At 41.2% G+C, this 57,671-nt stretch carries 52 protein-coding genes, 1 tRNA gene and 1 other annotated feature (1 of these 54 running past the window's edge); of the genes, 5 read left to right on the forward strand and 48 right to left on the reverse strand.

The features are described from left to right. Positions 1 to 376: 376 nt before the first annotated feature. From ACFVSW_RS11440 to ACFVSW_RS11535, 20 genes are all read right to left on the reverse strand, one after another. Positions 377 to 1,243 (reverse strand): M50 family metallopeptidase, encoded by an 867-nt coding sequence (locus ACFVSW_RS11440; protein ID WP_387315885.1) that lies wholly within the window; start codon positions 1,241 to 1,243, stop codon positions 377 to 379. Next, positions 1,236 to 2,030: a peptidoglycan DD-metalloendopeptidase family protein gene (locus ACFVSW_RS11445; RefSeq protein WP_387315888.1), complete on the reverse strand. Its 795-nt coding sequence runs from the start codon at positions 2,028 to 2,030 to the stop codon at positions 1,236 to 1,238. Before ACFVSW_RS11445 ends, ACFVSW_RS11440 begins: the two co-directional genes overlap by 8 nt. 106 nt (positions 2,031 to 2,136) lie before the next feature. Next, positions 2,137 to 2,940: a septum site-determining protein MinD gene (gene minD / locus ACFVSW_RS11450; protein ID WP_387315890.1), complete on the reverse strand. Its 804-nt coding sequence runs from the start codon at positions 2,938 to 2,940 to the stop codon at positions 2,137 to 2,139. Between the two features lies 1 nt (position 2,941). After that, the gene (gene minC / locus ACFVSW_RS11455; protein ID WP_387315893.1) at positions 2,942 to 3,622 is read right to left on the reverse strand and encodes a septum site-determining protein MinC; all 681 of its coding nucleotides are present in this window, start codon (positions 3,620 to 3,622) and stop codon (positions 2,942 to 2,944) included. Positions 3,623 to 3,780: 158 nt separating this feature from the next. Next, positions 3,781 to 4,299 (reverse strand): rod shape-determining protein MreD, encoded by a 519-nt coding sequence (gene mreD, locus ACFVSW_RS11460; RefSeq protein WP_387315896.1) that lies wholly within the window; start codon positions 4,297 to 4,299, stop codon positions 3,781 to 3,783. Beyond that, on the reverse strand, positions 4,296 to 5,177 hold the full coding sequence (mreC, locus tag ACFVSW_RS11465) for a rod shape-determining protein MreC (protein ID WP_387315899.1): 882 nt from the start codon (positions 5,175 to 5,177) through the stop codon (positions 4,296 to 4,298). Before mreC ends, mreD begins: the two co-directional genes overlap by 4 nt. Positions 5,178 to 5,216: 39 nt before the next feature. Further along, positions 5,217 to 6,239, reverse strand: a complete 1,023-nt coding sequence (locus ACFVSW_RS11470; protein ID WP_387315901.1) for a rod shape-determining protein — start codon at positions 6,237 to 6,239, stop codon at positions 5,217 to 5,219. 168 nt (positions 6,240 to 6,407) lie between these two features. Then, positions 6,408 to 7,097 (reverse strand): RadC family protein, encoded by a 690-nt coding sequence (radC, locus tag ACFVSW_RS11475; protein ID WP_387315903.1) that lies wholly within the window; start codon positions 7,095 to 7,097, stop codon positions 6,408 to 6,410. Between the two features lie 48 nt (positions 7,098 to 7,145). Then, positions 7,146 to 7,718, reverse strand: a complete 573-nt coding sequence (locus tag ACFVSW_RS11480; protein ID WP_387315906.1) for a Maf family protein — start codon at positions 7,716 to 7,718, stop codon at positions 7,146 to 7,148. Between the two features lie 195 nt (positions 7,719 to 7,913). Beyond that, positions 7,914 to 9,047, reverse strand: coding sequence for an SPOR domain-containing protein (locus ACFVSW_RS11485; protein ID WP_387315907.1), 1,134 nt, complete (start codon positions 9,045 to 9,047; stop codon positions 7,914 to 7,916). A 134-nt stretch (positions 9,048 to 9,181) separates the two neighbouring features. Next, a complete protein-coding gene (locus tag ACFVSW_RS11490; protein ID WP_387315909.1) occupies positions 9,182 to 9,949 on the reverse strand; it encodes a pilus assembly protein PilO in 768 nt (255 codons plus the stop codon). Beyond that, positions 9,946 to 10,776 (reverse strand): PilN domain-containing protein, encoded by an 831-nt coding sequence (locus tag ACFVSW_RS11495; protein ID WP_387315912.1) that lies wholly within the window; start codon positions 10,774 to 10,776, stop codon positions 9,946 to 9,948. Before ACFVSW_RS11495 ends, ACFVSW_RS11490 begins: the two co-directional genes overlap by 4 nt. Continuing rightward, positions 10,776 to 11,771 carry a type IV pilus biogenesis protein PilM gene (pilM, locus tag ACFVSW_RS11500; RefSeq protein WP_387315915.1) on the reverse strand — a complete coding sequence of 332 codons (996 nt, stop codon included), beginning with the start codon at positions 11,769 to 11,771 and terminating at the stop codon, positions 10,776 to 10,778. The genes ACFVSW_RS11495 and pilM overlap by 1 nt, the downstream gene beginning before the upstream one ends. Before the next feature lie 16 nt (positions 11,772 to 11,787). Continuing rightward, positions 11,788 to 12,552, reverse strand: a complete 765-nt coding sequence (locus tag ACFVSW_RS11505; protein ID WP_387316056.1) for a prepilin peptidase — start codon at positions 12,550 to 12,552, stop codon at positions 11,788 to 11,790. 7 nt (positions 12,553 to 12,559) lie between these two features. After that, complete coding sequence (locus ACFVSW_RS11510; protein WP_387316058.1) at positions 12,560 to 13,063, reverse strand: type II secretion system protein; 504 nt, start codon at positions 13,061 to 13,063, stop codon at positions 12,560 to 12,562. A gap of 147 nt (positions 13,064 to 13,210) precedes the next feature. Beyond that, positions 13,211 to 14,425 carry a type II secretion system F family protein gene (locus ACFVSW_RS11515; protein ID WP_387315917.1) on the reverse strand — a complete coding sequence of 405 codons (1,215 nt, stop codon included), beginning with the start codon at positions 14,423 to 14,425 and terminating at the stop codon, positions 13,211 to 13,213. Beyond that, a complete protein-coding gene (locus ACFVSW_RS11520) occupies positions 14,418 to 15,467 on the reverse strand; it encodes a type IV pilus twitching motility protein PilT (RefSeq protein WP_387315919.1) in 1,050 nt (349 codons plus the stop codon). The genes ACFVSW_RS11515 and ACFVSW_RS11520 overlap by 8 nt, the downstream gene beginning before the upstream one ends. A 12-nt stretch (positions 15,468 to 15,479) precedes the next feature. Next, positions 15,480 to 17,141 (reverse strand): GspE/PulE family protein, encoded by a 1,662-nt coding sequence (locus ACFVSW_RS11525; protein WP_387315922.1) that lies wholly within the window; start codon positions 17,139 to 17,141, stop codon positions 15,480 to 15,482. Positions 17,142 to 17,156: 15 nt separating this feature from the next. Next, positions 17,157 to 18,491: a G5 domain-containing protein gene (locus tag ACFVSW_RS11530; RefSeq protein ID WP_387315925.1), complete on the reverse strand. Its 1,335-nt coding sequence runs from the start codon at positions 18,489 to 18,491 to the stop codon at positions 17,157 to 17,159. A gap of 20 nt (positions 18,492 to 18,511) precedes the next feature. After that, the gene (locus ACFVSW_RS11535; protein ID WP_387315928.1) at positions 18,512 to 19,273 is read right to left on the reverse strand and encodes a hypothetical protein; all 762 of its coding nucleotides are present in this window, start codon (positions 19,271 to 19,273) and stop codon (positions 18,512 to 18,514) included. Between the two features lie 209 nt (positions 19,274 to 19,482). On the opposite strand from ACFVSW_RS11535, the gene ACFVSW_RS11540 reads away from it, so the two are divergent. Genes ACFVSW_RS11540 through ACFVSW_RS11550 form a run of 3 tightly spaced genes read left to right on the forward strand, consistent with a single transcriptional unit; the run spans position 19,483 to position 21,569 of the window. Beyond that, positions 19,483 to 19,944 (forward strand): prepilin-type N-terminal cleavage/methylation domain-containing protein, encoded by a 462-nt coding sequence (locus ACFVSW_RS11540; protein WP_387315931.1) that lies wholly within the window; start codon positions 19,483 to 19,485, stop codon positions 19,942 to 19,944. 12 nt (positions 19,945 to 19,956) lie between these two features. Continuing rightward, a complete protein-coding gene (locus ACFVSW_RS11545) occupies positions 19,957 to 20,433 on the forward strand; it encodes a type II secretion system protein (RefSeq protein WP_387315934.1) in 477 nt (158 codons plus the stop codon). Beyond that, entirely contained in the window at positions 20,430 to 21,569 is a 1,140-nt protein-coding gene (locus ACFVSW_RS11550) for a hypothetical protein (protein WP_387315937.1), read from the forward strand. The genes ACFVSW_RS11545 and ACFVSW_RS11550 overlap by 4 nt, the downstream gene beginning before the upstream one ends. Positions 21,570 to 21,666: 97 nt before the next feature. On the opposite strand, the gene ACFVSW_RS11555 is transcribed toward ACFVSW_RS11550, so the two are convergent. The 3 genes from ACFVSW_RS11555 to ACFVSW_RS11565 form a co-directional block, all read right to left on the reverse strand. Continuing rightward, positions 21,667 to 23,382 (reverse strand): sensor domain-containing diguanylate cyclase, encoded by a 1,716-nt coding sequence (locus tag ACFVSW_RS11555; RefSeq protein ID WP_387315939.1) that lies wholly within the window; start codon positions 23,380 to 23,382, stop codon positions 21,667 to 21,669. A 76-nt stretch (positions 23,383 to 23,458) separates the two neighbouring features. Then, the gene (locus ACFVSW_RS11560) at positions 23,459 to 24,781 is read right to left on the reverse strand and encodes a bifunctional folylpolyglutamate synthase/dihydrofolate synthase (RefSeq protein ID WP_387315940.1); all 1,323 of its coding nucleotides are present in this window, start codon (positions 24,779 to 24,781) and stop codon (positions 23,459 to 23,461) included. A gap of 64 nt (positions 24,782 to 24,845) precedes the next feature. After that, a complete protein-coding gene (locus ACFVSW_RS11565) occupies positions 24,846 to 27,488 on the reverse strand; it encodes a valine--tRNA ligase (protein ID WP_387315943.1) in 2,643 nt (880 codons plus the stop codon). Between the two features lie 44 nt (positions 27,489 to 27,532). Continuing rightward, positions 27,533 to 27,772, reverse strand: a binding site (T-box leader). Positions 27,773 to 27,931: 159 nt separating this feature from the next. Here ACFVSW_RS11565 and ACFVSW_RS11570 point away from each other — a divergent pair. After that, a complete protein-coding gene (locus ACFVSW_RS11570) occupies positions 27,932 to 28,123 on the forward strand; it encodes a hypothetical protein (RefSeq protein WP_387315946.1) in 192 nt (63 codons plus the stop codon). A gap of 16 nt (positions 28,124 to 28,139) precedes the next feature. Here the strand turns inward: ACFVSW_RS11570 and ysxE are convergent, their stop codons facing one another. The 8 genes from ysxE to hemA form a co-directional block, all read right to left on the reverse strand. Further along, entirely contained in the window at positions 28,140 to 29,180 is a 1,041-nt protein-coding gene (ysxE, locus tag ACFVSW_RS11575; protein ID WP_387315948.1) for a spore coat protein YsxE, read from the reverse strand. 250 nt (positions 29,181 to 29,430) lie between these two features. After that, positions 29,431 to 30,528 carry a stage VI sporulation protein D gene (spoVID, locus tag ACFVSW_RS11580; protein WP_387315950.1) on the reverse strand — a complete coding sequence of 366 codons (1,098 nt, stop codon included), beginning with the start codon at positions 30,526 to 30,528 and terminating at the stop codon, positions 29,431 to 29,433. A gap of 131 nt (positions 30,529 to 30,659) precedes the next feature. Beyond that, entirely contained in the window at positions 30,660 to 31,946 is a 1,287-nt protein-coding gene (gene hemL / locus ACFVSW_RS11585) for a glutamate-1-semialdehyde 2,1-aminomutase (RefSeq protein WP_387315951.1), read from the reverse strand. 25 nt (positions 31,947 to 31,971) lie between these two features. After that, positions 31,972 to 32,952 carry a porphobilinogen synthase gene (gene hemB / locus ACFVSW_RS11590; RefSeq protein WP_387315954.1) on the reverse strand — a complete coding sequence of 327 codons (981 nt, stop codon included), beginning with the start codon at positions 32,950 to 32,952 and terminating at the stop codon, positions 31,972 to 31,974. Positions 32,953 to 33,063: 111 nt separating this feature from the next. Then, entirely contained in the window at positions 33,064 to 33,843 is a 780-nt protein-coding gene (locus tag ACFVSW_RS11595; RefSeq protein ID WP_387315956.1) for a uroporphyrinogen-III synthase, read from the reverse strand. Then, positions 33,840 to 34,775: a hydroxymethylbilane synthase gene (gene hemC / locus ACFVSW_RS11600; RefSeq protein ID WP_387315959.1), complete on the reverse strand. Its 936-nt coding sequence runs from the start codon at positions 34,773 to 34,775 to the stop codon at positions 33,840 to 33,842. Before hemC ends, ACFVSW_RS11595 begins: the two co-directional genes overlap by 4 nt. Before the next feature lie 94 nt (positions 34,776 to 34,869). Beyond that, positions 34,870 to 35,703 carry a cytochrome C assembly family protein gene (locus tag ACFVSW_RS11605; RefSeq protein WP_387315961.1) on the reverse strand — a complete coding sequence of 278 codons (834 nt, stop codon included), beginning with the start codon at positions 35,701 to 35,703 and terminating at the stop codon, positions 34,870 to 34,872. A gap of 14 nt (positions 35,704 to 35,717) precedes the next feature. Next, positions 35,718 to 37,061: a glutamyl-tRNA reductase gene (hemA, locus tag ACFVSW_RS11610; RefSeq protein ID WP_387315964.1), complete on the reverse strand. Its 1,344-nt coding sequence runs from the start codon at positions 37,059 to 37,061 to the stop codon at positions 35,718 to 35,720. Positions 37,062 to 37,273: 212 nt separating this feature from the next. Between hemA and ACFVSW_RS11615 the strand changes: the two genes are divergently transcribed. Beyond that, positions 37,274 to 37,762, forward strand: coding sequence for a LiaI-LiaF-like domain-containing protein (locus ACFVSW_RS11615; protein WP_387315967.1), 489 nt, complete (start codon positions 37,274 to 37,276; stop codon positions 37,760 to 37,762). Positions 37,763 to 37,795: 33 nt separating this feature from the next. On the opposite strand, the gene yihA is transcribed toward ACFVSW_RS11615, so the two are convergent. The 17 genes from yihA to pulA form a co-directional block, all read right to left on the reverse strand. Continuing rightward, the gene (yihA, locus tag ACFVSW_RS11620; RefSeq protein WP_024029387.1) at positions 37,796 to 38,377 is read right to left on the reverse strand and encodes a ribosome biogenesis GTP-binding protein YihA/YsxC; all 582 of its coding nucleotides are present in this window, start codon (positions 38,375 to 38,377) and stop codon (positions 37,796 to 37,798) included. Next, on the reverse strand, positions 38,374 to 40,701 hold the full coding sequence (gene lon, locus ACFVSW_RS11625) for an endopeptidase La (RefSeq protein ID WP_387315971.1): 2,328 nt from the start codon (positions 40,699 to 40,701) through the stop codon (positions 38,374 to 38,376). Before lon ends, yihA begins: the two co-directional genes overlap by 4 nt. Positions 40,702 to 41,095: 394 nt before the next feature. After that, complete coding sequence (lonB, locus tag ACFVSW_RS11630; protein WP_387315974.1) at positions 41,096 to 42,787, reverse strand: ATP-dependent protease LonB; 1,692 nt, start codon at positions 42,785 to 42,787, stop codon at positions 41,096 to 41,098. 126 nt (positions 42,788 to 42,913) lie between these two features. After that, a complete protein-coding gene (gene clpX, locus ACFVSW_RS11635) occupies positions 42,914 to 44,170 on the reverse strand; it encodes an ATP-dependent protease ATP-binding subunit ClpX (protein WP_387315977.1) in 1,257 nt (418 codons plus the stop codon). A gap of 383 nt (positions 44,171 to 44,553) precedes the next feature. Continuing rightward, a complete protein-coding gene (gene tig / locus ACFVSW_RS11640) occupies positions 44,554 to 45,831 on the reverse strand; it encodes a trigger factor (RefSeq protein ID WP_387315980.1) in 1,278 nt (425 codons plus the stop codon). 169 nt (positions 45,832 to 46,000) lie between these two features. Further along, positions 46,001 to 47,026 (reverse strand): tetratricopeptide repeat protein, encoded by a 1,026-nt coding sequence (locus ACFVSW_RS11645; RefSeq protein ID WP_387315983.1) that lies wholly within the window; start codon positions 47,024 to 47,026, stop codon positions 46,001 to 46,003. Between the two features lie 104 nt (positions 47,027 to 47,130). After that, a tRNA-Arg gene (locus tag ACFVSW_RS11650) sits at positions 47,131 to 47,207 on the reverse strand. A 105-nt stretch (positions 47,208 to 47,312) separates the two neighbouring features. After that, positions 47,313 to 47,831 carry a metallophosphoesterase family protein gene (locus ACFVSW_RS11655; protein WP_387315985.1) on the reverse strand — a complete coding sequence of 173 codons (519 nt, stop codon included), beginning with the start codon at positions 47,829 to 47,831 and terminating at the stop codon, positions 47,313 to 47,315. Continuing rightward, on the reverse strand, positions 47,828 to 48,439 hold the full coding sequence (locus tag ACFVSW_RS11660; protein WP_387315987.1) for an XTP/dITP diphosphatase: 612 nt from the start codon (positions 48,437 to 48,439) through the stop codon (positions 47,828 to 47,830). Before ACFVSW_RS11660 ends, ACFVSW_RS11655 begins: the two co-directional genes overlap by 4 nt. Before the next feature lie 12 nt (positions 48,440 to 48,451). After that, positions 48,452 to 49,207 carry a ribonuclease PH gene (gene rph / locus ACFVSW_RS11665; RefSeq protein WP_387315989.1) on the reverse strand — a complete coding sequence of 252 codons (756 nt, stop codon included), beginning with the start codon at positions 49,205 to 49,207 and terminating at the stop codon, positions 48,452 to 48,454. Between the two features lie 133 nt (positions 49,208 to 49,340). Next, positions 49,341 to 50,393 carry a GerMN domain-containing protein gene (locus tag ACFVSW_RS11670; protein ID WP_387315991.1) on the reverse strand — a complete coding sequence of 351 codons (1,053 nt, stop codon included), beginning with the start codon at positions 50,391 to 50,393 and terminating at the stop codon, positions 49,341 to 49,343. Positions 50,394 to 50,587: 194 nt separating this feature from the next. Then, positions 50,588 to 51,382: a glutamate racemase gene (gene racE, locus ACFVSW_RS11675; protein ID WP_387315993.1), complete on the reverse strand. Its 795-nt coding sequence runs from the start codon at positions 51,380 to 51,382 to the stop codon at positions 50,588 to 50,590. A 14-nt stretch (positions 51,383 to 51,396) separates the two neighbouring features. Then, positions 51,397 to 51,846 (reverse strand): MarR family winged helix-turn-helix transcriptional regulator, encoded by a 450-nt coding sequence (locus ACFVSW_RS11680; RefSeq protein WP_387315996.1) that lies wholly within the window; start codon positions 51,844 to 51,846, stop codon positions 51,397 to 51,399. 166 nt (positions 51,847 to 52,012) lie between these two features. After that, the gene (locus ACFVSW_RS11685) at positions 52,013 to 53,764 is read right to left on the reverse strand and encodes a PAS domain S-box protein (protein ID WP_387315999.1); all 1,752 of its coding nucleotides are present in this window, start codon (positions 53,762 to 53,764) and stop codon (positions 52,013 to 52,015) included. 421 nt (positions 53,765 to 54,185) lie between these two features. Beyond that, the gene (gene gerE / locus ACFVSW_RS11690; RefSeq protein ID WP_007087335.1) at positions 54,186 to 54,410 is read right to left on the reverse strand and encodes a spore germination transcription factor GerE; all 225 of its coding nucleotides are present in this window, start codon (positions 54,408 to 54,410) and stop codon (positions 54,186 to 54,188) included. 138 nt (positions 54,411 to 54,548) lie between these two features. After that, on the reverse strand, positions 54,549 to 55,013 hold the full coding sequence (locus tag ACFVSW_RS11695; protein WP_387316003.1) for an acyl-CoA thioesterase: 465 nt from the start codon (positions 55,011 to 55,013) through the stop codon (positions 54,549 to 54,551). 214 nt (positions 55,014 to 55,227) lie between these two features. Next, positions 55,228 to 57,671, reverse strand: the 3' portion of a protein-coding gene (gene pulA, locus ACFVSW_RS28075) for a type I pullulanase (protein ID WP_483871964.1). It continues 3,397 nt past the right edge of the window; only the last 2,444 of its 5,841 coding nucleotides appear in the window; its start codon lies beyond the right edge, outside the window; the stop codon is at positions 55,228 to 55,230.

Consider the following 57,671-nt stretch of genomic DNA (forward strand, 5'->3'; position numbering starts at 1 on the left):
CGAAATGTCCTTCGGAACCTTCACGAAGGACATTTACCTCTTATTTTTCACTCGAAATGTCCTTCGGAACCTTCACGAAGGACATTTACCTCTTACTTTTCACCCGAAATGTCCTTCGGCACCCTCACGAAGGACATTTACCTCTTACTTTTCACCCAAAATGTCCTTCGGCACCCTCGCGAAGGACAAATACCTCTTACTTTTCACTAGAAATGTCCTTCGGCAACCTCACGAAGGACAATTTCCTTTTACTTTTCACTCGATTTGTCCTTCGGCACCCCAACCAAGGACTATTTCACGTCAAAAGGTATCCTAAACCGCAGCAAAAGCGCTCAATCACCGGGCGCTTCCGCTTTTTTAACTATTATACCCCTTTTCAGTATAAAAAAAGAAGGTCGCTGATTTTATCGGTTAGGCGTTTTTCGGTGAAGTAGGCGTGCAGGAGCTCGTTTTCATCTAATTGACCTTTTTCCTTGCCGCCAGCTTCGACTATTATTGGATGTTTGCAGCCACGCTGGAATTTTTCCAAAACATGGATAAGTAAATCCTGTTCATCGGCCTGAATCGGTTTCAGTGCCCGGAGGCTGGATTTCTTCCCGTAATAGCGCTCCAATAAAAATCTCATAAAGATAAAACGGCGCTGCTTCCATTCGTGGTAGAGCGAGAAATACAAGAAGGCAATCACAACCCATACATTAAGATGGGACGGTGCGGCCAATAAAATAACAATTGAAAAGAAGCAGAGACTGAAAAACGAAATAATCAGTGTCAGCCGGTGTGCATGCGGAAAGGAATTTTTCAATGAGAGCAGTAAGAAAACAAGCTTGCCGCCATCAAGCGGCCACACCGGAAAAAGATTAAATACAAAAATCATCACGTTATAACTGATAAATAATTGAAATAAATCTTCTGGAATCAAGTGAAGAGAAAGTAAACCGTACGCTAACCCCACCATCCAGACATGCTGGAGAGGTCCGGCAATCACGACAATCGTTTCCTCCTTTAAGGGCCGATTGCCGTGCTCATCCATTTCTGCAACGCCGCCAAAGGGCAGAAGCGTAATTTTTTTGATTCTCCATGAAAAAAAAGAAGCCGCAGCAGCATGCCCCATTTCATGAATAAAAATGATCCCCAGTAATAAACAAACTTCAAGGAAATGCGCGGTCATAATCGATAGGGCAATAACAATCCACAACAATGGATGGATAGAAATCAACCGAAGTAACTCGATAGCTTTATTCAAAGCGAATCACCTGAATTGGATCGATGAAATCATCTTCTTTTTTGATCGCAAAATAATACTTGCCTTTCGACTTATCATCACCGGCAGACGCGGAAACCGTGCCGACTACTGTTCTCTTCTCGATATATTCGAATAATTTGACCTTAATTTCATCTAAATTTCCGTACCAAGTTTCCGTCGAATCGGAATGCTGAACAATGACGGTTTTCCCCAAGTCCTCCTTAACCCCGGCAAACGTAACATGCCCCCCATTAATCGCCTGTACTGCAGCCCCTTTACTCGTCTCAATCATGATGCCTTGACCGTTTTTCTCAAAGTTTTCAAGAATTTTTCCCATTGCCGGAACGGAAAAATTCGGTGTTTCCGCTGTTGCTTTTTTTCCCGTTTTATCCTTTTCTGAAAACGGAAGCAACGCCAATGGTTTGCCAAACTTGCCTTCGTACCATTCTGAAACGGCGGTAAACTTAAAATCCTTGTTCATTGTGCTCGTGATGAAGTCCCTTGCCGGATTAAAGGACGCGGAATGATTACGAAACAATATAGCCACCATTAAAAACAGAAGTACCGAAGCCAATATTTTGAAAAAGAAGACCTCTTTTTTAAATAATGGATGCCCGTCATCTCCGCCAGAGTTTCCGGAAGGAGCAATATAATTATAGCCGTATTTTTCATCATCACCTGGCCAAGCAATTTGCCGTTCCGGCGTTTTTGCTGCCGAACCCGGACCTTGATCTTTTTTCCGCTTTGCGATTCGTCGCCGTATTTCCTCCGGTGTAGACCGCGTCATCCCCATCAACCCTTTTCCCACTTTTTGTACAAGTCTATGAAAGTGTAGAACAGAGTATGACTTTAAATTAAAACACCTGTCCACAATCTCGTGAACAGGATGTTTATTAGCGAACGCCAAAGAACTTCTTAATTTTTGTAAAAACACCTTTGTTTGCTTCCTCAAGTGGCTGAAGCGGGATGGATTCACCAAGAATCCTTCGTGCAATATTTCGATAAGCGATTGACGCTTTGCTGTTTGGATTTAGGGCAATCGGTTCGCCATGGTTGGAGGCTTTAATGACCTCTTCATCATCAGCGACAATCCCCACCAGTTCAATTGATAAATGCTGGGTAATTTCATCAATTTCAAGCATGTCGCCGCTTTTCATCATATGATTGCGAATCCGGTTGACAACCAATTTAGGCGCTTCCATATTCCGTTGTTTTTCAAGCAGGCCGATGATTCGGTCTGCATCACGAACAGCGGAAACCTCAGGCGTTGTCACGACAATCGCGCGGTCGGCGCCTGCCACCGCATTCTGAAAGCCTTGCTCGATCCCTGCAGGGCAATCAATAATGATATAATCATAGTCTTGCTTTAATTCCATGATTAGTTCCTTCATTTGCTCCGGCTTAACAGCTGATTTATCAACGGTTTGTGCGGCTGGAAGCAAGTATAATAAAGCATCAAAACGTTTGTCCTTAACCAGTGCTTGATGGATTTTGCATCTTTTTTCAATTACGTCAACTAGATCATAAATAATTCTATTTTCAAGTCCCATTACAACATCTAAATTTCGAAGACCGATGTCTGTATCTACTAAGCAGACTTTTTTCCCTTGAAGGGCCAGAGACGTACCAATATTAGCGGAAGTGGTTGTTTTCCCAACGCCGCCCTTCCCGGATGTAATTACGATTGCTTCTCCCACCTTATTGTCCCCCTTCTAATCTTGTCAAATTAGGCCTTAATCGAATTAATACTTGCAATCTATCAATGACGATTTGACGGTTCTCATCTATGTAAGCACATTCCATCTCTTGTTTTTCATTGCTTTGAACGGAAATTGGCTCTCTATCTAGGTAATCACTAATCCGCAGCTGCGACGGTTTCATACTGGAAGCAGCAATTACAGCCTGATCATTCCCAAAGCAGCCGGCATGCGCCATCCCCTTTAAAACGCCCATAATAAAAATGTTTCCCCCGGCAATCACCGTTCCACCCGGGTTGACATCACCTATTAACAGGATATCACCTGGAACTTCAAGCACCTGGCCCGAACGAACAATTCTCGTTACCGTGATAACCTCGGTATCAGCCTTTAATGCTTTCGCTTCCTCCTTTGTGATGACATTCGATACAATTTCATCGACAACTAAATTTTTCTTTTGTCGGATTAGGTTTTTCAGCTCTTCCTGTAGATTCTCGGTTAAATAGCGATTGCCGATTTCCACCTTAACAGAGAGTAAATGGTGCTCCTCCTGCGTCCTCAAGTTGGCTGAAAGCTTTTGATCTAGTTCCCTTTTTAGTTCTTCATAAGAACAGCTGTCATCTAGATGAAGGACAAGACCTTCCTTCGTTCCTTTTATTGTAACATTTTGCCGTTTTTTCATGGAGAAAATTCACCTCATAATTAAGCAAGCAAGTTCAAAACATGCAATCCTACTAGAAATTGCATGCCCTCAAGCTCCCTTCCGAATCGGAAGTACAGACTCTTCTTTTTAAAAAATTCGACACGATGCGTCCATTCTCCTTTTTTTTAAAAAAAATCTCATTCTACTCTAAGTGCCTCGGCATGTTTTTCAAATAGCCTTTTTAATGGGTAGCCCGCAATAACAATAAAGACTGCATTTAAGATAAGGGTTGGGTATAAACGCAAATTAACAAAGCTCATAAAGTCAAGGTTTGTTACGTGAATTACATGATTCATCTCATAAACGCCCACTTCTAATAAGGCAATGCCAAAAAGCGAAGCGAGAAAGGCAATGATCATATTTGACTGCAAGATCTGCATAATTTTCGAAACGATATAGGAAATAAATGGATAAAAAAATAAGTAAATGCCAATAATTTCGACATAAACAATGTCAAATAATAGGCCGAAAATAGCCGCATAAATAATCCCCTGCTTCTTTCCGACAAAAATTGTAAGAAACAAAATCGCCGCAAATAGAAAGTGTGGCACTAATATGCGATTATGCCCAAAAACATCTTCAGGTAAATATTGCACAAAAAGGCTTTCTACTAAAAACAAAAATAGAAATAAAAGAGGAAGAAGGAACTTTTTCACGATCCCTCCTCCTTCCCATCAGTTAAATCTGTTACATCCGCTTCTCGCATGATTTTTTTCGTGACCATTACATTTTTTATATCATAAAAATCTGCACCAGGTTCGACAAGTGCTGTCAGATTCAACCCATACTGGTCCGGTTTCACCTCGACTACTTTTCCTACTAGCAGCCCTTCAGGAAAGATACCGCCTAACCCAGATGTTATCACCGTTTGTCCCTTTTCAATTTCCGCACCGGCTGGAATCGCCTTCACCATTAGTAATTTTTTCTCTTTATCATAGCCCTCAACAAGACCATACACTTTGGTTTTGCCTTGAACAATGGCGGAAATCCGATTCTTCGGGTCCGTTGCGCTTAGAAGCTGCACGGTTGAGCTGAATTTATTCACATTTTTTATTTTTCCAATTAGACCGTTTGCTGTAACAACCGCCATATTTTTCTTAATACCGTTTAAACTGCCTTTGTCGATAATAATCATTTCATGCCAACGATCAGGATTCCTGCCAATTACAGTAGCTGGCAGTGGTTCAAAATCTCTCAGGGTCTTTTCTTCACCGAGAACAGCTCGCAAGTCTTCATTGTCTTTTTTCAGCGCTTGAACCTGTGCTTCAAGGCTGACAAGATTGTCAAGCCGCGATTTTAATTCCTTATTCTCATTATATGTATTTTGTAAGTCCTGGAGATTTTCAAAAAAGCCTGCAATATAGTTAGTAGGCTTTGAAACCAGGGATTGAGCCCAGCCGGTCGTATCTTTAACAAATTGCTCCGGCCAGGATAGTTTGCTTCTCTCCCTTAAAGAAAACCCAATCAATGCCACGAGAACAATAATGCTGACAAGCAAAATAATCAGACGTTTATTCAAAAAGAACTGTGGCATGATTATACACCTCTATTTTTATTTGTGCTTCCGCTTTTCTTAACGCGAATCCTTCGCTTTGTTTTTAAATAAATGGATATGGTCGAGTGCTTTGCCGGTTCCGATTGCCACGCAATCCAGGGGATTTTCGGCAATTAGTACAGGCATTCTTGTTTCTTCGCTAATCACCTTGTCCAAATTGCGTAGTAACGCACCTCCGCCCGTTAACACGATGCCGCGGTCCATAATATCAGCAGCAAGTTCCGGCGGTGTCTTTTCCAAGGTATTCTTAACGGCTTCTACAATCGCAAAGACAGTGTCATTTAAAGCAGCCGCAATCTCTTTTGCAGTAATTTCAATCGTTTTTGGCAGACCGGTCAATAAATCACGGCCGCGAATTTCCATATTTTCGATGCCATCAGGTGTACCGGCAGACCCAACCTCTACTTTAATTGTTTCTGCTGTCCGCTCACCAATCATCAAATTATAATTTTTGCGAATATATGAAATGATGGAATCATCCATTTCATCGCCGGCCACACGGATGGATTGGCTAGTTACGATTCCCCCTAAGGAAATAATCGCTACTTCAGTCGTCCCCCCGCCAACATCAACGACCATACTGCCGGTTGGCTCCCAGACAGGCAGATTGGCGCCGATAGCTGCCGCAAATGGCTCTTCAATCGTATAGGCATCCTTTGCCCCCGCTTGCCTTGTTGCATCAATTACAGCCCGTTCCTCAACTGCAGTTATCCCTGAAGGCACGCACACCATGACATAGGGCTTACCAGAGAATGGGTTATTACTTTTTTGAGCCACGCGGATATGGTGCTTCATCATCGAAGCCGTCGTTTCAAAGTCCGCAATCACGCCATCTTTCATTGGCCGCATAGCGACAACATTTCCCGGCGTCCGTCCAATCATGTTTTTCGCATCGTTCCCAACGGCGACAATACTCTTAGTATCAGTCTGTATCGCCACAACCGATGGTTCCCGTAAAACAATTCCTTTTCCTTTTACATAAACGAGGGTATTTGCTGTCCCCAAGTCAATCCCAAGATCTCTAGATCTAATTCCAAACATAGTGTTGTATCTCCCTTTCTTTCTGATACGAAATGCAAAAACTCCATTAGTCAGGTAATTTACCTTTTATATCATGTCTGTTTTCCTATTATTTATATAACAATTTCAAAAACAATCCTAAAAAATCATAACCAATATTATAGCGTAACGTCAAATAAAATCATAGTGTCATAAATACCCTTTTTCCTTCAAGCTGACAAACTTATTTTCACCGATAATCAGATGGTCGAGTAAATCGATGCCAATTATTTTCCCGCATTCAACCAGGCGCTTGGTAACCTCAATATCCTCCCTGCTTGGTGCCGGGTCGCCGCTAGGATGATTATGGACCGCGATAACGGAGGCCGCCGAGCGTTTTAACGCTTCGCGGAATACTTCCCTTGGGTGAACAATTGAGGCGTTCAGGCTCCCTATGAAAACCGTTTGTTTATGAATGACCTGGTTCTTCGTATTTAAATAGAGGCAAACAAAATGCTCCTGCGACAAAAAACGCATATCGTTCATGAGATACTTTGCTCCATCTTCTGGAGAGCGGATGACATAGCGGTCATGATAAGAAAGATTGCTAATCCTGCGGCCAATTTCAACAGCAGCAAGGATTTGAATCGCCTTTGCCGATCCAATTCCTTTAATCTCAGTCATTTCTTCTAACGTAGCCGCCTTTAACATCCTTAACCCTTCAAAATGGGTTAGCAGACGGTTCGATAATTGCAGGACCGATTCATCTTTTGTTCCTGTGCGCAGCAGGATGGCAATCAGTTCATGATTCGATAAGCTTTGCGGACCATTCTGGATAAATCGTTCTCTCGGTCTTTCGTCTTGAGGGAAATCACGGATCATTAATGTATTTGTGGACACTCTTTTTCCTCCCTTATTAGCTGGGAGTTAATGAACTTTGAAAAATTGTTAATACGGCAACTGGTACCCCGCTTGTCTCAATTCCCTTATAGTCCTTGAAACAGGCAGACCGACAACCGCAAAATAGTCTCCATTTATTTTTTTGACAAGCATACTGCCAAGCTGTTGAATCCCATATGCCCCAGCTTTATCAAACGGTTCGCCGCTTTTCACATATGCACGTATCTCTTCGTCCGTCAACTCCCAAAACCAAACTTCAGTTTTTTCGTAAAACGCAGTCGAACTAGTTGGAGACACAATTGAAACACCTGTGAACACATCGTGCTGACATCCTGAAAGAGTTGTTAACATCCTAATGGCTTCGGCCTCATCGCTTGGCTTCCCTAAGATTTGGTTATTCGCAACGACAATCGTGTCTGAACCAATCACAAATGCATCACTGTTGTCTTTAAAAACCGCCTGTGCTTTCCGATTGGCTAACTCCATCACTACTTCCTCTGGGGAGAGAGCGGGATCAAAACTTTCATCAACTTCACTGCTAATCATCGCGAATGTTAAGTGGAGATTTTCTAGAAGTTCTTTGCGCCGTGGAGATGAAGAGGCTAAAATGAGGTTCTGCATTCAATCACCTTACCTTATTCGTTATCATTTGGGAGATACAAGTTAATCCTATCAGAAATTGTAGAATCAAACAATTTTTATATGATTAAAGTTTGATGAAATTTGTAAATTTATGCGGAATGTCTCAGGGAGTCTAAAAAGCCTGCCTCGATTTCAGGCAGGCCTTATTTCCCAGAAAATATCGAGTTATGTCGTTTACACGGAAAAGTAGAAAGACAGGAAGTTTAATAAGTGCTGCTGGGCTTCTGTTAGGCTTTTAGTGTCTTTTGATTTTTGGAACGCCTTTAGCTTTGCCTCCGCATTTGCTAATTCCGCCTGAAGCGACTTAACCTTTTCGCTTTTAATCGTGCTACCCTTTAATTCCTCTTCTAAGGTTGCTAGTGCTTTGCTGGATTCTTCAGAGATTTCCTTGCTGGCTAAAGCATTTGCTGCAGCAGCAGACAAGGTCTGATAGATGCCAGGTACTGCTTCGAGAAAGCTCTTTTCCTTTGGCGTAATCTCTGAAAACTTCTTTTCCTCTAATAATAACGGCTTGGCAAATGCACCATCAACCCCATTTTCTTTATTTTGGCCAGCCAGCGTTTTGGCTTGTTCAATCGAATCCGCAACACCAAGAAATATAAAATGTTTTCCAGTTATTTCAATTACCTGTGACGGAATACCTTTTGAAACCAGCTGCTCGGAAACTTCCTTGGCGCCAGCTTTTGAAGTATAATAGCCGCCTTGGATGACAAAGGTAGTTAATTGATTAATTGTCAATGAGGTTGTCTTACCGGCTGCCGCTTTGTTGTCGCTGCCGTTTGCTTCAACTGCCTTCGGTGGTTCAGTCGCTGCCTTTTCGCTCGGATCCATGATCACCAGCTTTAACATAATCCCACCAATCGTTAGTCCAATGAGGATAGCAAAAATGGCCGAAATCACAATCGACCCAACTGGCTGCCGATCGTTCTTTTTAAAATTTGATGAAAAGGATGTCAGTTTTTTGGAACCGCTTTTTATCGTCTTTGGATGACTGGCAACGTTAAATTCCTCAATATCATTTTCCGAAGATTCCGGAATGATCCAGTCAAAGCTTTCATCGACAGGTTCCTGGGCAGCGGCTGTCTCTAAAAAACCATCCGATTCTCCAAGATCCCGATTAATTTTTATGACTCTTGTTTCTGGTTCGTTTTGTTCTTCCGGTTCCAGTCGCTCCGTATTTATTTTTATTACTTTGGTAAATGGTTCACTGCTGACTTCCGGTTCCTTCTTTTGAGGTTCTTCCCGAAAAGTTTTGTCTTGTCCACTTAATTTAATATTAATTGTATGGCCTTTTTTAGGCTTGTCCACAAATCGTACCCCTTTCCCCATCGAAGCGTAATTGGTTTCATCCTAACATAATGGCAAAAAAAAATAACAAGACTTTTGTCGTCTTGTTATCGAATGCTTTCGTCAAATTATTTGTTCCTTCGCCATGTTGTTAACTAGGGCTGCGTCTGTGCCGCGGAAGGAAACTGCGATAATGGATTCGCTTTACCGGCTGGTGCAGGTGCATCGATTTTCGGCAGCTCCGCCTTCAGGTCAGCTAATTCAGGCAGATAGTACGCAGAAATCGTAAGGTTGTAGCTTATCGGCGGGTCCTCTTGATCAAGGCTGGTAATTTCTTGCCCGCCTGAATAAGTAATCGCCTCAACCACAACAATCCGTTTTAACGATTCCAGGGTTGCGATGAATTTCTCCAAATCCTCATAGGTCGGAGATTCCACACTCAATTGAACGGTTAGCTTCTTCAGCCCTGTAGGAGCCGTTAGTACAGATTGCTGATTCCCGCTGCTTTCATTTGCTGCATTAGGGTCAGCAGAAGTGTTTTGGGCGCCATCAGAGGCTTGCGGATTAGCCTGATCCAATGTAGCGACTTCAGCATCCTTACTAAAGCTCATTGATTTAATTTCACTATTAGAAACGTTTTCTGCCTTTTCTAAATCTAAAATTAACTGTTCCTGAAGCGGTTCGACAGGAACCTTTTTCTGCAATTCTCTTGTATCTTCAGCAGAAGCAGTTGTATTGTCTGCCTTCTTTTGACTAATAATGTCTAACAGCTTTTGTTCCGACGTTAATTCTTGCTGTTTGATCGCCAGGTCTGATTTCAACGGCGTTAGGAAGAAGAACTGAGCATAGACGATGAGTAACACTAACAAAAGAACACCGGCTCCAACAATAAGTTGGTCACGTTTGGAGAAATGAGGCTTCATGATCCCTTCACTCCTTCCCCATCCTTCTTGCCCTGTTGTAAAATTTTCTTAATTTCTTCCTTGTTAAACTTAATTTCAAATTGCCCTGTATAGCGAGGCAGATAGTTACTTGTGCTGCTTTTTGAGGCAGTTGTAGAGCTATTGCTTACTGTGTTTTGATTCGTTGTCGTATTTGTTGTGTTATTCTGATTCAATGCTTGATCTGTTGATGAATTGTTTTGATTATCAACAGTTGTTGTTGAATCGGTTGTCGTTGGATTAGTAGCACTAGTTGTTGTACTTGTTGTATTCGCTTGGCTATTTGAAGCTGCTGTGTTACTTGCAGCATTAGTATCAGTTTCAGTATTCGTTTCTGTGGCTGCTAATGAATTTAGGCTTGCTTCCTCAATCCATTTCGAGTGATTAAGGCTATCTAGGAAGTATGCTGACTCTCTGGCACTGTCAAATTGAACGGTGAGGGTTACAGCTCCTGATTCTGTGTAGCCAAAGGATTGGATAAAGCCGCGCTCCGGCAGTAACGAGGTTAGATGCTTCATAACCGGCACTGTTTGGATAGGATAATCCTTTGCCCATTCAATCGCACTCTTTAATTGGGTTACAGAGCTTGAAGAAGCCACCGTTTCGCTATTTTGCTGTTCTTTCTCGGCAATCTTTTTGGTCGTCGAAATTTGCCTGTCTAAAGAAGTCAACTCATCTTTAACAGATTGAGTCTGCCAAAAATAGAAACCGCCAATTACTAGAAATACGGCAAGCAAACTAGATAATGTAATGATAAGAGCAAATTTTTTCGGTTCTTTTTGCGGAAGCAGGTTAATTTCTACTAACATCATTGCACCTCTTTTAAAGCGAGACCTAAAGATAGCAATAAATTAGCCGGTACGCTTCCTGTTTTTCCTTTTAAATCTGGGTGAAGAGAAAGCAATTCAACAGGGACTTCAAATCTCTCAATCATTTCATCAGCAACGGCATGGAGCATTGGATGGTCCCCTGTTAATAAAAACTTGGTAATATCATGTTGCTCATTGCTCAATGAATATCGATAAAAATCCAGTAATTTCGTTAATTCTTTAAAAATATCTTCAAACTGGATGACCAATTCATCCGTATTACCTGTATATTTACAGACCATCATCCCCGTGCTGTCCTGCCTAATTTCCCATTGTTCAAGCTCAAACGGTAAAGCAAACGGACGCATGACAACAGGGACAACCCCTTCAAAAATACACAAATTGACGCTGGTCAAATCAAATTGAATCGTAAACAGATTTTCATTTGCATCCCCTTGACCAAGCTGGTGGTATAAACGATAGAGTGCCAGCGGAGAAATATCCGCAGCCACGGGATTCAGCTTCAGACTCGAAAATAAATCCGCATATTCCATGACATTTTGCTCCGGAGCAGCAAACAGAAGCAGGTCCCTTGTTTTTCCGTTATTCGTCAGTGGAAAAAAGTCGAAAATCGGTTCTTCAAACGGTAAATGAATGCTGGAGCCAAGCTCCAAATAAAGATAGCCCTTCATTTCGTCATCCTGGATTTCTGCCGGAACAGAAACCTTTCGGATAATGACTAATTGATCGGGCACCACAAAACGAATCGAGCGCCGCTGAATTTTCCACTCGTCAATACACTCATCCAAAATATTCGCTAAGGAATCGATGTCAGCAATTTTGCCATCACAAATAATACCCGGCGGCAAAAACCGTTCGCCCCATTTTTGGGCATGTGGCGGGTTCGCCTGCTTCAATTCAACGCAGCGAATCGAGTGGTCATTTAGCACTAGATTGATTATTCGGTTTTTAGAGTTGAATAGGGAAAAAGCCATAGAAAAAACCCCTTAGTTATAATCCGTGATTAAGAAAACGTACGTATAGATCGATGATTTCCGGTCCCCAATAATACGCGGACAAGGTTCCCGCTGCAATAAACGGTCCAAATGGAATCGGCTGCCGCTTTTTAACGATTCTAAAAAGCTGTGCCAGTCCGCCAATAACGGCACCGAATAAGGTTGATAGAAAGAACGATAATAACACTAGCTTAAATCCTAACACAAAGCCGAGTAATCCATAAAGTTTAACATCCCCGCCGCCCATGCCGCCTTTACTGACAATGGCAATGAGTAAGAGGAGGGTGAACCCTGTTGCTGCCCCTACTAGGCTGTCCCACCAGGGGTTAAGCGGCCAAACAATACGCTCCAATAAAAAAATCCCTGCAAACCAAATCAGAATTTTATCAGGGATGAGCATATAGTGAATATCCGAAACAACGATAATCATAAACATCGAAACTAGCGTTAAAGCTACTACTAACTCCCCTGACCAGCCAACCAAGATTGGCGATACGGCAAACAAAATTCCTGTTAGCAATTCCATAATTGGATAGATAGGAGAAATCCGCGACTTGCAGCCGCGGCATTTCCCCCTTTGAAACATATATGAGACCACTGGGATGAGTTCTAATGTTGTTAATTGATGCCCGCATGTTGGACAAGATGAACGCGGGACGATAATTGAATTCTTAAGTGGAACTCTTAGACCGACGACATTAAAGAATGAACCAAGAGTAATCCCATAAAGGAAAAGCAAAAGTAGTAATATTATTGTCATCATTGGATTAAGGGCTTACTACACTTCTCTTCAATTCGGATTCAGCCTTTGGAGCTGTTAATGAACCAATATACTTAGAACTACCTTTTAAGAAAACAGCATAAGATAGTTTATTTGAAGAGTTCAAATTAACTTGTACATATGAGTCAGTTGCTTTTGTAGGTTGTGTTGTACCGGTAGAAGCAGTAATCGTGTTGTCTTGGCCAGTATACGTTGTTCCATCAGGATCCTTCATCGTTTCAAGATATCCTTTTTCTTCCAAGTACTTCAAGTTAACATAAGTGGGAGTACCAGCAGCAGTAGGTCTTAGAGAATCATCTCCTGATATTGCAAGTTTAGTTGAATTAATCATTTGTTGAGCATTTGCTACAACAGCATCTTTCTTGCTGTTATCAATAAGCCCCATAATACTTGGTATTGCAATTGCAGAAATAATCCCCAAAATAACAATAACTGCAAGTAATTCAATTAATGTTAACCCGCGTTGATCTTTAAGCTTCTTTTTTAACATTTGAAACATACTTTCATCTCCCCTTATGGTTCTATGAACCTAGTAATATAGTCTCTTGTAGTATACATTAATTTACAATGAAATGAAAAGAGAATTATTTGGTTTTTTGTCACTTTTCATCAACTATTTTGTTTTATTGACGGTTTACTAGTTATGTTGTTGAAATTGGTTGAACATGTCGAACATAGGTACCATAATTGCTGTTACAATTGTGCCAACAAGTCCCGCCAATACAACAATCATTAATGGTTCAATTAATGATTTAAGTCTATCGGTCCCGGTTTCAACCTCCTTCTCGTAGAATTCAGCAATTTTAGCCAACATCGCATCCAATGCACCTGTTTCTTCACCAATCGCAATCATTTGGGTAACAAGCGGTGGGAAGGCCCAGTGTTTTTGCATCGGTTCCGTCATTGAACGACCTTTTTCGAGTGAAACACGAGACTCTCGTATTACTTTGGCTAAGACTTCATTTTCAACAACCTTTTCTACAATAGCCATTGCTTGAAGAATTGGTACAGAGCTTGAAAATAAAGAGCTAAGAGTGCGCATCATTCGAGCCAATGCTGCTTTTTGGAGCAAGTTTCCGAAAATAGGCATTCTTAATAACATGTAGTCTAAATAGTATTTAGTTTGATTGTTACTTTTTAGATAAGTTATGAAAACTACAATAGCAATAATAAAAATAGCCACAAGCCACCAAAATGATTGCATAAAACCGCTCGCTGCAAGGACAAACCTTGTAATTGCTGGCAATTGACCACCCAAATCAGCAAACATTGTGACAAATGTTGGGACAACGGCAACCAGCAAAAAAATAACAACTGCAATTGCAATAATTCCTACAACAGAGGGATATGCTAGAGCAGAAACTATTTTCTGCTTAGTATAATGCTGTTTTTCAAAATGCTCTGCAAGGCGATCAAGAGTTTCATCCAAATTACCACTGACTTCTCCCGCTTTGACCATATTAATAAACATCGGTGTAAATATTTTTTTGTGCTTAGCAACGGCATCAGAAAGTGGGTTACCTTCCCGTAGTTCCTGTTCAATGTCGAGCAGTGCCTTCTTCAGGGCCTTACTCTCTGTTTGAAAGGCAAGAATCGCTGTTGCTTCGACAACCGTTACCCCAGCTTTAATTAGTGTAGAAAATTGTCTGAGATAAATAACAAAATGCTGCAGCCTCACGGGATTCCCTAATGTTATATCCTTGGTCATTAGGGTCTCAGGAACTTCTGTAATATCTATTACCCGAATTCCCTCTTCTTTAAGCTTGACCATCGCTTCTCGCTTTGAAGCTGCATGTACGGTGCCCTGCCGTTTTCCTTTTCGGTCACGTCCAGCATATTTAAATCTAGCCATTCATCAACATCTTTTCTTGTAAATATTGGACAGCCGATTCCTTTTGAATCACATTTCTGTCTATTAGGTCTCTAATACTCATTTCAAGCGTATGCATCCCCTGGGCGCGGGACGTTTGCATCGTGCTTTGAATTTGATGAATCTTTTCATTTCTAATCAAATTGGCGATTGCAGCATTGTTAACCAAAATTTCGGTGGCTGCTTTACGACCCTTTCTATCAGCAGTTGGAAATAAACGTTGCGAAATGACCCCGACTAACACAGAGGCTAATTGAATACGTATTTGCGGCTGCTGACCTGATGGAAACACATCGATAATCCGATTGATGGTTGTTGGGGCACTTGAAGTGTGAAGCGTCCCCAATACAAGGTGTCCTGTTTCGGCAGCTGTAATCGCAATCGACATCGTTTCTAGGTCGCGCATCTCACCCACCAGAATGACATCTGGGTCCTGACGAAGTGCCGCCTTTAACCCGCTTGCATAGTTATTTGTATCAAAGCCAACTTCCCGTTGATCAATTATCGAGTTACTATGACGATGAAGATACTCAATTGGATCCTCAAGGGTAATAATATGTTTCCTCATGGTTCGGTTCATATAATCAATCATCGAAGCAAGTGTGGTTGATTTTCCGCTACCTGTAGGACCTGTTACGAGAATTAGTCCCTGAGGTTTCTCCACTAACTTAGGAATAATTTCCGGCAGGTCTAATTCCTCAATTGACGGAACCTTTGAAGCGACAACCCTAAGGGCTATCGACGCACTTTTTCGTTGGTGATAGGCGTTGACACGAAATCGGGAACTTCCCGGAACTCCATACGAGAAATCCAGTTCTCCTTTTTCCTTAAATAAATCCCACATTGACTCCGGAATAATCGCTTTTGCCATCCCCTCGGTATCGTCTGGTAATAAATTATCAGTTCCGTACCTCCGTAGATCACCATTGATACGCAGAACAGGGGGAACACCGACAGTTAAGTGAACATCGGAGGCTTTATATTCAATCGCCGCTCGCAGTATTGCTTCAATTTTTTCTTTCATACGTATTTACTCCTACTCCAGAGTTGCTACCCTTAATACCTCTTCTGTGGTTGTTAAACCCTGTTTTATTTTTAATAATCCATCATCAATTAAAAAGATGGTTTTATTTTTCGTGGCCATTTCCTTCAACTTTTGAAAGGATTCACCGTTCATCATTGCTCTACTTATCTCATCATTTATGACCAATACCTCATGAAGGGCAATTCTACCTTTATAACCCGTCATGTTACAAGATGAACAGCCTTTTCCACGCGATATCTTTTCAACCTTCATCCCGCGTCTTGCAAAAATTTCAAATTCACGTTTTGACGGTTCTTGAACTTCTAAGCAATCGCGGCACACCTTGCGGACAAGCCGCTGTGACACAATACCGCTTAAGGAGGCTGCTAGGAGAAACGGTTCTATCCCCATATCAATCAGCCTAGTAACAGTCCCAATTGAATCATTTGTGTGAAGTGTGCTTAATACTAAATGTCCGGTTAATGATGCACGAATTGCTACTTCGGCCGTTTCTTTATCTCGGATTTCCCCGACCATGATAATGTTCGGGTCCTGACGAAGTATCGACCTTAATCCAGCCGCAAAGGTCATACCAACATTCGTGTTCACCTGTATTTGGTTAATCCCTTCCAATTGGTATTCAACTGGATCTTCAATTGTAATAATATTAACTGCTTCACTGTTAAGCTTATTAAGGGCCGCATAAAGGGTCGAAGATTTTCCTGACCCTGTTGGACCTGTAATAAGAACAATGCCTGTTGGTTTATCAACCATTTCTTTAAATCGCTTCATATTAAGAGCGTTAAAGCCAAGTTTACTAATATCATTTAAAGTGGATCCCATATCAAGGAGACGCATAACTATTTTCTCCCCAAAAACAGTTGGAAGCGTGGAGACTCGGAGATCCACCGGATGAAATTCTAGATTTAGTTTAATCCGACCATCCTGCGGAATCCTGTGTTCGGTTATATCGAGATTAGACATGATTTTTATTCTTGCTGTTAACACGCCTTGCATATGACTAGGCAGAACACGCTCAACACGAAGAACACCGTCAATTCGGTAACGGACGACAATCTTCGTCTCCTGCGGATCAATATGAATATCGCTTGCCTTTTGAATAACAGCGTTAGACAATATCTGATTCACGAGGCGGATTATCGGTGAGTCCATGTCTGTTACATCATCGGTTCGTCCCTTGTCATTTTGCTGTAATTCATCAAGCAATTCAGCAAAACCATCATCAACATCATAATATTTATTAATCGAACGCAGAATATCATCTTTTGTGGCAATTGCCGGTTCAATTTGGAATCCCGTTGATAAGCGCAAATCATCGATGACAATGAAATCCATCGGATCTGCCATAGCGACGAACAGCTTATTCCCTTCTTTTTTTAACGGAATAATTAAATTTCTTCTCGCTGTTTCTTTGGAAATAAGCGAAAAAAGATTCGTTTCAAACGGGTAATTAAACAGGCTAATATGCGGGATTCCAAGCTGATATTCCAGCACTTCAATTAACTGTTGTTCGGTAATGTATCCCCGGTCCAATAGAGCTTCACCAAGTTTTTGATTCGAAATCTTTTTTTCAAGTGTTGCTTGAAGCTGTTCAACTGTTATAAGACCTTCTTCTATTAACAAATCACCAAGTCGTTTTCGTGCTTGTCTCATGTTTTATCCCTGCTTTTATTTTGGTTGTTCATTCGGTTTTCCCCAAAGATCACTGTCAACTGAATCTTGTTGGCTATTATCAGAATTCGTTGGCGTTTGATTCCCGTTGGTATTAGCAGGCTCCGTTGTCTGCCCGTTGTTATCCGGACCAGACTGGTTGTCAGTCGTCCCTGAAGGTTCTGTTTGACTCTGTTGACTTCCTGCTAGTCCACGAACTTCCACTTGAAAGGACGGCGGATAATAATCCTCGGAAATGTATTCACTTTTAATAAACGAGTTTCCCTGATATACATCTCTATAAACCTTAATGATTATTCCTTCTGACCCTTTATTTTGTACCTTTGTTTTTCCTGGAAGAAGCAGTGGGCTGTATTGAACAATCGTTTTAGGCTTTAATTTCAGCTCATCTTTTGTCGTAATTTTATAATTGTAAACAAATTTTTCACCCTTTAAGGTAACCGTTAGGTTACTATTGTCCAATTGCAGTTCTAGATTATACTTTGCCTTATTCGGATTAGCTATAACTAAATCCGCATTTCTACTTTGATCCACTTTTGCTTCTAGGCCTACAGCTGCATAACCAGGGAGCGAACTGCTAATGTTTCTTTCTTCAATTGACAAGCCAGTAGGTAAAACAGCTTGATAAATTCCAGTTGCTACTATATTTAGGGCTTCACTGTCGGCAATTTTATGTTTCTTAGCAAATCCTAACAGAGAAAATGTTGACACTTCAGGAATTTCAATTGAAGAATTATTTTCAATTAGAGTTTGCAAACCATCAGGAAATTGCTTCAAATCAATGACTGCTGTATTTAAGACAACATCCTTTTTAATATTTTCAACTAATAAGTAATCTTCAAAAAGGTTATAGGTATGAGAACCTGATTCAAAAAGTGAGGCAGTTTCATTTAAACTGCTTGTAAGATTTTCAAGGTTGATATCACTGCTTTTTATCTGCGGAAATAGAATTTCTACTTGTTCTTCTACCCTCGAATTGTCAATTGTAATGAAAGCAGGATTTTTTTGACCATCTTTTATTGAATCCACCGTTTGTTTAGCATCTAAATGAAATTGGTTTAAATCAAAGGAAGCTTTATTTTCCCCATATTGTAATTCAATCGATGTACCCTTGGTCCAGTCTACATACTTTTCCTCTAAGAGACTAGAAGCTTCAGTTTCTGTTTTTCCGGAAACATCTAATGAACCAATCGTTGTTCCTTTAGAGAATTTTCCATCAGCATTGGTTATTTTTTCAAATGCTTTTGCACCATAAAGGGAGAAACTAAAAATAAATGCCGTACTGAATAATAAAACAACAAACAATTTGATCAGTTGCTGACTTTTGCCCAAATTCTCTGCCTCCCTTCAAATTATTTTTGCAAAGTTACCGTTTTTTCCGTTTCAATTTCTTTGTCAACTGCTGCATCTTTTGCAGCAATAAGGAAATCAAATGGAGAATCTTCTAACAGTTCAATTTCACCAGGAACATTTTCAACATGTAGCTTCTCCACATCATCTAGAGATGGTAATTCATCGATTTCTTCTAACCAGTTACTTTTCTTCTGATCATCCATTTTGGAAACTTCTTCATCAAGTAAACTCTCGATGTCGGATAAGTAACCAATTTCATGATCAGATTCCATTACCTTTTGTTCAGTAACCTCATTTTCAGAATTCCGCTCTAGTAAAAATGAAATATCCTCGTTATTGTCACTCAATTGTTCTATAGCTGGTTTTACAAAAGGTTGAATAGAATCAACCATAGGAGCTTCTATCAAATTTAATTCTGTTAATTCGATAGAATCGTTATCTTCCATCATATCTATCTTAGAATTCGTGACATGGAAATCCAGTTCCCCAGGTAATTTTCCTTCAAATGTCGGAATAACTTTATATAACTGAGCGCCAATGCGCTTATCCATAAAATAGGCAGCAAAAAAGATTAGCAAAACCAGCATTATTGCGGTTTCCCATAATGGGAAAGATGCAATGGCGGCAATTCCTCCTAAAGCTAAGATAAAACTAGTTAAAATGACAAAAAACTTACCTTTAATAGTGAATCCTAGCGGTAGAAAAGATATAATCAACATAAGTACTAACATAGAACAAAAGGCCCATATAATTGATTGCATCCATTCACTCCCTTTCTCATTGTCCTTTTATACTATTAAACTACATTTTCTTTATTCTTTTGTTCATTTTTTCAAAAATTAGACAAAATTCGCTTACTAAATATTGTATAATACTATTAAGTATTTTAAAAGGACTGGAAATCATTTATGGGTCATAATTACTAATTTTTTTATTATAAAAATATTACTCCCTGAAGGGAATGGGTTATTTGGAAATTGTTCGAAATGAAAAAGGTGTAACGTTAATAGAGATTCTAATTTCTATCGTTATTTTATCGATTATTTTTCTATCAATTATGCGTTTTTTTCCCCAAATGGGACTTATGAACCAACAAAATGAAAATAAATCTCAAGCCATAAATACCGCCAAAGGATTGCTTATTGATTGGCAGGAATCCAATAAAGTAAAAACCTTTATTGCTAATGATAAACAAACAATAGGTTTTATTACTAATGTGAATAATAAGGATTACTATACTAATTTCAATCCGAACCCAAGTGGAACAGATTATATATTTACAACTATAAAAAATAGTTATGAAGTAACCATAAAAATCAAAAAATCACCAATTGAAAAATCAAATGTCTATAGCGTTCATCTAATAGTCATGCAACTAAAGAATAAAAATGGAAATGTAGTAGCCGAAACCTATGGATATGTAAAAAGATAGGAGTTGATGAGTTTGAAAAGTGATGAACGCGGTCTTACACTTATTGAAATATTAATTACTTTAGCCATTCTCTCCTTTGTTGGTGTAATTATTTGGAATGTATTTTTTCAAGGATATAAATTTTCGCAAAAATCAATTTCCAAAAACTTCATGATTCAAGAAACAAATCTTTTAATTACAAATTTGACAAGTATTCATCAAAAATATAACCAATATGAAATACGGAGTACTAATTCTAGCACTGGTTCACCATGTATAGTTACTGTCACACCTAATAAAGAACCCAAACAGGATTTTAGTAATTCTCAAATTTGTTTTAACTATGTATTAAAAATTGATAATGTTGATAAGGGTTCAGGTCCAATTATCATTGAGCCAAATAAAAAAGATGTTACTTTGATAGTCACAGCCACTGACATAAAAAATCCAATAAATAAGATTACTATTGAAACATTATTATATCGGGTGAAGGGCGTTGATTATCAATGAAAATATTAAAGAATGAACGTGGATATGCTCTAGTAACAGTTTTACTACTCATTACTATTTTCACAGTTGTTTTCCTTGCATTCATGGGACAATCATTTGGTAGTGTTAAACAAAATCAAGTGGTTGAGAAAAAATCAAAATCTGTTGCCGCTGCAGAAATGGGAGTATCATTATATCAAGTAGCCGTGCAAAATTTCTTTGAAACAAAACTAGAAGATTTTAAAAAAATAGTTCCGCCTACACAAAGTGACTTTAAAGTACGTGCTGCTACCCAACTTGCAACAGATATTCAAACCGCATTTCGAGCTAAATATCCAATAAATAATAAATATTATCCAATTTCAGGGGATTCAAATATTGCAATTACAAATAAAAAATTTACTGCTACTTCAAATTCAAATAAAATACTTATAAGTTTTAGCGTAATGGGAACCGAAAAAATGAAGGACACTATTCTTGATGGGGAAATGACCATCGACCTAAGCCCTTCAATTTATAAAGCTATAGAAAAACCAAACCCACCCGACTGTACATCCTATTCATCCTCCTGTAAAGAAATTTTAGTAGGATCTGGATCAATAAATACGGGAAACAATATGGTTGACCAAAAAATTTTTTCAACAGGAAATCTAACTTTAAATGGTCCTGTTAATAACATGGATGGTATGAAAATCCATGGTGAGACAATCTATATTGATGGTAACGCTCAACATGTAAAAAATTCTACAATTGAATCTGAAGGTGATATGACAGTAAATGGTCATTTAACACCTCCATCAGGCAAGGATCCCATTAACCTAGATTTATTCGTTGGGGGAAACTTAACAGTCCTTGGAAAGTTTGAATTAACGAGTAATGATTCAAGGAAGGTGTATGTTAAGAATGGTGTAAAAGTGGCTGATAAAATGGAGATAGGATCTAATTATACAGTTTGTATCAAAGGGAATTTGGAAGTTCCTAAGGGTGTGGATATTTTTGGAAAGTTATATCTAATGGGTAATATAATTGGAAGTTATAATGGCCCATATACTAAAATAACCGAAGGGGAACTTCCTGCTGATATTCAAACAAAGTGTGGTCCAACATTTACTAATCCCACAATTGAAACATTAATTAATAATATTGTGTACAAATAAAAAATCATCATCTTTGACCATTTTAGATTGTCAAAGATGATGATTTTATTTTGGAATAAGTGAATTTTTTATGGGTTTTCACACCACTCATAATTCATTAACAAGACGAATACTCCGCCACCCGATTCCTCCCCGCCCGCTTCGCCCCAACATAAAGTGCTCGGTCTGCATGACGAATCAATGCCATTGCATCCTCTGCATCCTCTGGTGCGGTTGCGACTCCAATCGAAGCGGTAATCCTCACCTGCTGCTGTTTTTGATCTAACGACTGCTGAAGGGTAAACGGCCAGTTCGCAACTGACTGCCTAATGTGTTCAGCCATTTGATAGGCTTCTTCCTTTGAGGTATCGGGTAATAGCACGACGAATTCCTCGCCGCCGTATCGAGCCACTGTTCCCCGGGCGCCGACCAACTTACTCACTCTGTTTGCAAGCTCGATAAGGATTTCATTGCCGCTTTGGTGGCCATAGGTGTCGTTTACCTCTTTAAAATGGTCGATATCAAGGATGATTAAAGAAAGCATCTGACGTTGAAAACTGGCCATTTTTTCGAACTCTTCGTTTAACATGTTCTCGAAATAGCGGTAATTATATAATTTTGTTAACGCACAGCGTTCACTTTGCCTTTTGGTTTGTTCATAATGCTTAGCATTCTCCATTGCCACGGCAAAATGGGAGCAGAGGATATCAATAATCATATGCTGGAATTTCTCATAGGCGCGCTTTTTCTTAGCAGCCAGTAATAATACTCCTGTTACGTTTTTACTGCTTACGATTGGAACACAAAGAATACTTTCGACATCGCTAGGGATTTGGCCGCTGACAATTCCTCGCCACTCCATCTTAGCAGAGAATAGATAAGCCTTCCGTCTCGCCCAGACCTTGCCGCAGATTCCTTCGTTCTTTTTCAATGGTTTAATGTCATTCGCCATTACAGTACCGCTTTCAATCCTACGAATTAATTTAAGCTCGTCGCCTGACACTTCAAAAATATAAGCATAATCAACGGGCAGCATTTCACTAAGCTTTTGAATAAATAAGTGAATGACGTCGTTTACATTTAGGCGTTCGGCTAACTGATGACCAATTTCCGCGGCCTTTTGTAAGTATTCGTTTATCTTCTGACTTGAATAGTACAGGTTAAACACAATTGACACACTAGCAAACGGAATTCCGACAAACAAGATAGCTAGTATTCCCACTTGTCTGTATAAAATGTACAGCATAATCCCAATCGGCAAGGTGATTAACGTAGTAATCGTTTCGACAAAGAAGTCTTTGCCGAAATAAGACTCTTTCCTTTTATAAATAAAAAAGAGATTAAAAGAAATGATGATTTGATTTAATAGATAACTTACCACGGCATAGACAACAGCCAGTAAGAGTGCATGTCTATCGTGAGACAGGTTGGGACCCGTTTCGCCTCCAAGTAAGAAATAAACGATTCCGCTAACGAAAGACCCAATAAAGAACATAATTAAATTCAGCGGCAGACGAAATAATTGACCATTTTTCAGAATCCTTAGCCGTACAAGTAAACTAATGACCGCTGCCTGGGCAAAGAGGATTTCGACAAAGAGGCCAAACTTTAAAAAGGTCGCAAGTGCCACCCATTGAATGAGAAAAATAAACATATCGTTTATGACAATTGGCATCGAGGCAACAATGAGTGTTAACAGCAAAAACGCCAAAATATCAACCCAATTACCGTTGAAGCGAGGAGGATAATAGGTATAGGTAAACCATAAACCGGCTGGAACCAGCAAAAACCAAACTAGAAAAATCGTTCTTTGGACTTGCGGTTTTACACCCATCTTACTCTCCTCCTCTCCATCGGTCGGTTATTATTAATTCAAGATAATCTAATATTATCAAATAATAGGCAGCTTGTCATAGAGAAATCGTCTTATTTTTCAAATATTTACATAAATGAGGTTTAACTTCCGAAATAAAATAGAGAGAACCGGTAATGACTACCATGTCTTTCGCATCTAGGTTATCAATTTCTTCTAACAAATAGGTCTTCCAATTGTCGACCGCCAGTTTGTTCGCTGATTGGCTGATTTGCAGCAAATCCTCTGCATTAGCGGCGCGGGGAAAATCAAAGCTGACAAACGAGATTTGGTGAGCAATCTTGTCGAGCTTAGCAATCATTCTGTCGAGCTTTTTATCCTTCAAGGCCGCAAACACAATCTGGATGTGACGATCCGGGTAACGGGATGATAACTCATCGACTAACGCTGTAACGCCTTCGTCATTATGGGCCCCATCAATGATGACCAGCGGGTCTTGCGAGAGAATTTCAAACCGCCCCGGCCAATAGGCCTTTTTTAAACCGTCCCGGATGGCTTTGATGCTCAAGTTGAACGAGCATTTTTGATGTAAAAATTGGGCTGCGCTTACCGCAAGTGCAGCATTTTCTGTTTGATGCTGGCCGATCATCCTGATTTCAAGCTCATTCATGGTTTGCGTTTCCGTTTGTAATGTGAACGTTTCGCCATTTTCAAGCGATTCATGAGCGCTGATGGAGAACTCTTGATTTAAGCGGTAAATAGGCGCGGTTTTTTGTGCCGCCTGCTCGATAATCACGTTAAGTGCACCAGGATGTTTGACTGCGGTAAATACGGGAGTATGTTCCTTAATAATTCCCGCTTTTTCAAAAGCGATTTCCTCGTAGCTATTTCCGAGGATGTTCGTATGATCAAGACCAATATTTGTAATAATCGAAGCTAGCGGATGAAGGATATTGGTGGAATCGAATCGCCCTCCTAAACCTACTTCAAAAATGACGATGTCCACATTAGTGTTCTTGGCAAAATAATCGAACGCCATCGCAGTAATCACTTCGAATTCGGTTGGACCGCCAAGCTCCGTTTCCTCCAATTCATCTGCTAATGGACGAATAACATTGGCAAGCGCTAGCAATTCCTCATCGGTAATCGGTTTCCCGTTCACACTAATCCGCTCGTTAAACTGCTCAATATAGGGCGAGGTAAAGGTTCCAACTGTATAGCCTGCGGCTTCGAGAATGGAGCTAAGAAAAGTAACGGTTGAGCCTTTTCCATTTGTTCCGCCGATATGGACTGTTTTTATCTTTGTTTCTGGATTGCCAAGCCGATCCATCATCCATTCCATTCGTTTTAAACCTGGTTTAATGCCCAGTCTTAAGCGTGCATGAATCCATTCCAGGGCTTCTTTATATGTAGTAAACAAATCGTAACACCCCTTTTAATAAAGGGAAGACGAATCCAGTTATGAATTCGCCTCACCTTTTCATTTATCCTCTTAGCTCTTTAATCCGTGCTTCAACAATATTTCTTTTTTCAAGATAATCTTGCTCCTTGGCACGCTCTTCAGCAACAACACTCTCCGGTGCCTTTTTCATAAAGCCTTCATTGCTTAATTTCTTCTGAACTCTGTCGACTTCCTTATTTAAGCGGTCATATTCTTTTTCCAGACGGGCTATTTCTTCATCGATATTAAGCAAGCCCGCAAGCGGGAGAATGATTTCTAAGCCAGTAATAACCGCCGTCATCGCTTTTTCAGGTACTTGAATATCTGTCCCCATTTGCAATTCTTCAGGGTTACAGAAGCGCTCAATATAGCTGCGGTTGTTTTCGACTGCCTGTAGGACCTGTTGATCCTTCGCTTTGACAAGCATTTTGATTTTCTTGCTCATTGGCGTGTTTACTTCGGCACGAATATTCCGTACAGAGCGAATCATCTCCATGAGCAGTTTCATCTCCCCAGCTGCTTCCTCATCAGAAAACGCTGGATTTACTTCCGGCCATTTCGCTTCGGTAATCGAGATGCCTTGGTGCGGCAGGTTCTGCCAAATTTCCTCGGTGATAAATGGCATGAACGGATGTAAGAGGCGCATCGTTTGGTCTAACACGTAAGCAAGAATCGAACGAGTCGTTTTCTTTGCTGCTTCATCTTCACCATATAACGGCAGCTTCGCCATTTCGATATACCAATCACAGAAATCATCCCAGATAAAGTTATAAAGTGCACGGCCTACTTCACCGAATTCATAGCGCTCAGAAAGCTTGGTCACATGCTCAATCGTTTCATTTAAGCGTGTTAAAATCCACTTATCGGCTACTGACTTCTCACCGCTGAAATCAATTTCCTCATATGTCATCCCGTCCATGTTCATTAATGCAAAGCGGGAGGCATTCCAAATTTTATTAGCAAAGTTCCAAGTCGATTCTACTTTTTCCGTACTATAACGTAAATCCTGCCCTGGTGAGCTGCCAGTCGATAGGAAATACCTCAAGGCATCGGCACCATATTTATCAATGACATCCATTGGATCGACACCATTGCCAAGCGATTTACTCATCTTTCGTCCCTGCTCGTCACGAACGAGACCGTGAATGAGAACATCCTTGAATGGACGCTCGCCAGTAAATTCAACGCTTTGGAAAATCATTCTCGATACCCAGAAGAAAATGATGTCATAGCCTGTTACCAAAGCAGCTGTTGGGAAGTAGCGCTTATAATCAGCCGCTTCATTGTTTGGCCAGCCCATTGTTGAGAATGGCCAAAGTGCTGAACTGAACCATGTATCTAACACATCTTTGTCCTGTTCCCAGTTTTCTACGTCTGCTGGCGGCTCGTGATCAACATATACTTCACCCGTTTTTTTGTGGTACCATGCCGGGATGCGGTGGCCCCACCAAAGCTGTCTTGAAATACACCAATCACGGATATTTTCCATCCAGCGCAAGTAAGTTTTTTCAAAACGGTCAGGAACGAAATTTACTTTGTTTTCTTTGTCCTGCAGGGCAATTGCCTCATCGGCAAGCGGCTGCATTTTAACAAACCATTGTGTTGAAAGGTATGGCTCAACTACTGCACCACTTCGTTCTGAGTGGCCGACAGAATGCAGATGGTCTTCAATTTTGAACAGAACGCCCAGTTCTTGCAGGTCTTTGACAATTTGCTTGCGGCATGCAAAACGATCTAGCCCTTTGTACTTGCCGGCCTTGTCATTCATTGAGCCGTCTTCGTTCATTACAAGAATGCGCTCAAGATTATGACGGTTGCCGATTTCAAAATCGTTCGGGTCGTGGGCAGGGGTAATCTTTACGGCCCCGGAACCGAATTCCATATCAACATAATCATCGCCGACAATCGGAATTTCGCGGCCAACGATTGGCAGGATAACAGTCTTACCGATTAAGTGCTTATAGCGGTCATCTTCTGGATGAACGGCAACAGCTGAATCACCAAGCATTGTCTCTGGACGAGTGGTCGCAATTTCAATGAATCCAGAGCCGTCTGCCAGTGGGTACTTCATATGATAGAATGCACCTAGAACATCTTTATAGATAACTTCGATGTCGGATAAAGCTGTTTTCGTCGATGGATCCCAGTTAATAATGTACTCGCCGCGGTAAATCAGTCCTTTTTTATAAAGGGTAACAAAAACCTCGCGAACGGCATCAGATAGTCCTTCATCAAGGGTGAATCGCTCACGGCTGTAATCGAGCCCTAATCCGAGCTTTGCCCACTGCGCCCGGATATGGGAAGCGTATTCTTCCTTCCACTTCCACGTTTCCTCCACGAATTTCTCTCTGCCAAGGTCGTAGCGGCTTTTGCCTTCACTGCGCAGTTTCGCCTCAACCTTTGCCTGGGTGGCGATTCCGGCGTGATCCATTCCCGGAAGCCAAAGAACGTCATAGCCCTGCATCCGTTTCATCCTTGTTAAAATATCCTGTAATGTTGTATCCCACGCATGGCCTAAATGAAGTTTTCCGGTTACATTCGGCGGCGGGATTACGATGGTATACGGCTGTTTGCCCTCATCATCCTTTGCTTCAAAAAATTTACCTTGAAGCCACCAATCATAACGTCCCTTTTCAATCGTTTGCGGATCGTATTTGGTTGGCATCGTTAATTCTTTTGTTTCCATTTACTATTCCTCCTTTTTTCTCCATAAAAAAAACCCCTTCGTCATAAAAGGACGAATGGAGTTTGCTTCGCGGTACCACCTTTTTTCCAATCAAAGAAAGATGATTGGCTCTTAAATAGGATAACGGATTTGATCCGTCTTCAACTAATAGGATTTGTGACATCCGTTCGCAGAAGAAGCTCGTGGGCGACTTTCTGATGTGCCTCTTAGGAAATCTTTCAGCTAATGATTTCCCTCTCTTGAAGCTGGCTAGGCATCGTACTCTTCCCTGTCTTTGCTTACGCTAATTAAATTATATAGTTATACTACGAAAAATAAGGCTTGACGTCAATCATGATTACCAAATTTCTTTTAATTTATACTATATGTAATTTTTCAGGGGAATTTACAGATGTTTAGAATATATATAAACAAACGCCTGATTTGAAAGGGGAGGTTTTTCTGTGAGGGGAAATTTTCAAAAATACAAACACCGTCCCTGGTTTCGAACATTCCGGAGATTTTGCGGACAATTGATTCTGCCCTTTATTATTTTTCAATTCATTCGAACGATGTTTTTGCCAACCGTCTTTGATGTTTTATTATTGTCATTCTTTATCGTTATCGCCATTTCTATCTATTTTGAAATTATTTAAGGAGCCCATCATGCAGTTAATCAATCTGCTGCTGGGCTCCTTCTTTTACTTGCTGCACGGCTTCGATTTCCGTCATGCGCATGACAGCATACTCAGAATTTTTTAAATGCCAATAGTGCTGCTGGAGTTTGCGGACAAACTTCAGCTCCTTCCTAGGCCGAGGATTTCGAAAGTAGCTTTCTGCAACTTGGATCACGGGAATCGGGTAGGCTAAATAGCTGTAGAATAATAATTTCTCATCTTCTTTAAATGGAAAGTATTTATAGTAATGATATACCCAGTCAAGGGCGGTATCACTTCGTTTTAGGCTCGTATTTAAGGCTCGTGATAAATACGGGAGGAGATCATGAATAGGTGAACCGTAACGGGCATTTTCAAAATTGATAAAAAAACCGTACCCGCGATCATCAAATAGAAAATGCTCCGATGATAATTTCCCGTGGGTAATAACCATGCGGGCCTTTTCAATTTCTTTCGTTTTCTCATACCATTCTTCAAATTTGGCCTTTGAAAAGCGCAGTGCCTGGCTTATTTCGGTATAATACATGCAATATAACAATTCGAATGGCGACATATATGTCTTTTTTTCACATTCATCGATGAAGCCATCGAGGAATTCCTGATGCTTATCCATTTGCTCTATCGTCTTTTCATAGTGCTCTGTTCGTTCTTCGTTGCTCACCGTGATTTCTTTGGCGGAAAGCGTATGGAGCCGTGCCAATTCCCGAAATAACTGCTGGTTTTTATGCTCGCGGTCTTCCTTATGATCATTTGGCATCCAGGGCATTAGATAATAGAGATTATTCTCGTGTAAGACTGCATACCTGCCGTCCATTGTTGGATAAATCGGGACCATCCGATTAAAGCCCTTCTGGTAAAGCAGATGAACGTGGCGAATGAAATCCGTACCGATTGTCGGCGCGATTTTTTTCAGGGCAAACGTTCCTTTATTTGAATAAACCTTTTGGACACCACCGTAATCTTCGACAAAATAAGGCTCAACAAGATAATCTTTTAAAATAGGATAAATTGCTTCTAGTCGATTCACGTCAGTCATCAGAATTCAACTCTCCTTAAAAAGTAAATAGCATGGAGCCATCTACTTCGGAACTACAACATATTCAAAGAACCAGCCTAACTTAAAAAAGGCGGTGAGAGCAGAGCCGCACTACACTTGATTTGCCCTGAAGGTTGGATAGTTCTACTAAATCGGAACTAACGGATTCGATTTAGCAGCGCTCCGCCCCTTTTCCAAAAAACGAAGGTGAGCAGGTCAAAGAAACCCGCTCATCTTCTTTTCTAAAAAGTTATTTTTTTGCAAGCGTCGCTGGAATGTATAAAACCTGACCCTCAAAAACATCCTGATTAAGTTCGAGATTATTAACCCGGAGTAGATTTGGAACCGTTACGTCATAACGTTCGGCCAGTCCATCAAGAGTATCACCCTTTTGAACGATACATACCTTTACTTTCACTTTCCCTGTGCTTTCTTCCTTGCGGGCAAAAAACTCTGTCAGCGTCATGCTCTTCTTTTTAGTCAGCTTCTTCTTTACTTTTTTTATGATGTCATCAGATGAGGATGAACTTTCTTCAACAATTGTAACGTCTTCTTCAAAGTGAGTATGTGGGCTGGACTCTTGTTCAAAGGTTGCTTCCTCATGATAGCTGCTCTCACTTCTCGCCTCCTGAAGGTTCCATAGTGGCTCGTAGTCTTCTTCCTCCTTCACTTCCTGCGGCTGATAGTTGAAGGTTGGAAACTTCGGTAAAACTTCCACACTCTCTTCTTCCTGCTGCTTCCTCGCCTCGACCTCAAATAAGAAGTTTTCTTCAAATGCACTTTGAACTGCTTCTTGTTCATTGAGGACTTCTTCTTCATCCTCAACCGCATACGTTTCGGTACGGTGAAGTACCTCGTATTCTGACTCCTCTTCTTGTTGCTGCTGTTGTTCAGTTCCGTAAAGGCCGCTGATGGTCAGCTCTGCAGAAAGCTTCAAACAGCTGCGCTCCGGCAGGGAATAATCAAATGATTCAACGAGGACATCGATATCGTAAATACTTTGAATCCGATTATTCGGAATCGTAATATCGACTGGGAAACGGTGGGAAAATTCACAGCTTCCTTCCTCTCGTTCCGCCACTCTTTCAACAAACTTGTGCGAGCTAAAACCTTCATCCTCGCCTTCATCGCTAGCTTCGTAACTTTTATATTCGCCAGTGAGTTCCAGCGAACCACGTATGGTTACGTACTGATCGTTTTCCTGGATGGTGATGTCCGGGTCTAGGGAAATCGAAACAAGTTCTTCGACTTCCTGTCCTTTTCTAAACCACAATGACTCCTCCAAAGAAAATCGCAGGCACGATTGATTCTCCTGGGACAAAGCGACTCCTCCTTTCGTTTCCTTCACGCAAAATCACTATGTCACTTACACTCTATGTGGAAATATTTTTATTTATGATAAAAAAGTGCGTGGGAATGGGTGATTCTTCTGAGGTATAAAAAAAACACCCACTTGGTGAGTGGGTGCAGTGAATTATATTATTTAAGCCTTGAGAAAGCAACCTCTGCTGCTTGAATTGTTTTTTCAATATCTGCATCTGAGTGTTCAGTCGAAAGGAATAGTCCCTCGAATTGGGATGGCGGCAAGAATATTCCTTGATTAGCCATTTCCCGGTAGTAGGCAGCAAAGAATTCCAAATTAGAGTGCTTTGCTATGTCATAGTTGATAACTTCCTCATTTGTAAAGAAGAAGCCAATCATCGAACCAGCACGGTTAAAGGTAATTGGTACCTCGTATTTTTTAGCAGCCGCCTCAAAACCTTTTTGAAGCATGTCGCCTTTACGGATAAATTCCTGATAGTGCTCAGGTGTTAATTGACTTAATGTCTCAAGGCCTGCCGTCATCGCTAACGGGTTTCCTGAGAGGGTTCCCGCTTGATAAATTGGACCACTCGGTGCGATTTGCTGCATGATTTCCGCTTTACCGCCGTATGCGCCAACAGGAAGTCCGCCGCCGATTACTTTGCCGAGGCAAGTAATGTCTGGAGTGACATTGAAATAGCCTTGTGCACAATTGTAGCCAACACGGAAGCCAGTCATAACTTCATCAAAAATCAGTAAAGATCCGTTTGCCGAAGTTAGCTCACGCAGACCTTCTAAGAAGCCTGGAAGCGGCGGAACAAGACCCATGTTACCGGCAACAGGTTCAACAATAATACAAGCGATATCTTCGCCAAATTGTTCGAAGGCAAATTTTACACTTTCCAGGTCATTGTAAGGAACCGTTATCGTATTTGAGGCTACCCCCTCCGGCACCCCAGGGCTGTCAGGCAAGCCAAGTGTAGCCACGCCTGATCCGGCTTTAATCAATAACGAATCGCCGTGGCCGTGGTAGCAGCCTTCAAATTTCAGTATCTTGTTGCGGCCAGTATAGCCTCGGGCTAAACGGAGTGCGCTCATCGTTGCTTCTGTACCTGAATTGACCATCCGTACTACTTCAATCGAGGGCACGCGTTCAATTACTAGCTGGGCTAATTTACTTTCTAATAAGGTCGGAGCTCCAAAGCTTGTCCCTTGTTCTGCTGTTTTTTTCAAAGCTTCGACAACACGGTCGTTGGAGTGGCCTAAAATGAGCGGACCCCATGATAGGACGTAATCAATATATTCGTTGCCATCGATATCATAGATTTTTGACCCTTTGCCTCTTTCCATAAAAATCGGACTCATGTCAACGGATTTAAAGGCACGAACCGGGCTGTTCACACCGCCGGGCATTAGGTTTTGGGCTTCTTTAAATGCTTCAATCGAATTTGTATACGAACGCATTCCATTCCCTCTTTTCAAATAATGTTTATTCGTCTTCTTTTAACCAGCGAATGGCATCTTTTGCCGCGTAGGTAATGATTAGATCTGCACCGGCGCGCTTCATGCCGATAAGCATTTCTAGCACGGTCTTTTTCTCATCAATCCAGCCGTTTAGTGCAGCTGCTTTAACCATTGAATATTCACCGCTGACGTTGTAGACAACGACTGGTAAATTAAAGTTATTTTTCACATCACGAACAATATCAAGGTAAGGCATTCCAGGCTTAATGATTAAAAAATCTGCCCCTTCTGCGACATCGGATTCTGCTTCTCTGAATGCTTCCATGCGGTTTGCCGGATCCATTTGATAGGTCTTGCGATCACCAAACTGCGGTGCTCCCTCCGCCGCTTCACGGAAAGGTCCGTAAAATGCGGATGCATATTTTACTGCATACGACATGATTGGTATATCGGTATACCCAGCTTCATCTAAACCGGCGCGAATCGCTGCCACAAAGCCGTCCATCATGTTCGATGGTGCAATAATATCTGCTCCTGCTTTCGCCTGGGCAACTGCCGTTTTTACGAGTAGTTCCAGCGATTGGTCGTTAAGGATCTGCTCACCCTCGACCACTCCGCAGTGACCATGGTCTGTATACTCACAAAGGCATGTATCGGCAACAATGATGATTTCCGGAAATTTTTCTTTAATGAAACGGGTCGCTTCCTGAACGATTCCATGATCATGGTATGCCTGCTCGCCGCATGCATCCTTTGTTTTCGGAATGCCAAACAGCAGGACCGACTTAATCCCATGTGCGACGATATCTTCCATCTCCGCTTGAAGGTGATCCAGCGATACTTGGAAAACACCAGGCATTGATGAAACCTCGTTACGGATGTTTTCACCTTCATAGATAAATAACGGATAAATGAAATCCTCCGCTCTTAAATGATTCTCTCTAACAAGTGCACGCATATTGGCACTTGAACGCAGCTTGCGATGACGTGAAAATTGAAGTTCCATTATATAAATACCCCCCGAAAAAATTACCTTATTTGTTGAGCGCTGTTTTACTAGCGGATAACACCTGTTTACTGGCGGTTGCGCCACTTTACTGGCGGATAGCCCGCCACCTCAATCCCCAGTTTCCTCTAAATAAGCTATCAAGCTTTTGATCATTTCTGCCACGGTGTACTCCTCTGGAGAAGCATGAACTGTCAATCCATAAGCATGTAATTTCTTCTCTGTTACGGGTCCGATGCAGCCGATTACACAGTTTCTCAGCTGCTCTTCTAGTCGATATTCCTTCACAACTTTCATCAGATGATCGACCGTCGATGGACTTGTAAACGTCAGGATATCAAGCTGGTTGCCAGCCAGCATTTCTGCGAGCTTTACTCCGCTCTCTTCCGGCATGTACGTTTCATAAATGACGACCTCATCAACCAAAGCACCAACACTTGACAAGGAGCTGGCGATATATTCGCGGGCGAGATTTCCTTTCGGCAGCAAGACCCGGGAACCACTGTGGATATAAGGCAAGAACTCTTCAGCAAATACTTCCGCCACATATGCCGATGGGATAAATTCTGCACGAAGCTCCCGCTCCTGCAAGACCTCTGCCGTCCTTTTCCCAATCACAGCGATCTTTGGAAAATCGACACCAGCCTCTTCATAAAAAGAAAAGAAGGTTTCGACCGTGACATTGCTCGTAAAAATAATCCAGTCATATGTATCAAGGACCTTCATTGCTTCTAGAAGACGCTCGTTTTTTTCAAGCGGACGAAAGGCAATCAGAGGGATTTCAATCGGAATCCCTCCAGCCCTTTCAACAAGCTTGGAAAAGGAGCCTGCTTGACCTTCTCCTCTTGGAACAAGGACTTTCTTTTCAAGCAATGGCAAGGATTTTATCATTGACCCTCGAGCTCCCGTTTGACCTTTTCAATCAGGTCCTTGGCTCCTCTTTTAATTAATAAGTCAGCAGCTTGAATGCCAAGCTCTTCCGGATTTTGCCCTCTAAGTTCTTCTTTGAAAATTTCTTGACCTTCAGGAGAAGCAACTAAAACATTTAAGACCACTTCATCGTTCTCTTCAACACGAGCAAAACCAGCTATTGGTACCTGACAGCCGCCCTCCATTTTTTGCAGGAAGGCGCGCTCAGCGCGAACGGCTCTTTCTGTTTTTTTGCAGGTGAATTTTTCAAACAGCTCTAGTAGTTCTTTATCGTCTTCACGGCATTCAATCGATAATGCCCCTTGGCCAACGGCAGGAATACAAAGTTCAGCATCCAAAAATTCAGTTACCACGTCAGACGCCCAGCCAAGGCGGGAAAGACCTGCTGCTGCTAAAATAATTGCATCGTATTCCTCAGTCTCTAGTTTTGCTAATCGTGTATCGACATTGCCGCGGATCCATTTAATCTCTATATCCGGGCGCTGCACTAACAACTGGGCACTGCGGCGCAGGCTGCTCGTGCCGATGATCGCACCTGGCTTCAAATCGTTTAATTTCACGTGACCTCTTGAAATAAGGGCATCGCGGTGGTCTTCACGGAAAGGAATACAGCCGATAGTGAGACCCTCCGGCAATACAGCCGGCATATCTTTCATACTATGAACAGCCATATCAATCTCTTTATCAAGCATCGCCTGCTCAATTTCCTTTACAAACAAACCTTTACCGCCTACCTTCGAAAGGGTAACATCAAGGATTTGGTCGCCTTTTGTAACAATTTCTTTTACTTCAAATTCGAAGGATGGATCAAGCTTCTTCAACTGGTCCATTACCCAATTTGTTTGTGTTAATGCCAACTTGCTTCGTCTGGAACCTACAATAATTTTTCGCATGATTGCCTCCTATGGTTTCATTACAAAAATCTATATCATTCGACTTTGAGTATTGTCCAGCTCTAGCGCCGCTAAACGGGCACCTTCGCTTTTCTTATGCGTACCATAAATGAAAGGATGATAATTGACCAAATAAGAAAAAGTTAATGATAACAATTAAAAAAGATGCTGTATTCCAAATCGCTAATTTTCTGCCGGACAGGTTTTTCACAATCCGCAGGTATAGGAAAATGCTATAAGCCGTCAACAATATGAATGAGCCGATGATTTTCATATCGTACCATGGCATTCCCGGAACCATTAGAAACGCCCACTGCAGACCAAGAATAAGGCTCAGGAGCAGCATGGGAACACCGATGACTGCAAATATGTATGATAATCTTTCTAGCTTCTCTAAATCTGCGAGTCTAATGAGTCTGGTTCCCCATTTTTTTCTCTTTAATAAATCGTACTGAAGCAGGTATAACGTCGAAAAGACAAACGACAATGAAAAGGCTCCGTAAGACAGAATCGCCATTGTGATATGGATTAACAGCAGTTCAGACACAAGCTGTTTGGCCATGATATGGGAATGATATTGCATCGGGGCAAAGGTATGAATCGCCATGACGATAAAGCCAAGTATATTCGTAAAAAAAACGATAAAGTCAACCCGCAATAACCGATTTATCCCAAGTGACAATGTGACTAATACCCAAGCATAAAAATAGAGTCCCTCAAAGATTGTTAACACAGGGAACCTGCCTGTTCTTATCATATAGGAAGATAGAAAAACGGTCTGCAATATCCATACAAATGCAAGTAACCAGAAGGCAATGCGGTTTGCCTTCTGGTTATGATGTAGGAAATCAAAGAAATAAAGCAGTACACTGAAGGCGTATACGACTACTGTTAATTCATGAATCCTTGTCATGAAGACTTCAATCATAGACGAGGCCCCCTCTATGACCGAAAGGAAGCCTGAACTTCTTGGACCGGCATGTTATTGGTTTCGGCTGCTTTCGAATGTTGTTCCTGGGCATGCTCTTCAATATTAAATATTTTCATAAATAAACCCATCGCCTGATCAGCATCGGGTCTTGCAGCCAATTCTTTTGCTTGTAAAATCGGATCCTTTAAGAGTTGGTTGATGATACTCTTTGTATGTTTATTTAATACTTTAATATCCCGATCCGTTAAGTTCGGCAGTTTTCGCTCCAAGCTATCCATTGTTTCCGCCTGAATCGCTAATGCCTTTTCCCTAAGAGCGGATATAACCGGAACCACGCCGAGCATTCCAAGCCACTGGTTAAATTCCACGATTTCTTTTTCAATCATGAGCCCGATTTTTTCAGCTGCTTTCTTACGCTCTTGCAGATTGGCCTCGACAATTCCTTCTAGGTCGTCAATATCATATAAAAAGATGTTTTCAAGCTCGGCTATTCTAGGGTCCAAGTCACGCGGTACGGCTATATCAACCATAAATAACGGTTTGCCCTTGCGCTTCTTTTCGACCTTTGCCATCATTTCTTTTGAAATGACGAAGCCTTTTGCACCAGTCGAGCTGATGAGGATATCGGCCTCCACCAGTGACTTCTCCAATTCAGCTGCTTTTCTTGCTTCACCATTAAAACGGCCCGCAAGCGCCTTCGCTTTATCATACGTCCGATTGATGACTGTTACTTTTTTCACGCCGTTACCGTGCAAGTTTTGGGCTGCGAGTTCGCCCATTTTTCCCGCTCCAAAAATCAAGACATGCTTCCCAGCAAGGGAGCCGAAGATTTTCTTCGCAAGTTCCACCGCCGCATAGCTGACAGAAACGGCATTTGCACCGATCTCTGTTTCTGAGTGACCGCGTTTTGCCAGGGTGATTGCCTGTTTAAACAAGTGGTTAAACACGGAACCGGTCGTTTCTTCCGCTTGAGCTGACATGAAGCTCGTCCGTACCTGCCCAAGGATTTGCGTTTCCCCTAAAACCATGGAGTTCAAGCCGCAAGTCACATTGAATAAATGTTCTACCGCACCATCGTCTTCGTAAACAAATAAAAATGGCGAAAACTCTTGCTGTTCCATTCCGAACCATTCGGACAGAAATTCTTTCATATAATAGCGGCCTGTATGTAGCTGGTCGACAACCGCATAAATTTCCGTTCGATTACACGTAGACAAGATGATATTTTCCAGGATGCTTTTTTTGGAGTTTAACTTCTTAATGGCATCCACAAGATCGGCTTCATTAAAGGTCAACCGCTCACGGATTTCTACAGGGGCAGTTTTATAATTAAGACCGAGCACTAATATATGCATATGTTTTGGACACCCCCACTAAATAATACATTTTCAACTAGTAAAATTATATCACGAGCAATTTCGACTTTTACCCGATAAATGTGAACAGAAAACGAAACTATTGTGGTAATATTAGAAATTGAATAGGATATGTTTATATACTTCCCTATGTACAGTATCAAAAAAACAGATATGATTCAAGTGAACCTTACTGGAAGCGGTGTTTAGTGATGAAAAACCAGCGAATATTCCCTGGAATAATCCTGATTGGATTTGGCGCATATTTTTTATTACAGCAAACTGGATTGAGCTTTTTTCAACAAATTTCAACATGGCCGACCCTGATCATCATTGTTGGTGCCGCCTTTTTAGGGCAAGGGTATTTGGCTAAGGATTACGAGGCCGTTCTTCCCGGGGTCATTATGGCAGGATTTGGTCTTCAATTCTATCTTGCCGGCCGTGTGTCGTTCTGGCCGCCGAATCATATCGGCATGTTAATCTTGATTATTTCAATCGGATTTTTTCTTCGGTTTCAAAAGACCGGCTCTGGCTTGTTTCAGGCTTTTCTCTTTCTCATTTTATCAGTCATGCTGCTATTTTATGATAAAATTGCCGGCTACTTTGGTTTGCTCCAAAATGGAATGAGCTTCATCTGGAAATTTTGGCCCGCACTGTTAATCGTTGTTGGTATCTATTTTCTACTAAAAAGAAAAAAATAAACGCCTGGCACATCAAATGTGCCCGGCGTTTTTTCACATATAGCTTTCGAGAATCGACCACGCCTTATCTTTTCCTTCACCTGTTTCTGATGAGAAGACGATAATATGGTCGTTAGCATCAAGGTCTAATGTCTCTTTTGTTACCTTTAAATGTTTTTGCCATTTTCCCTTAGGAATTTTATCTGCCTTCGTTGCAATGATGACGCAGGGGATGTCGTAATGCTTTAAAAATTCGTACATCATCACATCGTCTGCAGTAGGCGGATGGCGCAAATCAACAATCAAAACAGCTGCCTTTAACTGCTCTCGAGTCGTAAAATAAGTCTCAATCATCTTTCCCCATGCGGCACGCTCCGTCTTTGAAACCTTTGCATATCCATAGCCCGGGACATCGACAAAGTGAAGCACTTCATTAATAAGAAAGAAGTTTAATGTTTGTGTTTTACCGGGCTTGGAAGAAATCCGCGCTAAGCCCTTTCGATTAAGCATCTTATTGATAAAAGAAGACTTGCCGACATTTGAGCGCCCAGCGAGCGCAAATTCGGGCAATGCTGTTTCCGGGTACTGTTCCGGTTTAACCGCACTTATTACAATATCTGAACTGACTACCTTCATTCTCTTCCACCTTCTAAAAGGGCATGCTTTAGAACTTCATCCAAATGGGTTACCGGGACAAATTCCAATTCGTTACGGACACTTTCCGGAATGTCATCGATATCCATTTCATTGTCTTTCGGAAGAATAACCTTCGTCAGACCTGCTCGATGGGCACTGAGGGTTTTCTCTTTTAAACCGCCAATCGGAAGTACTCTGCCTCTTAACGTAATCTCGCCTGTCATTCCTACCTCGCGCCGGATTGGTCTGCCCGTTAAAGCTGAAATCAGGGCCGTAGCCATGGTAATACCGGCTGAAGGACCGTCCTTCGGAACCGCACCTTCGGGAACGTGAATATGGACATCATATTTTTCATGAAAATTTTCTTCAATCCCCAATTCCTTTGCCTTCGAACGAATATAGCTAAAAGCTGCCTGAGCTGATTCTTTCATAACGTCACCAAGTTTACCGGTTAGAACAAGCTTACCTTTTCCCGGTGATAGCGATACCTCAATTTGCAGGGTGTCGCCGCCAACGGTTGTATAAGCTAGACCTGTTGCTACCCCAACTTGGTCTTCCGCCTCCGCCATTCCATAGCGGAACCTTGGTTTCCCTAAAAACTCTTCAAGATTCTTTTCAGTAATAATGACACGTTTCTTCTCACCAGCGACAATGATTTTCGCCGTTTTCCGGCAGATGGTTGCCATTTGGCGTTCTAAGCTTCGAACCCCAGCCTCGCGTGTGTAATATCTGACAACTTTAAGGATTGTCTCATCACGGACTTGAAGAACTCCCTTTGTAAGTCCATTTTCGGCAACTTGCTTTGGAAGCAAATGATCACGGCAAATATGAACTTTTTCCAGCTCCGTATAGCCAGCGATGGTGATGATTTCCATTCTGTCTAACAGCGGGGCAGGGATTGTTGATAGATTATTAGCTGTCGCAATGAACATGACTTTTGATAAATCGTACGTTTCTTCTATATAATGGTCGCTAAAATTCCGATTCTGTTCGGGATCCAGGACCTCAAGCATCGCGCTTGATGGATCCCCGCGGAAATCGCTCGACATTTTATCGATTTCATCTAACAAAAAGACGGGGTTAATCGTTCCTGCTTTTTTCATTCCTTGAATAATGCGGCCAGGCATTGCTCCGACATACGTTCTGCGATGACCGCGAATTTCGGACTCGTCGCGGACACCGCCAAGTGATATCCGGACAAAGTGACGGTTAAGCGATGTGGCGATTGAGCGCGCAAGGCTTGTTTTTCCAACACCCGGAGGTCCGGCAAGACAAAGAATCGGCCCTTTCAGGGAATTGGTCAGCTTTTGAACAGCTAAATATTCGAGTACCCGTTCCTTTACTTTTTCGAGGCCGTAATGGTCTTGATTTAAAACCTTTTCAGCACGGTTAATATTAATATCGTCTTCAGTCTTTTTTGACCACGGGATGGAAATCAGCCAATCAATATAATTGCGAATGACAGCACTTTCTGCAGAACTTGTCGGTACCTTTTCGTAGCGATCCAGTTCTTTCAGAGCTGCTTTAAGAACATGTTCAGGCATGCCTGCTTGCTCGATTTTTTTCGTGAGCTCGGCGATTTCACCTGTTTTGCCTTCTTTATCGCCTAATTCCTTCTGAATCGCCTTCATTTGTTCACGCAAATAATATTCCTTTTGCGTTCTTTCCATCGACCGCTTGACACGCTGACCAATTTTCTTTTCAAGATTAAGAACTTCTTTTTCATTGTGGATCGTGTCAATTACCCGGTTTACCCTTTGTTTCACATCAATTGTCTCAAGGATTTCTTGCTTTTCCTTTAGCTTGATTGGCAGGTGGGAAGCGATAATATCCGCCATTCTGCCAGGTTCCTCAATGTCGGTAACGGAGGCATATGTTTCTGCCGAGATTTTTTTCGATAATTTTATGTATTGTTCGAAATAATCAAGCATTGTTCTCATTAAGGCTTGGTCTTCGACATCTTTTGTATCCGAATCCTCAAAAGTGACAATTCGGACGGAGTAATAATCTTCTCCATCATATATTGAGACAATTTCCGCTCTGTTTAGACCTTCAACTAGTACTCTAATCGTGCCGTTTGGCAGCTTTAGCATTTGCTTAACCTTTGTTAGCGTTCCCAGCTTGTATAAGTCCTCTTCGGAAGGCTCATCGATTGAGACATCTTTTTGAGTTGTTAAGAATATTAAATGGTCGCCTACCATTGCTTTTTCGAGTGCCTGCACCGATCTTTCCCGGCCTACATCCAAATGAAGCACCATTGTCGGATAGACAAGCAATCCCCGAAGCGGCAGGAGGGGGACGGTCAATTCGTTTTTATTCGCCAAAATACTGCACCTCCATATACTAATCAATTTTTGTTGAATAGTCTTTGTACAATTCTATCTCATTTGTTTTTAAGTGTCTATTTTTAGAGTAAATCGTATTCACTTTTTCAATATAACTTTATTTTCCCCAACTAATCAGATTTCTTCCTTGACGTTTCTATTTACACGAAAAAACTCCGGTTTGCTTGTTTGAAAACAAACCGGAGTATGTAATACCAGAGTTAAAATCATTGGACTTTGAGAATTGTCCAGCTCCAGCCCCCAGCGGCTAGTAGACTTCGCTCTTCTCCCTACGATAAGTCAACATCGATTCGCTCCGCTCATCGTGTTTCCTTTATCTCAGTCGAAGCGCTCCAGTCTATACGCCGCTAAACGGGCGCTTGCGCTTTTCTGATTAAATGGTTTCTTTTTTTGAAAAATCAATCGAAGCGGTAATGGCTTCTTTTTTCGAGAAGTCAATCATTTCTTTTTTCGGATAGGCATTCACCAGTGCCAGTTCAAATACTTGATGGAGATGGGTAACTGGAACAATCCGGATACCGTCAATCTCATTCAAGATGGTTTGCATATTTTCTTCTGGAATGATCACTATTTTGGCGCCAGCCTTTTTTGCCGCCTTCACTTTAGGATAAACACCGCCGATTGGTTTCACATTACCATGAATGCTGATTTCACCGGTCATTGCAACCGTGTTATAAATCGGAATTTTATAAATGGCCGAATAAATCCCGGTCGCCATCGCAATTCCCGCCGATGGGCCGTCTATCGGAACCCCGCCCGGGAAGTTAACGTGGATATCATAATCGTTAGCAGGCACACCCATCGAACGTAAAACGGTAATAACATTTTCGATTGACCCGCGCGCCATGCTTTTTCGACGAATCGATTTCCCTTGGCCGCCAATGCTTTCTTCCTCGACGATTCCGGTAATATTGATGGTTCCCTTGTCCTTAGCAGGGATTACTGTCACTTCAATTTCGAGCAAGGCACCGGAATTCGGTCCATATACAGCAAGTCCATTCACAAGGCCCACGTGGGAAATTTCATTTATTTTTCTTTCCATCCGCGGCGTCATCTGGCTGGAATGGATGACCCACTCAATATCTTCGTCCTTGATATATGTGCGGTCTTCCGTAATGGCAAGTCCGGCAGCAATTTGAATCATATTGACCGTCTCACGGCCATTTCGCGCATATGTAGATAAGGTATTCACACCTGTATCATTTATTTGCAGGTTTACTTTATCAGCCGCCTTTTTCGCCACACTGACAATTTCTTCCTGAGTTAAATCGCGAAAGAAAACCTCCATACAGCGCGAACGGATGGCGGGAGGAATTTCGCTCGGAGTTCTTGTTGTTGCCCCAATTAGGCGAAAATCGGCGGGCAGGCCATTTTTAAAAATATCATGGATATGTGTAGGGATTTGATTATTTTCCTCGTGATAATAGGCACTCTCGAGGAAAACCTTGCGATCCTCTAATACTTTTAGCAGCTTGTTCATTTGAATCGGGTGCAATTCGCCGATTTCATCGATAAAAAGGACTCCGCCATGAGCGTTGGTGACCGCTCCCTGTTTCGGCTGTGGAATCCCCGCTTGCCCCATCGCTCCCGCCCCTTGATAAATCGGGTCATGGACAGAGCCAATAAGCGGGTCGGCAATTCCCCTTTCATCGAATCGTGCCGTTGTCGCATCTAATTCAATAAAAACCGAAGCTGGTTTAAAGGGTGACTTCTGATTCTTTTTTGCTTCCTCTAATACGAGGCGGGCAGCTGCTGTTTTCCCGATACCCGGCGGTCCGTAAATAATCACATGCTGTGGATTCGGTCCGCATAGAGCGGCTTTTAATGATTTTATCCCATCTTCTTGACCTACAATATCCTTGAAGCTTGTAGGACGAACTTTCTCAGCTAATGGTTCAGTTAATGATATGGATCTCATTTTGCGGAGCTGCTCCATTTCCTTACGGGATTCCCGATCAATGGAAACTTTTTGCGTCCGCTGGTTTCTTAGCAAATTCCAAAAATACAGCCCAATGATTATTCCGAAAAATAGCTGTATAAATAAGGCAATCCCCGTCCAACTCATACATTTCCCTCCTGCACTTCATACTCAATATATATTAATAAGTATTTCCTGCAGATTGGCGGAATAAACCACAAAATATAAGACTGACGCAAAAAAAGACCCAGCCATTAGGCAAGGTCTTGGATATTAAGCTGATTTTTCTTCAATAACGGTTCCGTCTTCTAAAACTAGCTTCGGAATACTGTTTTCGATAACGGTATCCTTTGTAATGATACACTTCGTAATATCATCACGTGATGGAAGGTCAAACATGACATCAAGCATGATTCCCTCAATGATCGAACGTAGACCACGGGCACCCGTTTTACGTTCAATTGCTTTTTTAGCGATTTCAGTCAATGCGCCTTCTTCGAATTCCAGCTCAACTTCATCGATTTCCAGCATTTTTTGATATTGTTTAACCAGCGCATTTTTTGGCTTTGTTAAAATTTCAATTAATGCCGCTTCATCAAGCTGCTCGAGGCTGGCAATAACCGGAAGACGACCGATGAATTCCGGAATTAATCCAAAACGGAGTAAATCCTCAGGCAATACCTTTGAAAGAAGCTCTTTTTGGTCAATTTCCTGCTGCTTCGGACCTGAACCAAAACCAATTACTTTTTGGCCTAAGCGGCGCTTGATGATCGGTTCAATTCCGTCAAAAGCTCCACCACAGATAAATAAAATATTAGTTGTATCGATTTGGATAAATTCTTGATGCGGGTGCTTTCTGCCACCTTGAGGCGGAACACTTGCCACCGTGCCTTCAAGAATTTTTAATAGTGCCTGCTGAACGCCTTCACCGGAAACATCTCTTGTGATCGATGGATTTTCAGATTTTCGGGCAATTTTATCAATTTCATCAATATAGATAATCCCTTTTTCTGCTTTTTCCACATCATAATCGGCCGCTTGAATCAATTTTAATAAAATGTTCTCTACGTCTTCACCGACATAGCCCGCCTCAGTAAGAGAAGTAGCATCCGCAATTGCGAATGGTACATTCAGAATACGTGCTAATGTTTGCGCTAATAATGTTTTACCGCTTCCTGTTGGTCCAATCATACAAATATTACTCTTTGAAAGCTCGACATCATCAATTTTGCTGTTAGAATTGATGCGCTTGTAATGGTTATAGACCGCAACCGACAGCGATTTTTTTGCCTGGTCCTGACCGATGACATATTCATTGAGAATTTCACAGATTTCTTTCGGCTTTGGAACATCTTTAAATTCTACTTCTTCTTCTGTCCCAAGCTCTTCCTCAACGATTTCTGTGCAAAGCTCGATACATTCATCACAGATATAAACGCCCGGTCCTGCAACTAGTTTACGAACCTGATCCTGTGTTTTGCCACAGAAAGAACACTTTAGCTGTCCTTTTTCATCATTAAATTTAAACAAACCTTTCACCCCTTAAAACGTGTTAAACCCCATTTGAAGCACCGAATAACACAAACAAAGTCCGAGTTTTTCTTATTTTTAAATGGTATGTATTTTGCATTGTAACACATGAAGCCAATCGACTGGAAATAAAAAGCTTTCCGCCATTATGTTTTCTTTTTTCTTCTTTTGTTTGTGTCATCCAATTAAAAAACCTATGTACTCATTAATCTTAACCATTATATATCAAAATAAATCTTAAAGCCGTTTGGAAATTATTTATTCGCCTTTGAGAGAACTTTTTCCTGCTTGTTAAAAAGCTTTCCCTCTACTTATTATAATATGTAATTTGAAAAATGTATAAAACAAGGCACGATTAAAATCGCGCCTTGCCATAGATTAAATTATTTCTTGTTCTCAACAAGAAAGTCTACTGCTTTTTTAAGTTGAAGATCTGCTTTAATGCCTTCTAAACCGCCAAGTGCTTGTTTAATGCTGTCAACTGTCATGTTGTACATGCCAGCCATTTTTTCAAGCTCGGAATCAACATCTTCGTTTGATACTTCAAGGTTTTCTGCTTTCGCAATCGCTTCTAATGTTAAGTTGATTTTCACGCGATTTCCTGCTTCTTCCTTCATTTGCTCACGTAAAGCTTTTTCGTCTTGACCTGAGAATTGGGAGTAAAGCTCAAGGTTCATCCCTTGCATTTGTAAGCGTTGTTCGAACTCTTGAACCATCCGGTTTACTTCAGTTTCAACCATTACTTCTGGAATTTCCACTTCAGCGTTTGCTGCAGCTGTCTCAACGACTGTATCACGTAGGTGATGCTCAGCTTCATGCTTCTTGCTGTCTTCTAAGCGAGTTTTGATTTTTTCTTTAAGTGCATCTAATGTTTCAACTTCATCGTCAACATCTTTTGCAAACTCGTCATCTAATTCAGGAAGTTCTTTTCCTTTAATTTCATGAACAGTTACTTTGAAAACTGCTGGCTTACCAGCAAGCTCCGCCGCATGGTATTCTTCAGGGAATGTTACTTCCACGTCTTTAGATTCGCCGGCTGCTACACCTACTAGCTGCTCTTCAAATCCAGGGATGAAAGAACCTGAACCTAATTCAAGAGTGTGGTTCTCAGCTTTTCCGCCTTCGAATGCTTCGCCATTAACAAATCCTTCAAAATCAAGAACAACTGTATCACCATTTTCAGCAGCGGCTTCTTCTTTGATAACAAGCTCTGCTTGACGCTCTTGAAGAGTTTTTAATTCGTTAGCAACATCTTCTTCAGTAACAGCGGTATCGAATGCTTCTACTTCTATACCTTTGTATTCGCCCAATTTCACTTCAGGCTTAACAGTAACAGTTGCTTTGAAGATAAGCTCTTTGCCTTTTTCCATTTGCTCAATGTCGATTTCTGGACGATCTACAGGCTCGATTCCTGTTTCGTCGATTGCATTTCCATATGCTTCAGGAAGAAGGATATCTAATGCGTCCTGGTAAAGTGCGTCTACACCAAAGCGCTTCTCAAACATTCCACGAGGCATTTTCCCCTTACGGAAGCCTGGAACACTTACTTGTTTAACTACTTTTTGGAATGCTGCGTCTAAGCCTTGGCCAACCTTTTCAGCACTTACTTCAACTGTAAGGACGCCGCGGTTTCCTTCTAATTTTTCCCATTTTGCTGTCATACCTTTTTTCCCTCCAACAATCTATTCTCATATCATTCGTAACGAATTTGAGTCGGAAAATGTCTTGCACATCAAGCCATTTTTCCATTTTTTAAATGTAAAATATAGTTTTTTACACAATGCAACCCCTACATTATATCATAGGTTTGTTTTCTTTCAACAGCAAAGCCTATATATTAGGATAAGAAATTTTCTCAATCTCCTCTATTTTTACAATCGCCTGCCCGATTTCTTTCGGGTGAACAGCGTATTCCCTCGCAATTTCTCCTATTTTCGGATCTAAGCCTAGATATTCTTCGGCAAGTAATTGAATGGCTCCAGCCCATGCAGCGGGGTTATCCGGTTCAAGCTTGAACGGATAACTAATAAAAAAAACCCTCTCTACCATTCCAATGGTATTTTCAAATAGAACTGGATTATTACTTTCCAAGCCACTTTCTAATAACACCTTTACTTCTTCCATCCGGGGCTGTCCCCTTACCTCAGGCAGATTTGCAGGAATTACGTTTTCCTCCAGCGAGAATTTCTTGACCACTATTTCTTTATCAATTTCCTGCTCTTTTAATAGTGTTAACAGAATCGTTTTGAGAAAGGGATGGCCATTGTCAGCTTTTAAATAATCGGCAATTTCCGGGACATAGGGGCGAATATTTTTCTCCGCCAAACCTGAAATAAGAAGCATTTGTTGGTTTAGATTGTTGTTTTCAAACAGATTTAGCTTATTGTGATCACTTTCTTCCGGATCATCTTCACTATCATCTTGAAGATGATTCTCCGCCATCCGCTTGCTAAATTGCAGGATGGTTAAAAAATGATCAATTTTCTCCGGCGGAATCTCTTTTTCTTCTAATAAAGCCTCAATTGTTTCGACGATTTCCTGGTATTCATGCAGTTGAATGAGGATTGTCAAATATAAATCCACCAATTGTAAATAGTCGCCAATTCCTTTTAACAGCATTTCATTCGCAAGTTTTTTCGCTTTTTTAAAAGAACCAGCTTCAAAATAGGCAAGTACAAGTCCGACTAAAATGTCATCATTCTCAGGATCCAGCACTTTTGCTTCTTCCAAAAGAGTAATCGCTTCGTTGAATTTTTTATTATGCAGGCTCTCTAAACCTTTATCCGTTAATCTCTTTTCCATTCCTGGGAAGAAGATCACATTGTCAATTCTTTTGGCTCGTTCCCGTTTTTTCATAAAAATCCGCCCTTTGGCTTATTCGTTGAAAAATAGTTTAACATAAATAAAAAACAAAAAAAACTCACTTTAAAAGTGAGTTAAATATTTTTTGGTATGTAGTATGGCGTCCCAGGAGAGATTCGAACTCCCGACCGTACGCTTAGAAGGCGTATGCTCTATCCGGCTGAGCTACTGGGACGTATTTAAGTATCAGCGACAAGATTTATTATATTACCCTAGCAATTTAAAGTCAACAGGTTTTTTCAATTTTTTTAAAAGAAGAAAAGGGGGAGAGATTCCCCCATCATTTTGGTATTACAAATTCCCGCGCCAGTTCTGTTATTTCGCGACCATTTATTTCGAACACGGACAGCTTTATTTTTTCATCAAGCAAATCAAGGATTACATATGTTTTTTCCATACGCCCGCGCGGCAGACGGATGCTCCCTGGATTTAAGAATAAGATACCGTCGATTACTTCTGCCCCGAGTACATGCGAGTGTCCAAAACAGACGATATCGGCCTTTACTTCCTTGGCCTTATAGTTTAAATTCATCAACGAGGATTTTACAGAATACCGATGCCCATGGGCAACTAGGAACTTTCGCCCAGCAACCTCAGAAGTTGCCTCCAATGGATAGCCTCCGCCGAAGTCACAATTCCCCAAGACCGTCAAATATCCAGAAATAGCTTTATCGTCCGGTGACAGCTCTGAATCACCGCAATGAATCATTAATTCTACTTCCCCTTTATGCCGTTCCTTTAGGACCTCTAACTCCTTCGTCAATCCATGACTATCGCTGACGACTAACACCTTGCTCATGACTGTCCGGCTCTCTTTAAAATTGAATCAAGCACCACATCCAATTTTTTTAGCGCATTGGCCCGGTGGCTGATTTTATTTTTCTCATCTGAAGATAGTTCAGCCATTGCTGAACCTTGTTCTGGCACATAAAAGACTGGATCATAGCCAAATCCATTTGAGCCTCTCCGTTCTTCAAGAATCCGGCCTTCACAGGTGCCTGACACCGTAATCGTTTCCTGCCCCGGAACGGCAACTGCTAACGCACAGTAGAATCGCGCTGTTCTCTCCGCCTCTGGAACGTTTTTTAATTCGGACAGGACTTTATCAGTATTGTTTTGATCGTTTTTCGGCTCGCCCGCATAACGTGCTGAGTAGATTCCCGGTCTTCCTTCAAGTGCGTCCACCATCAGACCGGAATCGTCGCCTATCACCATTTTATTAAGAGCTTTGGAGACAGCCTCCGCTTTCAAAATGGCATTTTCCTCGAAGGTTGAACCCGTTTCTTCCACATCAGGGATTTCCGGAAAATCAAGCAATGTCCGGACCACGATTCCCCTGCTCGCAAAAATATGCTCAAATTCCCTAGCTTTTCCTGGATTCTTAGTAGCAATAATAACTTCGTTCATTGTAATCCCCTCTTATTTCTTTCTTCTGCTATCAATTTTTTTGGTTATTTCCTCACCAAGGGCTGCTTTTTGTTGTTCAAATAATTCCACGATTCCCTCTTGAGCCGCATGTAACAGGCCTTGAAGCTGATCATAGGAAAACGTTGCTTCTTCACCTGTTCCCTGTAATTCAACAAATTCCCCATTCCCAGTCATGACCACATTCATATCGACCTGAGCCTTGGAATCTTCAGCATAGTTTAAGTCTAAAACCGTTTGGTTATTTTGTAAAATCCCGACACTGGTTGCTGCTAAATAATCGGTTATTGGAAACTTTGAAAATGATTTTTTCGCAGCATATGAATTTAACGCGAGCGCCATTGCGACAAATGCACCCGTAATAGAAGCCGTTCGCGTTCCGCCATCGGCTTGAATGACATCACAATCAATCCAAACTGTTTTTTCACCAAGTACCTCAAGATCGACAATTGCTCTCAAGGCACGGCCAATTAATCGCTGGATTTCCATTGTCCTACCTGAGACCTTCCCTTTTGAGGATTCACGAATGTTTCTCGTTTCTGTTGCTCTCGGGAGCATCGAGTACTCAGCGGTGATCCAGCCTTTGCCTTCCCCTCTCATAAAATGCGGAACTCTATCTTCTATACTGGCAGTGCAAATCACCTTCGTATTTCCTACCGAAATAAGGACAGAGCCTTCAGGATGCATTAAATAATTGGTATCAATATGTATCGGCCGCAGCTGCAACTGCTCTCTTCCATCAACACGCACAAAACTTCCTCCCTTAATTTACCTTTTTTTGAAATTGGTATTAACATCGCAACAGATAATACCAAATAAAGAAGAGGCGGCATTCGGGCCAACCTCTTTCATGGTCACTATATAGTATAACAAAAATTATTTTTTAAAAACTACCTGTGTTGACTTTTTCTGGACGAGTTACTGGTTCGGACAGTTTTTTACCTTTATCATTTTTGATATCTGCTTTACCATCAACTTGAACGGCGACTTTTTCCACTCCATTTTGTTCAGTCAATGACAGTACAAGGGCATCCAATAAGGATTGGGAAATTTCTTTATCCTCAATGCCGCCAAAGATATTCTTATTGAAGTTCAAGGTAACAGTGCCATCCGCATATTTCGGAGCCTCTAATAGCTTGACGTCAGACATAAATTCCGACACTAGCGGTGATTTCCCGCTCGGTCCTTTGATTAATTGATTAACAACCGCCACATAGTTATCCTTTTCCTTATTGCTTACTCGGCGAGTAACCGGAACAAAGTAATAGGAGTTCTCTTCGCCGCCAACATAATAAACAGTCAAAGGTTTTGTATTGGTAATATCAACAACATCGGTTGTATCCAAATTGATTCCGGAGGCCCTTGAGAGATATTCGCTGATAGGGGTTCCGTTGACTGGCATTTCAGTCAGTTCATGCCCATTCATTTTAAGCTTGACTGAATTAATATTATTAAATTGTGTCAGCGTCCATGTGACCGATTGCAGGATTTTCATCTCATCTTCAGGCTGATAATTCTTAAATTCCTTCGAGAAGTCAACGGTGGCGACACCGTCTTTACTTATATCAACAGTAGGCACTGTGTCCTCAGGCAGGACGGCTCGAAAATGATTCGGGAGCATGTTGGAGACAGCGCCGTTTGCCACTAAATATTCAAGTGCCTGTTTGGCGACTGAAGTGGTTTTCGGCAGATTCAATGTTTGCGGTACAACATATCCGTTTTTATCAATCAAATAAAGTTCTGTTTTTACCGTGTTTTCAACCTGACCTTTTTCTTTTGCAGCCGTTTCCTTACTAGCTTTTTTATCTCCGACAGCCACGGTTTTTGGCGGATCGATTTTCTTCTTTGTTTCACCGCCAAACAAGCCGCAGCCAGAAAGCATCACTGTTGAAGAAAGCACAGTCACACCTAGAATTTTCGCTTTATTTTTCGACACATAAATTCCCCCCCAAGACAGTTTGTACTATCATATATACGAGCCCGGCGAAAAAATAGACCGCCTTCTGAAAGAAATTTTTATGGACTCTTTTCTTGGGGGAATCGGCAGCCTTTTTGTTACCGTCGGGGCCCTTTTTCTCGTTTAACGTGCATAATAAAAATCCCCTACCATAATTAGTAGGGGGAGCCACGTCAAAGTTTAATTTTTTTCACATTATTAATCGGTATCCCGAGCCACTGTGAAGCGATTTTTGAAAATATTCTTCTCGAACCGGTCGTGTAAAATTCATGCTCCGGCTCTTCATCACCCGTGTCGAGCAGCCCGTTATATTGAAGGATGGCACTTATCTCATGGGCCGTCTCATCGCCAGAACTAATAACGCTAACTTTTTCACCCATTACCTTATTTATAAGCGGCTCGAGTAATGGATAATGTGTGCAGCCTAATATGAGCGTATCTAAATTTTGGTTCTGCAGCGGCTTTAAGGCTTCCTCAACAATTCTTTCAGCAATCGGACCCTCAAATTCGCTGCTCTCTACAAGAGGAACAAACTTTGGACAGGCATGGCTTGTAACAAAAAGCCGGCTATTTAGCGATTTCAAGGCCTTTTCATAGGCGCCGCTTTTGACTGTACCCTCCGTGCCGATAATGCCGACCCGATAGTTTTTCGTCCGCTTAATCGCCGCACGCGCCCCTGGATTAATAACACCAAGGGCAGGTATTTTCAGTTCCTTGCGAATTTCATCAAGAGCTGCCGCCGTTGCCGTGTTACAGGCAATAACCAGCATCTTAATATTTTTTTCTAATAAAAAAGTAGTTAGTTCCCAGGTGAACCGTTTTACTTCCTTCGAAGTCCTAGGGCCATATGGACAACGCGCTGTATCCCCCAAATAGATAATTTTCTCGTTTGGCAGCTGCCGCATCACCTCTTTGGCAACAGTTAGTCCACCCACACCGGAATCTATTACACCAATTGGTTGTTTCAAACTTCTCGCCTCATTTAACGCATTTCCTGATGCAGTTTCATCATGCTGCTTTGTAGAATTTGAATTTCTTCCTTAGAGAAATTTACTAATACTTCCTGCAAATACACTTGCCGCTTCTTGATTACTTCATCAATAATTCTATTGCCCTCTTCAAGCAAATGAATCCGCACCACACGACGGTCGCTCGGATCCTTTACCCGCTCAACAAGGACATTTTTCTCCATCCGGTCAACGAGGTCAGTGGTTGTACTGCAGGCCAAATACATTTTATTAGAAAGCTCCCCAATTGTCATATCGCCATCCTCAAACAGCCATTGTAAGGCAACAAATTGTGGAGGAGTAATCTTATAATTGCTTAACATTTCTCTTCCTTTTTGCTTGATAATTCCTGAAATATAGCGCAAATCCTTTTCAATATTCGCGACAATATCCCCATTCACTTGTTGTGAATTTTCCCGTTTCATTTAATATACACTCCTAATTTATGCTGCTCTCTAAGACTTTTTAATAAAAAACAAAGCACTTTTCCGATATAAATATCGTATAGCTTGTACTTATTTTCTACTTTTTCCGCTAAAATTTCAAGTACAACTTGTTGAAAAACAGCATGCAAAAAGGCTTACAATTTTGTTAACTTATCGGCAAAATAACCTCTATCATCGTTCCATTCCCATCGCTCCAAAAATGGAACTTTCCATTATGATTTTCAATAATTTGTTTAGAAATCATGATTCCCAAACCAGTGCCGCTTTCTTTTGTTGTGAAGAACGGCTCGCCAATCCGATTTAAAATTTGCTCGGGGACTCCATTTCCAGTGTCTTTAATATAGATCTTAACTTTATCAAGACCATATTCTTTTATCTCAATCGTAATTATCCCACCCTTATTCATCGCCTCGATGGCGTTCTTTAAGAGATTAATAAATACTTGTTTTAATTGGTTTTTATCACATCTAATCGTTAAATTTTCACAATCATTTACAATTTCCACCTGAATATTATTCAAAATTGCCTGTGTATCAATTAGCGTTTTCACATTATCAATTAACACTTTGAGATTCTCTTTTACAAATTTAAAATCCTGTGGTTTGGCTAGCAGCAATAACTCACTGAGGATGATTTCAATTCTCTCCATTTCCGATTGAATAATCGTGAAGTATGTTTTATTATCCACTTGAGCTTCCATTAACTGCAAAAACCCTTTAATCGCGGTAAGTGGATTACGGACCTCGTGCGCGACGCCTGCTGCCAGCTGTCCAGCAATCGTTAATTTTTCTGAGTTAAGTAACAGCTGCCGTGTTTTTTTGCGTTCCGTTATATCCCTGAAAATGATATGCTGTGCCGGCTTATTTTCATAAATAGTGGGCATACATTTTGCTTCTGCTTCAATAAAAGTGCCATCCAAACGGATAAGTTTGAATTCAAAAAAATCCATTAAAGCTTCATTATTATTAATAAATTCGGTCCGCTTTCTTGCTGTTTCCTGTAAATCAGGATGAATGAGATCTAAGAGATTCTTATCTAAAATGTCCTCCTTATTTGAAGCACCTAATAATCTCCTGCCCGTTTCATTAATAAATAACATTTCACACCCTCTGGCAATAATCACTGCGTCAGGTGAATTTTCCACTAAATCTCGATAAGTTTCTTCACGTTTTTCGGCCTCTTCTTCGGCTCTTTTTCGTTCCGATATATCCCTAATGACGCTGACCACTTCTACAATAAAACGAGTATCAGGATCAACAATTGGTTTACAAAGGATTTCCACCCAAATAAAACTTCCGTCCTTTTTATTAATCCGATACGAACCGCTCCCATTTTCTTGGTTGATGAGGGCACCTTTAATGTCCGCATATGCCCTGTCCCGATCATCGACATGAAGTAATGATAAGCTATTGCGGTTTAGCAATTCTTCACGAGTATAACCAAGGATATGTTCGCATGCCGGTGAGACATAAAGAAGTTCCCCTTGCAAATTCGTGCTGACAATAATATCAAAGACATTTTCTGTCAATGACCGATGGATTTCCTCCATTTTTCTTACTTCTTCTTTTTTCCTTTTTAATTGGGTAATATCCTTAGCTACACCATAGACCCCGACAATTTGGTCATCCACGCTAATTGGAATATTTGTTAAATTAATATCAAGGGTTTGCCCAATTTTATTTGTCATCCTGCAATCGAAATTATGAAATTGACCTAATACCGCTTTGTGAAAATGGTGAAATACTTTATCCAAGTTCTCAACAGGAATAAGCGATTGAAGTTTCAGGCTAACAGCCTCTTCCGCTGAATAGCCTGTTAATTTCTCATATGCTGGATTTACTAGAACAAAATAACCCTCTAAATCCATGGCAAAAATTGCATCTTGGTTACTGGTCAACAATGTGTGACACCTGATTACATTTTCCTCAAGATAATTGTTTAAAAGGAGCTTCTTTTCATGTTTACTTACTTTAATAGAACTGTTCATCTCTCTTTACTCAGTTCCTTCCCCTTTAAATTTTTTCCAAATAATATGTAAAAAAGCCAAGATAGGACAACGTCCCATCCTGGCTTAAGTCTAGCTCGACTGAATTGTCCAGCCCAATTTCGCCCTATGCTGCTTTTTAAAAACAGTATGATGGCACTTTTATCGAGAGTATGTATTATTTTCTTTTATCCCCATTTTATATTATCGAATTTTTTTAGAATAGTCAAATATTTACAAGATTTTTAGATTTACCAACTTCATAATATGAATTATTCCAAAATAGATTTTCCAATCAAAATAACCGGCGTCCAATAATGGATGCCGGCCATGTCTAAAGTTCTAGCTCTCCCATTCGAAGGAGCTCTACAACTGCTTGTGAACGCCCCTTGACACCAAGCTTTTGCATGGCGTTTGAAATATGATTCCGAACCGTTTTTTCGCTTATAAATAATTCACCAGCGATTTCCTTCGTTGTTTTGTCTTGTACTAACAGTTCGAATACTTCTCTTTCTCGTTTGGTGAGTAATGGCTTGTGATTATAATCGTTCTCCTTCAAGTAATGTAACCCTCCTTGCCTTCGCCAGTAATGAATCGTGGGGTGGGTATATATTTAGTCACCATATCTTATGTGAAGGGTACAAATGAAGTGACTATATTTGCTATAAGGAGAACGTTTTTGTTAAAAAAAATCTGATTATATTCCAACTTTTTTGCAGCTGACAAGTAAATTTTTCATTTCCTCTGTCCACTCAAACCCTCTGCCCGTCCTTTTCGAGATTTGCACCATCGTTCCTCTGCCAACAAACCCCGCAGAGCCATCTTCTTTTTTCGCCAGATAGTGAATGTCGACCGACGAACTCCCAACAGATTGTGCCTTCACATAAATGGTTAGCTTCTCATCGAAAAAGATTTGCTGTAAAAAGTCACATTGAAGATCTGCAACCACAGGAATCGTTTCACTTTCCGGCCGTGTCCATGCTTGCATTAACCCGATGGCTTGAAAAAATTCAATCCTAGCCGCTTCAAAATAAACGAACGGAACCGTATTATTCATGTGCCCAAACATATCCGTCTCGGAAAAACGAACCGTGACTGGGATATTAAATACAAACTCCTGCTCCCATTTGTGAAAATCCTCGATGTACGATGCTTTTGCCATTTTGACAAACCCCTTCGTAATTATGAATGATTGTTCATTTTATTTCTTACCTTATATAATTATTTACATAAAAAAAGGAATTTTACAATATTTATTGCGCCATGGTGAAATTGATACAGCAAATGCTGCAGATCTACCCAAAAGAGAATAAAGACAAAATGAGGACAAATTAATAAATGAAAGGGTTCCTGAAATGATACAGGAACCCTTCAAATCATGAATATGTTTTTCTTTTTCTAAATAAAAGGATTCTTGCACCAACTAATAGGAGGATTCCTCCTGCTAGGAGATAGTTATAGATTGTGGTTGCCGTAGAAGGCAGTCCATGATTTGAATCCACTGTTGGAGTCTTGTCATGTTGATCCGGATTTGTGTTTCCATTACCTGTTCCCGGCTGACTGCCATTGTTTTCACCTGGATTGTTAGTTCCCGGATCTGTTCCCGGTTCACCGCCATTGTTTTCACCTGGATTAGCGCCACCGTTCTCCTTTTCACCAAGCGTTAAAACATATGTGCTAAGAGCCGGAATGGTAATTTTGTCGCCATTTATCACTTCGATAGCCTCGGTACCTGCTTTGACACCATTAACAATCAGCTTCCAGCTGCCCTTTTCCGGTAAGGTAACCTCTACAGGATTGCGATTAGCATTGTAGGCAACTGCGATTTTTTCCGCTGAATCGCCATTTGCATTTCCGTCAAGATAGAAGGCGACAGAGTTTGCCTTCGTATCGATAAATTTCAAGTGCTTTTTAATATCCGTTGCCGTTGTCAACCGGAATGCCGGGTGAGCCTTGCGGACCTGCACTAAGCCTTTAAAATATTCCACTTCGGCAGCAAATTGACTGCGCCGTGTCCAATCTAATTGGTTCACTGAATCCGGTGCGTTATAACTGTTTTCGTTGCCGCCTTTTGTTCTCATAAATTCCTGGCCGGCATGGATAAATGATGTTCCTTGTGAAGTCAAGACAATCGAAGACGCTAATTTATGCATTTGTTTTAATACATCATCACTATCATTTGGATTCGTCTTCTTCAATTTATCCCACAATGTTAAATTATCATGTGCTTCAACATAGGTGATGGTTTTACTAGGTTCATCAGCAAAGGTTTTAATCGTGTCGCTATATTCAATACCGCCGACAACACCCTTTTTAATTCGGTTCTCCATGCCTGTCTTTCCATTAACAAACCCTTTATCAAGCTCATCGAAAACACTGCCTTTTAAGCCATCGCGAATATCATCGTTAAAATGGGCAATGCCTTCCATCTTGGTCGCATTCTTTTGGTTTGCCTTAAGCTCTGGATCGAGCGGTGTATTTAAATCCCATCCTTCACCGAGAACGATTATCGACGGATCAATTTTATTTAGGGCAGCACGGACTTGTTTCATCGTTTCAATATCGTGAATTCCCATTAAGTCAAAACGGAAACCATCAATATGATATTCTTTCGCCCAATAGGTGACGGAATCGACAATGAATTTACGCATCATTTTATGCTCTGATGCTGTGTCATTACCGACGCCCGTTCCATTTGCAAGTGTGCCGTCCTCGTTATAACGGAAATAATAACCCGGAACTAGCTTTTGAAAATTTGACTCTCCGGCATTGTACATATGATTGTAAACGACATCCATAATAACAAGCAGATTATTATCGTGGAGCGCTTGAACCATGGTCTTCATTTCATTGATCCGTACGGTTGGTGTGTATGGATCTGTTGAATAGGAACCATCCGGTGCGTTATAGTTTTTTGGATCGTAGCCCCAGTTAAATTGCGGCTGATCCAGTTTGGTTTCATCGACAGTATTATAATCGTACATTGGTAAAATTTGAACATGTGTGATGCCCAAGTCTTTTAGATGACTCAGCCCTGTGTTGACGCCGTTCGGCCCTTTTGTGCCAGATTCTGCAACGCCAAGGAATTTTCCTTTATATTGATTGCTTACACCGCTGTCAGCTGAAATCGTCAGGTCACGGATATGTGTTTCGTAAATAATTGCATCCTCCGGATTTTTAAATGCCGGCTTTTCGCTGTTCCAATTTTGCGGATTGGTTGCCGCTGCATCCATTACCGCCCCTTTATCACCATTAACCGAAACGGCTTTTGCATATGGATCGACCGCTTCATTCCAAGCATCGCCAATTTTCACCTTATAGGTATAAAGTAAGCCCTTTTGATCACCGGGTAATTCAACAGTCCAGGTGCCTCTTTCAGAACGGGTCATCGGGATTTCTGTACCAGTTTCTGAATTCCATTTTTCATAGGTTACTATTTTTGCTGCGCTGGCCGTTGGCGCCCATAAACGGAAGTTTGTTTTTTCCTTAGAATAGTTATTTCCAAGGTCAGCTCCTGAATAATAGAATTGGTCTTCAAAAGACTTGCTGCCAATTACTTTACCCATTTGAACGGTTGCCTCACCAAAGCCTTCTTTGCTTACCTTATAAACCTTAGTCAAGTCCAAGTCTTCTTTGGTTTTCAACTTCACTTTATTGGTTAATCCGTTCGTTAACTCCCCAATCGGTGCAACCTTTGCAATTTCAGCCCCGGTTAACTTAATGCCTGCATTTTCAGCATCACTCAAAGCAAACGGGAAATTGGTTTCAAATGTAATTTGATTTAGCTCATCAATCGCTGCCTTGACAATCCTCGGGTTGC

The sequence above is a fragment of the Neobacillus sp. NPDC058068 genome, from assembly GCF_042885335.1.
GTDB lineage: Bacteria > Bacillota > Bacilli > Bacillales > Cytobacillaceae > Neobacillus.

Coding starts and splice junctions, on each gene's coding strand:
- ACFVSW_RS11445 (WP_387315888.1), bottom strand. CDS start 2,030: ATGACGCGGTCTACACCGGAGGAAATACGGCGACGAATCGCAAAGCGG.
- minC (WP_387315893.1), bottom strand. CDS start 3,622: ATGAAAAAACGGCAAAATGTTACAATAAAAGGAACGAAGGAAGGTCTT.
- mreC (WP_387315899.1), bottom strand. CDS start 5,177: ATGCCACAGTTCTTTTTGAATAAACGTCTGATTATTTTGCTTGTCAGC.
- ACFVSW_RS11470 (WP_387315901.1), bottom strand. CDS start 6,239: ATGTTTGGAATTAGATCTAGAGATCTTGGGATTGACTTGGGGACAGCA.
- ACFVSW_RS11480 (WP_387315906.1), bottom strand. CDS start 7,718: ATGCAGAACCTCATTTTAGCCTCTTCATCTCCACGGCGCAAAGAACTT.
- ACFVSW_RS11490 (WP_387315909.1), bottom strand. CDS start 9,949: ATGAAGCCTCATTTCTCCAAACGTGACCAACTTATTGTTGGAGCCGGT.
- ACFVSW_RS11495 (WP_387315912.1), bottom strand. CDS start 10,776: ATGTTAGTAGAAATTAACCTGCTTCCGCAAAAAGAACCGAAAAAATTT.
- pilM (WP_387315915.1), bottom strand. CDS start 11,771: ATGGCTTTTTCCCTATTCAACTCTAAAAACCGAATAATCAATCTAGTG.
- ACFVSW_RS11505 (WP_387316056.1), bottom strand. CDS start 12,552: ATGACAATAATATTACTACTTTTGCTTTTCCTTTATGGGATTACTCTT.
- ACFVSW_RS11510 (WP_387316058.1), bottom strand. CDS start 13,063: ATGTTAAAAAAGAAGCTTAAAGATCAACGCGGGTTAACATTAATTGAA.
- ACFVSW_RS11515 (WP_387315917.1), bottom strand. CDS start 14,425: ATGGCTAGATTTAAATATGCTGGACGTGACCGAAAAGGAAAACGGCAG.
- ACFVSW_RS11520 (WP_387315919.1), bottom strand. CDS start 15,467: ATGAAAGAAAAAATTGAAGCAATACTGCGAGCGGCGATTGAATATAAA.
- ACFVSW_RS11525 (WP_387315922.1), bottom strand. CDS start 17,141: ATGAGACAAGCACGAAAACGACTTGGTGATTTGTTAATAGAAGAAGGT.
- ACFVSW_RS11535 (WP_387315928.1), bottom strand. CDS start 19,273: ATGCAATCAATTATATGGGCCTTTTGTTCTATGTTAGTACTTATGTTG.
- ACFVSW_RS11550 (WP_387315937.1), top strand. CDS start 20,430: ATGAAAATATTAAAGAATGAACGTGGATATGCTCTAGTAACAGTTTTA.
- ACFVSW_RS11555 (WP_387315939.1), bottom strand. CDS start 23,382: ATGGGTGTAAAACCGCAAGTCCAAAGAACGATTTTTCTAGTTTGGTTT.
- ACFVSW_RS11565 (WP_387315943.1), bottom strand. CDS start 27,488: ATGGAAACAAAAGAATTAACGATGCCAACCAAATACGATCCGCAAACG.
- ysxE (WP_387315948.1), bottom strand. CDS start 29,180: ATGACTGACGTGAATCGACTAGAAGCAATTTATCCTATTTTAAAAGAT.
- hemL (WP_387315951.1), bottom strand. CDS start 31,946: ATGCGTTCGTATACAAATTCGATTGAAGCATTTAAAGAAGCCCAAAAC.
- hemB (WP_387315954.1), bottom strand. CDS start 32,952: ATGGAACTTCAATTTTCACGTCATCGCAAGCTGCGTTCAAGTGCCAAT.
- ACFVSW_RS11595 (WP_387315956.1), bottom strand. CDS start 33,843: ATGATAAAATCCTTGCCATTGCTTGAAAAGAAAGTCCTTGTTCCAAGA.
- hemC (WP_387315959.1), bottom strand. CDS start 34,775: ATGCGAAAAATTATTGTAGGTTCCAGACGAAGCAAGTTGGCATTAACA.
- ACFVSW_RS11605 (WP_387315961.1), bottom strand. CDS start 35,703: ATGATTGAAGTCTTCATGACAAGGATTCATGAATTAACAGTAGTCGTA.
- hemA (WP_387315964.1), bottom strand. CDS start 37,061: ATGCATATATTAGTGCTCGGTCTTAATTATAAAACTGCCCCTGTAGAA.
- ACFVSW_RS11615 (WP_387315967.1), top strand. CDS start 37,274: ATGAAAAACCAGCGAATATTCCCTGGAATAATCCTGATTGGATTTGGC.
- yihA (WP_024029387.1), bottom strand. CDS start 38,377: ATGAAGGTAGTCAGTTCAGATATTGTAATAAGTGCGGTTAAACCGGAA.
- lonB (WP_387315974.1), bottom strand. CDS start 42,787: ATGAGTTGGACGGGGATTGCCTTATTTATACAGCTATTTTTCGGAATA.
- tig (WP_387315980.1), bottom strand. CDS start 45,831: ATGACAGCAAAATGGGAAAAATTAGAAGGAAACCGCGGCGTCCTTACA.
- ACFVSW_RS11645 (WP_387315983.1), bottom strand. CDS start 47,026: ATGAAAAAACGGGAACGAGCCAAAAGAATTGACAATGTGATCTTCTTC.
- ACFVSW_RS11655 (WP_387315985.1), bottom strand. CDS start 47,831: ATGAGCAAGGTGTTAGTCGTCAGCGATAGTCATGGATTGACGAAGGAG.
- ACFVSW_RS11660 (WP_387315987.1), bottom strand. CDS start 48,439: ATGAACGAAGTTATTATTGCTACTAAGAATCCAGGAAAAGCTAGGGAA.
- ACFVSW_RS11680 (WP_387315996.1), bottom strand. CDS start 51,846: ATGAAACGGGAAAATTCACAACAAGTGAATGGGGATATTGTCGCGAAT.
- ACFVSW_RS11695 (WP_387316003.1), bottom strand. CDS start 55,013: ATGGCAAAAGCATCGTACATCGAGGATTTTCACAAATGGGAGCAGGAG.